The 57,671-nt window shown below is 67.1% G+C and carries 45 protein-coding genes (2 of these 45 cut by a window edge); 30 read left to right on the forward strand and 15 right to left on the reverse strand.

Annotation, left to right across the window (positions count from 1 at the left end):
- Positions 1-993, reverse strand: partial view of a 2-hydroxycarboxylate transporter family protein gene (locus PNO31109_RS04235; RefSeq protein ID WP_241013845.1) — the 5' portion only. The gene continues 384 nt to the left of window position 1, outside the view; 993 of the gene's 1,377 nt are visible here — the first part of the coding sequence; the start codon lies at positions 991-993; the stop codon falls past the left edge of the window.
- Positions 994-1,255: 262 nt separating this feature from the next.
- Between PNO31109_RS04235 and PNO31109_RS04240 the strand changes: the two genes are divergently transcribed.
- Positions 1,256-2,209: a LysR substrate-binding domain-containing protein gene (locus tag PNO31109_RS04240; RefSeq protein ID WP_150554390.1), complete on the forward strand. Its 954-nt coding sequence runs from the start codon at positions 1,256-1,258 to the stop codon at positions 2,207-2,209.
- A 24-nt stretch (positions 2,210-2,233) separates the two neighbouring features.
- On the opposite strand, the gene PNO31109_RS04245 is transcribed toward PNO31109_RS04240, so the two are convergent.
- On the reverse strand, positions 2,234-2,665 hold the full coding sequence (locus tag PNO31109_RS04245) for a carboxymuconolactone decarboxylase family protein (protein WP_150554391.1): 432 nt from the start codon (positions 2,663-2,665) through the stop codon (positions 2,234-2,236).
- Between the two features lie 154 nt (positions 2,666-2,819).
- On the opposite strand from PNO31109_RS04245, the gene pdxR reads away from it, so the two are divergent.
- The 3 genes from pdxR to PNO31109_RS04260 all read left to right on the forward strand — a co-directional run bounded on the left by pdxR (position 2,820) and on the right by PNO31109_RS04260 (position 8,227).
- Positions 2,820-4,253 carry a MocR-like pyridoxine biosynthesis transcription factor PdxR gene (gene pdxR / locus PNO31109_RS04250; protein ID WP_150554392.1) on the forward strand — a complete coding sequence of 478 codons (1,434 nt, stop codon included), beginning with the start codon at positions 2,820-2,822 and terminating at the stop codon, positions 4,251-4,253.
- A 173-nt stretch (positions 4,254-4,426) separates the two neighbouring features.
- Complete coding sequence (epsC, locus tag PNO31109_RS04255) at positions 4,427-5,368, forward strand: serine O-acetyltransferase EpsC (RefSeq protein WP_150554533.1); 942 nt, start codon at positions 4,427-4,429, stop codon at positions 5,366-5,368.
- Positions 5,369-5,554: 186 nt separating this feature from the next.
- Positions 5,555-8,227: a penicillin acylase family protein gene (locus tag PNO31109_RS04260; RefSeq protein WP_241013844.1), complete on the forward strand. Its 2,673-nt coding sequence runs from the start codon at positions 5,555-5,557 to the stop codon at positions 8,225-8,227.
- Positions 8,228-8,248: 21 nt separating this feature from the next.
- Here PNO31109_RS04260 and chrA read toward each other — a convergent pair whose 3' ends face one another.
- Complete coding sequence (chrA, locus tag PNO31109_RS04265; protein WP_150554393.1) at positions 8,249-9,478, reverse strand: chromate efflux transporter; 1,230 nt, start codon at positions 9,476-9,478, stop codon at positions 8,249-8,251.
- Positions 9,479-9,750: 272 nt separating this feature from the next.
- Between chrA and PNO31109_RS04270 the strand changes: the two genes are divergently transcribed.
- The 4 genes from PNO31109_RS04270 to PNO31109_RS04285 all read left to right on the forward strand — a co-directional run bounded on the left by PNO31109_RS04270 (position 9,751) and on the right by PNO31109_RS04285 (position 15,001).
- Positions 9,751-11,490 (forward strand): ABC transporter ATP-binding protein, encoded by a 1,740-nt coding sequence (locus PNO31109_RS04270; RefSeq protein ID WP_150554394.1) that lies wholly within the window; start codon positions 9,751-9,753, stop codon positions 11,488-11,490.
- Positions 11,491-11,710: 220 nt separating this feature from the next.
- The gene (locus PNO31109_RS04275; RefSeq protein ID WP_150554395.1) at positions 11,711-12,229 is read left to right on the forward strand and encodes a MerR family transcriptional regulator; all 519 of its coding nucleotides are present in this window, start codon (positions 11,711-11,713) and stop codon (positions 12,227-12,229) included.
- A complete protein-coding gene (locus PNO31109_RS04280) occupies positions 12,226-13,788 on the forward strand; it encodes an MFS transporter (protein ID WP_150554396.1) in 1,563 nt (520 codons plus the stop codon). Before PNO31109_RS04275 ends, PNO31109_RS04280 begins: the two co-directional genes overlap by 4 nt.
- A gap of 178 nt (positions 13,789-13,966) precedes the next feature.
- Entirely contained in the window at positions 13,967-15,001 is a 1,035-nt protein-coding gene (locus PNO31109_RS04285) for an asparaginase (RefSeq protein ID WP_241013857.1), read from the forward strand.
- A 91-nt stretch (positions 15,002-15,092) separates the two neighbouring features.
- Here the strand turns inward: PNO31109_RS04285 and PNO31109_RS04290 are convergent, their stop codons facing one another.
- Positions 15,093-15,857 carry an IclR family transcriptional regulator gene (locus tag PNO31109_RS04290; protein WP_150554397.1) on the reverse strand — a complete coding sequence of 255 codons (765 nt, stop codon included), beginning with the start codon at positions 15,855-15,857 and terminating at the stop codon, positions 15,093-15,095.
- Between the two features lie 294 nt (positions 15,858-16,151).
- Here PNO31109_RS04290 and sauS point away from each other — a divergent pair, with 294 nt between their 5' ends.
- From sauS to PNO31109_RS04305, 3 genes are all read left to right on the forward strand, one after another.
- Positions 16,152-17,651, forward strand: coding sequence for an acylating sulfoacetaldehyde dehydrogenase (sauS, locus tag PNO31109_RS04295; protein WP_150554398.1), 1,500 nt, complete (start codon positions 16,152-16,154; stop codon positions 17,649-17,651).
- The gene (locus PNO31109_RS04300) at positions 17,648-19,306 is read left to right on the forward strand and encodes an AMP-binding protein (protein ID WP_241015831.1); all 1,659 of its coding nucleotides are present in this window, start codon (positions 17,648-17,650) and stop codon (positions 19,304-19,306) included. The genes sauS and PNO31109_RS04300 overlap by 4 nt, the downstream gene beginning before the upstream one ends.
- A gap of 131 nt (positions 19,307-19,437) precedes the next feature.
- A complete protein-coding gene (locus PNO31109_RS04305; RefSeq protein ID WP_150554399.1) occupies positions 19,438-20,826 on the forward strand; it encodes an MFS transporter in 1,389 nt (462 codons plus the stop codon).
- A gap of 15 nt (positions 20,827-20,841) precedes the next feature.
- Here the strand turns inward: PNO31109_RS04305 and galE are convergent, their stop codons facing one another.
- Together galE and PNO31109_RS04315 are read right to left on the reverse strand one after the other, a co-directional pair.
- Entirely contained in the window at positions 20,842-21,861 is a 1,020-nt protein-coding gene (gene galE / locus PNO31109_RS04310; RefSeq protein ID WP_150554400.1) for a UDP-glucose 4-epimerase GalE, read from the reverse strand.
- Positions 21,851-22,060: a hypothetical protein gene (locus PNO31109_RS04315; RefSeq protein WP_150554401.1), complete on the reverse strand. Its 210-nt coding sequence runs from the start codon at positions 22,058-22,060 to the stop codon at positions 21,851-21,853. Before PNO31109_RS04315 ends, galE begins: the two co-directional genes overlap by 11 nt.
- A 114-nt stretch (positions 22,061-22,174) precedes the next feature.
- Here PNO31109_RS04315 and PNO31109_RS04320 point away from each other — a divergent pair, with 114 nt between their 5' ends.
- From PNO31109_RS04320 to PNO31109_RS04360, 9 genes are all read left to right on the forward strand, one after another.
- Positions 22,175-24,472, forward strand: a complete 2,298-nt coding sequence (locus PNO31109_RS04320; RefSeq protein WP_150554402.1) for an ABCB family ABC transporter ATP-binding protein/permease — start codon at positions 22,175-22,177, stop codon at positions 24,470-24,472.
- A gap of 1 nt (position 24,473) precedes the next feature.
- A complete protein-coding gene (locus tag PNO31109_RS04325) occupies positions 24,474-24,971 on the forward strand; it encodes a hypothetical protein (RefSeq protein ID WP_150554537.1) in 498 nt (165 codons plus the stop codon).
- 266 nt (positions 24,972-25,237) lie between these two features.
- On the forward strand, positions 25,238-26,002 hold the full coding sequence (locus PNO31109_RS04330) for an SDR family oxidoreductase (RefSeq protein ID WP_150554403.1): 765 nt from the start codon (positions 25,238-25,240) through the stop codon (positions 26,000-26,002).
- Positions 25,993-26,613: a D-glycero-alpha-D-manno-heptose-1,7-bisphosphate 7-phosphatase gene (locus PNO31109_RS04335; protein ID WP_150554404.1), complete on the forward strand. Its 621-nt coding sequence runs from the start codon at positions 25,993-25,995 to the stop codon at positions 26,611-26,613. Before PNO31109_RS04330 ends, PNO31109_RS04335 begins: the two co-directional genes overlap by 10 nt.
- On the forward strand, positions 26,610-27,818 hold the full coding sequence (locus PNO31109_RS04340) for a glycosyltransferase family 9 protein (RefSeq protein WP_150554405.1): 1,209 nt from the start codon (positions 26,610-26,612) through the stop codon (positions 27,816-27,818). Before PNO31109_RS04335 ends, PNO31109_RS04340 begins: the two co-directional genes overlap by 4 nt.
- Before the next feature lies 1 nt (position 27,819).
- Positions 27,820-29,631: a carbamoyltransferase family protein gene (locus tag PNO31109_RS04345; protein WP_150554406.1), complete on the forward strand. Its 1,812-nt coding sequence runs from the start codon at positions 27,820-27,822 to the stop codon at positions 29,629-29,631.
- A 5-nt stretch (positions 29,632-29,636) separates the two neighbouring features.
- Complete coding sequence (locus tag PNO31109_RS04350) at positions 29,637-30,632, forward strand: glycosyltransferase family 2 protein (protein ID WP_150554538.1); 996 nt, start codon at positions 29,637-29,639, stop codon at positions 30,630-30,632.
- On the forward strand, positions 30,629-31,801 hold the full coding sequence (locus PNO31109_RS04355; protein WP_150554407.1) for a glycosyltransferase family 9 protein: 1,173 nt from the start codon (positions 30,629-30,631) through the stop codon (positions 31,799-31,801). The genes PNO31109_RS04350 and PNO31109_RS04355 overlap by 4 nt, the downstream gene beginning before the upstream one ends.
- Positions 31,789-32,733, forward strand: coding sequence for a glycosyltransferase (locus PNO31109_RS04360; protein WP_150554408.1), 945 nt, complete (start codon positions 31,789-31,791; stop codon positions 32,731-32,733). Before PNO31109_RS04355 ends, PNO31109_RS04360 begins: the two co-directional genes overlap by 13 nt.
- A 36-nt stretch (positions 32,734-32,769) precedes the next feature.
- On the opposite strand, the gene PNO31109_RS04365 is transcribed toward PNO31109_RS04360, so the two are convergent.
- Complete coding sequence (locus PNO31109_RS04365) at positions 32,770-33,750, reverse strand: sigma-54 interaction domain-containing protein (RefSeq protein ID WP_150554409.1); 981 nt, start codon at positions 33,748-33,750, stop codon at positions 32,770-32,772.
- Positions 33,751-33,992: 242 nt separating this feature from the next.
- Here PNO31109_RS04365 and PNO31109_RS04370 point away from each other — a divergent pair, with 242 nt between their 5' ends.
- Positions 33,993-35,369: a sigma-54-dependent transcriptional regulator gene (locus PNO31109_RS04370; RefSeq protein WP_150554410.1), complete on the forward strand. Its 1,377-nt coding sequence runs from the start codon at positions 33,993-33,995 to the stop codon at positions 35,367-35,369.
- A gap of 80 nt (positions 35,370-35,449) precedes the next feature.
- Here the strand turns inward: PNO31109_RS04370 and PNO31109_RS04375 are convergent, their stop codons facing one another.
- The gene (locus PNO31109_RS04375) at positions 35,450-36,394 is read right to left on the reverse strand and encodes a glycosyltransferase family 2 protein (RefSeq protein ID WP_150554411.1); all 945 of its coding nucleotides are present in this window, start codon (positions 36,392-36,394) and stop codon (positions 35,450-35,452) included.
- A complete protein-coding gene (locus PNO31109_RS04380) occupies positions 36,373-37,143 on the reverse strand; it encodes a PIG-L deacetylase family protein (protein ID WP_150554412.1) in 771 nt (256 codons plus the stop codon). The genes PNO31109_RS04375 and PNO31109_RS04380 overlap by 22 nt, the downstream gene beginning before the upstream one ends.
- A gap of 32 nt (positions 37,144-37,175) precedes the next feature.
- Here PNO31109_RS04380 and PNO31109_RS04385 point away from each other — a divergent pair, with 32 nt between their 5' ends.
- On the forward strand, positions 37,176-38,888 hold the full coding sequence (locus tag PNO31109_RS04385; protein ID WP_150554413.1) for a PAS domain-containing hybrid sensor histidine kinase/response regulator: 1,713 nt from the start codon (positions 37,176-37,178) through the stop codon (positions 38,886-38,888).
- A 328-nt stretch (positions 38,889-39,216) separates the two neighbouring features.
- Positions 39,217-41,025 (forward strand): thiamine pyrophosphate-requiring protein, encoded by a 1,809-nt coding sequence (locus PNO31109_RS04390; RefSeq protein WP_150554414.1) that lies wholly within the window; start codon positions 39,217-39,219, stop codon positions 41,023-41,025.
- On the opposite strand, the gene PNO31109_RS04395 is transcribed toward PNO31109_RS04390, so the two are convergent.
- Together PNO31109_RS04395 and PNO31109_RS04400 are read right to left on the reverse strand one after the other, a co-directional pair.
- Positions 40,923-41,951 (reverse strand): UDP-glucuronic acid decarboxylase family protein, encoded by a 1,029-nt coding sequence (locus PNO31109_RS04395; protein WP_150554415.1) that lies wholly within the window; start codon positions 41,949-41,951, stop codon positions 40,923-40,925. The genes PNO31109_RS04390 and PNO31109_RS04395 overlap by 103 nt on opposite strands.
- The gene (locus tag PNO31109_RS04400) at positions 41,948-43,285 is read right to left on the reverse strand and encodes a glycosyltransferase family 4 protein (RefSeq protein ID WP_150554416.1); all 1,338 of its coding nucleotides are present in this window, start codon (positions 43,283-43,285) and stop codon (positions 41,948-41,950) included. The genes PNO31109_RS04395 and PNO31109_RS04400 overlap by 4 nt, the downstream gene beginning before the upstream one ends.
- A gap of 768 nt (positions 43,286-44,053) precedes the next feature.
- Between PNO31109_RS04400 and PNO31109_RS04405 the strand changes: the two genes are divergently transcribed.
- From PNO31109_RS04405 to PNO31109_RS04435, 7 genes are all read left to right on the forward strand, one after another.
- Positions 44,054-45,085 carry an SDR family oxidoreductase gene (locus PNO31109_RS04405; protein WP_150554417.1) on the forward strand — a complete coding sequence of 344 codons (1,032 nt, stop codon included), beginning with the start codon at positions 44,054-44,056 and terminating at the stop codon, positions 45,083-45,085.
- 68 nt (positions 45,086-45,153) lie between these two features.
- On the forward strand, positions 45,154-45,453 hold the full coding sequence (locus PNO31109_RS04410; protein WP_150554418.1) for a DUF2795 domain-containing protein: 300 nt from the start codon (positions 45,154-45,156) through the stop codon (positions 45,451-45,453).
- 37 nt (positions 45,454-45,490) lie between these two features.
- A complete protein-coding gene (locus tag PNO31109_RS04415) occupies positions 45,491-46,057 on the forward strand; it encodes a hypothetical protein (RefSeq protein WP_150554419.1) in 567 nt (188 codons plus the stop codon).
- Entirely contained in the window at positions 46,054-46,917 is an 864-nt protein-coding gene (locus PNO31109_RS04420) for an SDR family oxidoreductase (protein WP_150554420.1), read from the forward strand. The genes PNO31109_RS04415 and PNO31109_RS04420 overlap by 4 nt, the downstream gene beginning before the upstream one ends.
- 31 nt (positions 46,918-46,948) lie before the next feature.
- Entirely contained in the window at positions 46,949-47,578 is a 630-nt protein-coding gene (locus PNO31109_RS04425) for a DUF4142 domain-containing protein (protein ID WP_150554421.1), read from the forward strand.
- Between the two features lie 74 nt (positions 47,579-47,652).
- Positions 47,653-50,076: a catalase gene (locus PNO31109_RS04430; RefSeq protein ID WP_150554422.1), complete on the forward strand. Its 2,424-nt coding sequence runs from the start codon at positions 47,653-47,655 to the stop codon at positions 50,074-50,076.
- A 1-nt stretch (position 50,077) separates the two neighbouring features.
- The gene (locus PNO31109_RS04435; RefSeq protein ID WP_150554423.1) at positions 50,078-50,299 is read left to right on the forward strand and encodes a hypothetical protein; all 222 of its coding nucleotides are present in this window, start codon (positions 50,078-50,080) and stop codon (positions 50,297-50,299) included.
- 36 nt (positions 50,300-50,335) lie between these two features.
- Here the strand turns inward: PNO31109_RS04435 and treY are convergent, their stop codons facing one another.
- The 4 genes in view from treY to glgX are tightly spaced (at most 33 nt apart) and all read right to left on the reverse strand, a layout consistent with a single transcriptional unit that may run on beyond the window.
- Complete coding sequence (treY, locus tag PNO31109_RS04440; RefSeq protein WP_150554424.1) at positions 50,336-52,936, reverse strand: malto-oligosyltrehalose synthase; 2,601 nt, start codon at positions 52,934-52,936, stop codon at positions 50,336-50,338.
- A gap of 25 nt (positions 52,937-52,961) precedes the next feature.
- Positions 52,962-55,223: a 4-alpha-glucanotransferase gene (malQ, locus tag PNO31109_RS04445; RefSeq protein ID WP_150554425.1), complete on the reverse strand. Its 2,262-nt coding sequence runs from the start codon at positions 55,221-55,223 to the stop codon at positions 52,962-52,964.
- Positions 55,220-57,013, reverse strand: a complete 1,794-nt coding sequence (gene treZ / locus PNO31109_RS04450) for a malto-oligosyltrehalose trehalohydrolase (RefSeq protein ID WP_241019263.1) — start codon at positions 57,011-57,013, stop codon at positions 55,220-55,222. Before treZ ends, malQ begins: the two co-directional genes overlap by 4 nt.
- A 33-nt stretch (positions 57,014-57,046) precedes the next feature.
- A protein-coding gene (gene glgX, locus PNO31109_RS04455; protein WP_150554426.1) for a glycogen debranching protein GlgX crosses the window boundary here: on the reverse strand, positions 57,047-57,671 show its 3' portion. The gene runs 1,499 nt beyond the window's last position; only the last 625 of its 2,124 coding nucleotides appear in the window; its start codon lies off the right edge, out of view — the gene reads right to left on this strand; its stop codon occupies positions 57,047-57,049.

The following is a 57,671-nucleotide window of genomic DNA, read 5'->3' on the forward strand; positions in this document are numbered from 1 at the left end:
CGAGAAGATGAAGCCGATCTTGGCCGCGACGGCGAGCACCAGCATCATGACCGGGCCGGGCAGGCCAAGCGTGTTCTGCGCGAGCATGCCGACGAAATACAGGCACACGGCGATCATGCCGGCGGCCGCGATGTCGGTGGCGTCGACCGGCGCGGCGGGCTTGCCGTGCCCGTCATGCGAGCCGATGTCGTCGTTGCCCGAACGCATGAGCTGCCCGTTGCCCGTGAGCGAGGGATAGCGCTTGCCGATGGCGTTGAGCACGCCCGAAAAGACGATGGCGCACACGTTGCCGAGCATCACCGCGGGCAGCGCCTGGGCGAGCAGATCGCCGGCGCTCTGGTGCATGACTTCCGAGTAACCGATCGTGAGCGGGATGACGCCTTCGCCGAGCCCGCCCGACATCACCGGTACGACGACGAAGAACACGGTATGGAAGAGGCCCATGCCAAGCAGGGTGCCCACGGCCGTGCCGACGATGCCCGCGAGGATCGAGCCGATGGCCAGCGGTACGAAGATGCGCAGGAAGCCGCCGATCAGCACTTTCCGGTCCATGCTCAGAATGCTGCCGACGATGATGCCGGGGATGAACAGGTACAGGAAGTTGCTTTGCTTCCAGAAGTTGACGATGGGCGTGACGACCGACGGCGGCAACGCATGCGTGAACACCAGCCATGACGGCAGGAACGTCACGAGGATCACCGGGCCGCCGATGCTGCGGAAAACCGGGATTCGCTGGCCGATTTCCATGCACGTGAAGCTGCATACGGCCAGCAGTGCGATGATCGGCGAGAGTTCGGCCGAAAGCTTGCCGGTGGTAAGGATCGTGGTCACGATGGCCGCGATCAGCACCAGATGCACGGGCAGCGGCACGATGCCGACGCGCACGTCCATCAGGCGCCACCAGGCGTCGCGCATGGAGTGCCGGGTCGTCGCGGCGTTCGGCGAGTCGCTGTGGCGGCTGCGCACGGGGGTGGCGGAAAGTCCTTCTTGCATCCTCTTGTCTCCGTCTGGCGGTTTGGAATGGGTTTATTGACCGGACTATAGGCGCGCGCGGCCCGCCGCAGGAAATACCGATTTTGGATGCGGGTATAGGGTAAAACTATGGCCCGTTGAAGAACCCGGTTCCCGGGCGGCGGGAATGGCGGCGAATTGACGCCCAATGGCGGGCATCGTGTGCTTTTCGGTGTCGCCGCATAGCGGTACGCTATGGCTTTTCCACTTCGCCGGCTAGCGCCAGCCGGCCTTCGATACGATCATGGACGTCAGACAGCTCAGGAATTTTGTGGCGATCGTGGACAGCGCAAGCGTATCGAAGGCCGCGGAGCGCCTGCATATCGCGCAGCCGTCGCTGAGTGCGCAATTGCGCGGGCTGGAAGACGAACTGCAGGCGCAGCTGCTGGTCCGCAGCGCGCAGGGGGTAACGCCGACCGAAGCCGGCAAGGCCTTGTATCGGCATGCGCGGGTGGTATTGCGTCAGATGGAGCAGATTCGACAGGAGGTGCGCGAAGGCGGCGGCAGCGAAGCCGGGCCGGTCGCCGTAGGCTTTCCGACGACCATTGCCGCGATTCTTGCCGTGCCGTTGTTCTCGCGGGTAAGGGCGCAGTATCCGGGCATCCGGTTGCAGATCTTCGAGAGCATGAGCGGGTATATCGGAGAACTGCTGGCGAACGGGCGTCTGGATCTGGCGATGCTGTTCCGGGATTCCGAGACACGCGGCATATCCGTCATGCCGCTGTTCGACGAGGAACTGTACGTCCTCGGCGGTCACCGGGCTTGTCCGGAGATTTACGAGGATGCCGCGCAGACCACGTGCACGTTGGCGCGGCTGGCGAACGTGCCCATCGTGGCGCCGAGCGGGTCGAACGGTCTGCGGCTGCTCATCGAGCGAAGCTTTGCGCAGGCGAACGTGGAGCTCAACATCGTGGCGGATATCGACTCGCTGCCGACGCTCATCGACATTGCCCGCTCGGGAGATGCGTGTTCGATTCTGCCGGCATCGGCGCTGGCGTCGCGCGATCCGGCGCTGCGTCCGCCATCGCGACGCCTGGTCTCACCGGAACTGCGCCGGGCGGCGAGCCTATGCTGGTCGAACGCCTTGCCGGTAGGGTCGGCGACCGTGGCCGTGAGGCGGTGCATCGCCGATCTGATTCGCGAGCTTCAGGCGGATGGGCACTGGACGGGGATCACGTTGCGGCCGGTAGAGGCGTGAGCGGCCGACGCCGCGCTCGCGAAGTCACTGGCGCATCCCGATCGCCAGGCGATTGAATGCGCTCATCAGCGCGATCGCGAAGCTCAGGTCGGAGACCTCGGCGTCGGTGAAATGGGCGCGCAGCGGCTCGTAGACTTCGTCGGGCGCGTGCGTCTCGGCCACGCTGACAAGCGCTTCGGTCCACGCCAGGGCCGCGCGTTCGCGTTCGGTGTAATGCGAACTCACGCGCCAGCCGGCCAGACTATCGATCTTGGCGTCGGGCATGCCGTCCGCGCGCAGCGCCTTCGCGTGCATCTCCAGGCAGAACGCGCAGCCATTGATTTGCGAGACGCGCAGATAGACCAGCTCGACCAGCGGTTTGCCGAGGCTGCTCGATTGCAGCGCCTTTTTTGTTGCCGCAAGTCCCTGGTAGGCATCGGGCGACAGCTTGGAATAGGGCAGGCGAAGGGGGCTCATACAATTCTCCGAAATTCTCCGAAAGCGTGATGGGGCAGCGGATATACGCGTGTATAGGCCGACATATGGCGACTTGTCCTCACCCCCGCACTCTAGGAGAATGATGTCCCAGTGATCAGATGCAAGAATCGACAAAATCAATGGGACATGGCGCATGGCAGTTTCCGAGCTGAGATCTGGCGAGCACGCCGGCAAACCGCTTTACTGGCAGTTGTACCGGCGGTACCGCGATGCGATCGCCTCGGGAAAACTGCGCCCGGGCGACCGGGTGCCGTCGGTGCGCGCTCTCGCGAGCGAACTCAACGTGGCCCGCGGCACCGTGGAACTGGCCTATCAGATGCTCGCGAGCGAGGGCTACTTCTCTTCGCGAGGCCCGGCGGGCACGTTCGTTTCTCCGGCACTGGGCAAAGTCAACGAGCTCGCGTCATTGCCGCCGGCGCCGGCCGCTGCCCCTGAGTCGCCCGAAGCCCGCATCGCGGTAGGCATGCCGAGGCCGCTTCAGTTGGGACTCCCGGCGCTCGACGCCTTTCCGCGCAAGACCTGGGTGCGCCTGGCCGGCCGGAACCTTCGTGCGATGGATCTCGCCGCCATGACGTATCCGGACACGGCCGGCTATGCGCCGCTGCGCCATGCCATCGCCGCCTATCTGGGGATTTCGCGCGGCATCGCGTGCACGCCGTCGCAGGTTTTCGTGACGGCGGGCTATCTCGGCGCGCTGGAGCTGATCCGCCGCAGCGTGCTCCATCCGGGCGACAAGGGCTGGTTCGAGGACCCGGGATACCTGTTCGCGCGGCAATTTCTCGTGAGCGCCGGGATGTCGCTCGTTGCCGTTCCGGTGGATGAGGCGGGAATGGACGTCGCCTATGGCCTGCGTCGCGCGGCGCAGGCCCGCTTCGCCGTCGTCACGCCCGCGCACCAGAGCCCGACCGGCGCGACGCTGTCGCTTGCACGGCGCCTCGAGTTGCTCGACTGGGCCGGTCGCAATGACGCCTGGATCGTCGAAGACGATTACGACAGCGAGTTTCGCTATCACGGGCGTCCCTTGCCCGCACTCAAGAGTCTCGATCACGACGGCCGCGTGCTTTATACCGGAACGTTCAGCAAGGTATTGTTTCCGGGCTTGCGACTGGCGTACCTCGTCGTGCCGCCCGCACATATCGATCGTTTCGCCAATGCCGCGAGGACGATGGGCGGCGCGGGGGCGATTCAGATACAGGCCACCGTGGCCGACTTCATGACACAAGGCCACTTCGCCCGGCATCTTCGCAAGATGCGCGCGCTTTACGCGCAACGCCGCGGTTGGCTCGTCGACGCGCTCGGCGAGGTCTTTGGGAGCGAGCTCTACGTGCATCCGCAGGCGGGCGGCATTCAGGCGCTGGCTTACCTTCGCGACAATCTCGCCCGCCGATGCGACGCCTCGCTGGCCGATGCGGCGCACCGGCATGGCCTGGCCGTCCATGCCCTGAGCCGCTGGCAGACCCGTCGTGGCGCGCCGGGCGGCCTGCTGATGGGGTTCACCAACATTGCCAATGCGAGGGTGGCCCTCGGCCTCAGCCGAGAACTGCAGGCGGCTGTCCGATCGCTTTGATACCCTCGCGCGCACCGAATCCTTTTTTCGGCGCGTCGTCTCCCCGAGAAACCACGTCGAGGCAGGTGATTTTGAAAACCGCTATGCTTGGCCGCATCGGCATGGATTCTTGCCGTTCTTTCCATGCGAAGCAGACGGTGTGCGCTGCTTTGCCCGTATCTTTGGAGCCCCTCTTGGCCGCGTTCGACATCGACGATATCGTCTCCTCCCTCCATTCGGCCCGCCTGCGCTGGCGCGACGGCCAACGCCGCCTGTTCGAGTCCGGCGGGCGCGACCTGCCCTCGCGTGAACGCCTTGCCAGCATCATCGTGCAGCTCAAGGGTGTGCTCTTTCCCATGCGCCTGGGGCCGCTCGACCTGCACCAGCAAGGCGAGAACTATTACGTCGGGCACACCCTGACCAGCGCGCTCAACGCGCTCGCCGAACAGGCCCGCCTCGAATGGCGCTACAAGGCGCGCCACGACGCCGATATCGACGCCGCACTCATCGACGAACGCGCCCACGCCGCGATTCAGCAGTTCGCCGGCAAGCTGCCGGAGATTCGCGAACTTCTCGACGCCGATGTTCTTGCCGCCTACCAGGGCGACCCCGCGGCTGGCAGCGTCGATGAAGTCCTCATCTGCTATCCGGGCATCCACGCGATGATCCACCATCGCATCGCCCACGAACTCTACCGGCTGGAACTGCCGCTGCTCGCCCGCATCATTGCGGAACAGGCGCACTCGGACACCGGCATCGACATTCACCCCGGTGCGCGAATCGGCGCCGGCTTCTTCATCGATCACGGCACCGGCGTGGTCATTGGCGAGACCGCGATTCTGGGGCAGCGCGTGCGCGTCTATCAGGCCGTCACGCTGGGCGCCAAACGCTTTCCCGCCGACGACGACGGAAACCTCCATAAGGGGCTGCCGCGCCATCCGATCGTCGAGGACAACGTCGTCATCTACGCGGGCGCCACGATCCTCGGCCGCGTCACGATCGGACAAGGCTCGGTCATCGGCGGCAACGTCTGGCTGACTCAGGACGTCCCGCCGTACAGCAACATCACCCAGGCCCGCTCGCGCACGGAAGCCGGTTCGCCGCCCGTCTCCGGATGCGACAATCACGACGCCTGAACACCGCGCGCGCAAGGCGTGTCGGTGTTCCTTGCGTCTTCCCGTCTTTACGCCGGCCTAGAGGGGCGGCGGCTTGCGCAAATATTTAACATATCAACGGTTGTCGAATTAATTGACCGACCGGTCGGTTATATCGTGTTACGCTTCAATGCGCCTTTCCAGAAAAACAACGGAGACATTGCATTGATGACTGTGAATTCTCGCTCGCCCGGCGCGGCGGCGCTGGCGTCGGCCAACATCTCGACGAAGTCCGTCGCACGCCGCCGGATGTCGGCCGGCGTGGCCGCGTCGCTGCTCGGTATCGCACTGAGCGCCGCACTCGCCGCGCCGTTTGCCGGCGCAGCCACTTCTTCCTCGGCGCCGGAGGCGCAACCCGCGGCGCAGCGGCCTGGCCGCGCCGACGTCACGATCAAGCGCGACGAGTTCGGCGTGCCGCACGTCTATGCCTCGACCACCTACGCGCTGTTCTACGGCTATGGCTATGCGATCGCGCAAGACAGGCTGTTCCAGATGGAGATGGCCCGGCGCAGCACGCAGGGCACCGTCGCGGAGGTGCTGGGCGAGAAGTTCGTGGACTTCGACAAGTCGATTCGGGGCAACTACTGGCCGGCCTCGATCCGTCGGCAACTGGCCGAGTTGCCGCAGCGCGAACGCGACATTCTCGACGGCTACGCCGCCGGCATGAACGCGTGGATCGCGCAGGTCCGCGCTCAGCCGGGCACGCGCATGCCGAAGCAATTCAACGACTTCGGCTTCCAGCCGGCGAACTGGGATGCGTTCGACGTCGCCATGGTGTTCGTCGGCACGATGGCGAATCGCTTCTCCGACGCCACCAGCGAGATCGACAACCTCGCGCTGCTGACCGCGCTCAAGGACAAATACGGCCCGCACAAGGGCATGGCATTGTTCGACGAGCTGAAATGGATCGTGAATCCCGATGCGCCTTCGACCGTACCCGCCTCGGAGGGCGCATACCCCATCAAGGTCGGCCCGAGCGCCGGCGTGCCGATGCAGCCGCTCGCCCGTTATGACGGCCCGGCGCCGACGTTCGCGCGTCTGGCGCGCGGCAGCGACGGGGCGTTGCTGCATCAGGACGCCGAAACCAACGCGGCCACGATGCTCGCGCAGTTCGCCGAGTCGGGGCAGCCCGGGCTCGCAGGTTTCCCGACAACGAGCAACATGTGGATCGTCGGCAGAAAGGCGCGCGACGCCCGCGCCATCATGCTCAACGGCCCGCAATTCGGCTGGTTCGCGCCTGCCTACACATACGGCATCGGACTGCATGGCGCGGGCTTCGATCTCGTGGGCAACACGCCGTTCGGCTACCCGTGCATTCTGTTCGGCCATAACGGCAAGGTGTCGTGGGGTTCCACCGCGGGCTTCGGCGACGACATCGACATCTATGCCGAGAAGCTCGATCCGGCCAACCCGAACCGCTACCTCCACAACGGCCAGTGGCACGACATGGAAAAGCGCGTCGAGATCATCCGAGTGAAGGGCGGCGCGCCGGTCGTGCAGGAGGTCTATCGCACGGTCCACGGTATCGTGATGCAGCGCGACGCCAGGCAACCCATCGCCTACGCGAAGGCCCGTGCATGGGACGGTCTCGAGGTACAGTCGCTGCTCGCCTGGACGCATCAGGCCCAGGCGCACGACTGGAAGTCCTGGACGGCGCAGGCCGCACGCCATGCCCTGACCATCAACTGGTACTACGCGGACGTCGCGGGCAATATCGGCTATGTGCACACCGGCGCCTACCCGGCGCGCAAGCCCGGCCACGATCCTCGCTTGCCGGTGCCCGGCACCGGCGAGTGGGACTGGCGGGGGCTGCTGCCGTTCTCGGCAAACCCGAAGGTCTACAACCCGAAGCAGGGCTGGATCGCCAACTGGAACAACTCGCCACAGAAGGGCTATCCCGCGAGTGATCTTTTTGCCTTCGTGTGGGGCGGTGCGGATCGCGTGGTCGAGATCGACCGGCGCATCCAAGCCCACGACAAGCTCGGTGTCGACGACATGTGGCAAATCCTCAAGGACACCAGCGCCGTCGACGTCAACCGCACCCACTTCCTGCCGTTCATCGAACGTGCCACGGCGAATCTGCCCGCCGGCGATGCACGCCGTCAGCTCGCCATGCAGCTCGCGGCGTGGGACGGCCTGAGCCGCGATCCGCAGCACACGGGGCGCTACGACACCGCCGGCCCGGCGATCATGGACGCATGGCTGAGCGCGATGCTCAGGCGCACGCTCGGCGCGGTGGTTCCCGCGCCGTATGACAAGTGGTTCCTTGCGAGCGGTTATGCGGCGCCGCAGGACGGCCCGACCGGATCGCTCAACATCGGCAACGGCAGCAAGGTGCTCTACGAGGCGCTGCGTGGCGACAGGTCGGGCGTGCCGCAGACGTTCGACATCTTCGAAGGCAAGCGCGCGGATGACGTGATCCTCGCCGCGCTCGACGACGCCATTGGCGCGCTCAGCGCGAAGCTCGGCCCGGACATGGCGAGCTGGCGCGCGCCCACGGTGCCGCTCACGTTCCGCGCCAATAACTTCTTCGGCGTGCCGCAGGCAAGCGCCGCAGAGGCGGTGCGAACGCCGGGGTACATGAACCGCGGCACGGAAAACGACCTGATCGTGTTCGGCCCTCGGGACTCCGCGGCCAAAGTGGCGGCCTACGATGTGGTGGCGCCGGGCCAGAGCGGTTTCGTTGCGCCGGATGGCACCCCGTCGCCCCATTACGCCGACCAGTTGGCGATGTACACGTCGTTCGGGCGCAAGCCGTTGTGGCACCAGCCGGCGGATGTCGATCGCGCCACGAGGTCGATCGAGCGTCTGCGCGTCGAGCCAATGGCGCACGGCCAATAGGCGTCGGCCGGGGCCGACGTGTCAGGCCAACCCCGTCGCTCCGGCGATCGCGCATAACGCGACCACGGCCAGCGGCGGGGCCTTCCAGCGCAGGAGCAGCACGAAGGCGAGGGCGGCCACCGCGAAGTCTGCCGGGCGGTGGATTGCGCTCGTCCACACCGGCGAGTAAAGCGCCGAAGCCAGGATGCCGACCACCGCCGCATTCACACCTGCGAGCATCGCGGCCGTAGCCGGGCGCTGACGCAACGCCTGCCAATGCGGCAGTGCGGCCACCACCAGCAGTAGCCCGGGCAGAAAGATGCCGACGGTCGCCAGCGCTGCGCCGAGCGCGGCATGGGCAGGGCCGCCGGCAACCCAGCCGAGGAACGACGCAAAGGTGAACAACGGCCCGGGGACCGCCTGCGCCGCACCATAGCCGGCGAGGAAGTCGCCCGGCGATACCCATCCGGTGGCCACCACCTGCTCCTGCAGGAGCGGCAGCACGACGTGGCCGCCGCCGAACACCAGCGCTCCCGAACGATAGAAGCCGTCGAGCATCGCAACGGCCTGAAGGCCTGTTACCGAGGCAGCGAACGGCAAGCCGGCCAGCAACACGCAAAAGAGAAGCAGCGCGAGCGCGCCGACGGTGCGCGAGACGTGAAAGTGATGCGGCATTGCCGAGGCCGCCGCGCAAGCCGTTCCTGCGGAACGTAACAGGGCGTACCCGAGCGCCGCGCCGAGCACGATCACGACGAGTTGGGCGTAGACCGTGGTCATCCATGCGAGAGCAATCAGGGCCGCGAGCGCAATGGCGGCACGTCGCGTGTCCGGGCAAAGGCGTCTCGCCATCTCCCAGACGGCCTGCGCGACCACGGCAACGGCCACGAGCTTGAGGCCGTGCAGCACCCCGTCTCCGGTCGCTCCGCCAAGACGCGGCATCAGGGCGGCGAACGCCAGCAGCAGACACACCGACGGCAGCGTGAAGCCGCACCAGGCGGCAATGCCGCCGAGCCATCCGGCGCGCAGCAGCCCGATCGAAAAGCCGGCCTGACTGCTCGCGGGCCCGGGCAGGAACTGACACAGGCCCACCAGGTCGGCGAAGGCGGCGTCGTCGAGCCAGCGGCGCCGCTCCACGAATTCCCGACGAAAATATCCGATGTGCGCCACTGGTCCGCCGAAGCTCGTCAGTCCCAGCCCCAGGAAGGCGGCGAATACTTCGAAGGCGCCGCGGGCGCCCGGTGCGGTGCGTGTTTTGTGGTTTGTCGTAGTCAAAGCGCGAAGGAAGTGGATGCCTTGCCGTGAAGCATAGCGCCGAACCGGTGACGCAGGAATGAATTGCGCCGGCAGCCGTGCCGACGCCCCCGAGCGAGGTGTTGCGCGCCGCGCGCACGCAATATCGCGGCAACGCCGCGCCACGCGTGACGGAATTTCCCCTATATTGACCGGTTCGACGGCAATTCCGGCACATCCCGACACATCCCGACACATGGGCCGCAGTTCGCTGCGGCGGGCGGTGCGCCTCACGACACAGGAGCAACGAACGCATGACGGCGTCCGAATCCCCCGCGCGCAAACCGGCCATCGGGCTGGGCAGCGCTGCACGCGACCTCTATCGGGCGCTATGGCGTCACGCTCATGGGGTGCGGCGTCATCTGCTCGGCGCCGCGGCACTGCTCTCGGCAGCGCAGCTGCTTCGCCTCACCATGCCGTGGCTTGCCGCGCAGGCCATCAACGCGCTTCAGCAAGGCGAGATGACGACGGCCGGGCGCTGGATCGTCTATCTCGTCGGCGTCTATTTGCTGTCGTGGCTGCTACACGGCCCGGGCCGAATTCTGGAGCGCAACGTCGGCGTGCGCGTGCGCGAACGGCTCGCCGACCAGCTCTATGCACGCATTGCCGCCGCGCCGCTCGCATGGCGCGACGGGCGCCATTCGGGCGAATTGCAGCACCGCGTGGTGCAATCGAGCCGCGCGCTGTCGGACTTCGCGCAGAACCAGTTCGGCTATCTGCAAAGCGCGTTCAACTTCGTGGGGCCGATCGTCGCGCTCGCGCTGCTCTCGCGCACGAGCGGCGCGATTGCCGTGACCGGCTACGTGATCATCGCGCTCATCATCCTGCGCTTCGATCGCGCGCTCATGCAGCTGGCCCGCGCCGAGAACGACGCGGAACGCCGCTATGCGGCCGCCTTGCTCGATTTTGTCGGCAATGCCGCAACGGTGATCGGGCTGCGGCTCCAGGCCGCCTCGCGCAAGGTGCTCGGCCGGCGAATGGGCGCGGTGATGGCGCCCCTGCGCCGCGCCGTCGTCGTCAACGAAGGCAAGTGGTTCGCCGTCGACCTGCTCGGCATGGGACTCACATGGATTCTGGTCGTCGTCTACGTACTGCAATCGCGCCAGCCGGGCCAGGCGGTGTTGCTCGGCACCGTGTTCATGATTTATCAGTACGCCCAGCAGGCAGCGACGGTGGTGGGGGCAATGGCGGCGAACTTCCAGAGCTTTGCGCGCATGCACACCGACTACGGTAGCGCCGAGCCGATCTGGGCGGCCCCCGGAGACCCCGGCGCGGCCGTGCCGGCTATCGCGCCGGACGCCGCCTGGCAGACGCTCGCGTTGCGCGGCGTGTCGTGGCGCTATGCAGACGATGCCCGCGGCGGACTGCACGGCGTGGATCTGGTGCTGCGGCGCGGCGAGCGCGTGGCGCTCGTCGGCCCGAGCGGCGGCGGCAAAAGTACGCTGCTGCGCGCGCTGGCCGGCCTGTATCTGCCTCAGCACGGAGTGCTTTTGCGCGACGGCGATCCTGTCGACTGGGGCGCGCTGCGCACGCTGGCGACCCTCATTCCCCAGGAGGCCGACGTGTTCGAAGCCAGTGTGGAAGAGAACCTGACGTTCGGCGAGCCTGCCGGCGCGCCGGCGTTGCAGGCGGCCGTGCATGCCGGGGTATTCGACGACGTGCTTCGACAACTGCCCGACGGCCTGAAGAGCGCCGTCAACGAGCGTGGCAGCAATTTCTCCGGAGGCCAGCGGCAGCGCCTGGCGCTGGCCCGAGGCGTGCTTGCCGCAAAGGGCAGCTCGCTGCTCCTGCTCGACGAGCCGACCAGCGCGCTCGATCCGCTTGCCGAGGGCCGCGTCTTCGACCGGATGTACGAAGCGTTTCCGACGGCGTGCATCGTGGCTTCCGTGCACCGGCCGAGCCTGCTGGAGCGCTTTGACACGATCGTCGTGATGGAGGCCGGCCGTGTTGTCGACGCCGGCGCCCGCGACGACGTGCTTGCCCGCCGCACCTGACCGACGCCGCTGTCGCGCCGGACAGCGGCGATCACGAGTGGCCAGGTGGCTCCGGCAAGCCCGGTGCAGGCGCGCCCTGTCGCCAACGCCGGCGACAATGCCGGCGACAATGCCGGCGACAATGCCGGCGAGGAAAGAGAAGGGCGGCCCAGGCGAACATGAACGTGTACGTATAGGTTGTGCTATGATTTGCCTGTCGCCGTCTTCTCCCGCATAGATCATGTCATTTTCCAGCCGCGAATCCGGATACGTTACGGTACGCGAGGCGGCGGAGCGCCTCAACGTGACGCCGCGCACGCTCAAGTACTACGAGGAGAAGGGGCTGATCTCTCCCGATCGGAGCGACGGACACTACCGGCTCTATACCGAACAGGACCTCGAGAAGTTCGCGCGCATCCTGCGCATGCGCTCGCTCGGCTTCTCGCTCCAGACGATCGCGGAGATTCTCCAGAAGCCGATCGAATCGGTGAGCGCCTCGGGCACGGCCGTGTCGTTGGCGTCGCTGCAGGAAATCGAAAAGTCGCTGGCGCAGCAGGTCGACGCGGTCGACGCCAGAATCCAGGCGGTCAGGCGCGAAATGCGCGAGGCGCAGGCGGTGCGCGACGAGCTGGCCTACGATCTCGAGTACATCCGGCGCCGCATTGCCGGCGAGCCGAAGGACGAACTGCTGCGCGAGCGTCGCGAGCGCGCTGCGGCCCGACGCGCCCGCCGGGCCGGCGAGCAGCAGGCGGCCAAATGAGCGTCGCTGCTCCGGCGCGAGGGCCGTCGCGATCGCTGCTGACGCGTTTCAAGGACGATTTCTTCCCCTGGGCCATCGCGCTCGCCACCGGCCTCGACTATTTCGACAACGCAGGATTCGCGTTCTTCACCAGCTACATCGCAGGCGGCATCAACGGCTCGCCCGATGAACTCGTGTGGGCGTCGAGCGCGTATGCGGTGGCCTCTGTGCTCGGCATCCTGCAACAGCAATGGTGGGTGGAGCGTCTCGGTTACCGTCGCTACGTGGGCGGCAGCCTGTTCCTGTTCGCCGCCGGCGCGCTCGCGGCGGCACTGAGCGAGTCGTCGATCGAACTGGCGATCGCGCGCGGCTTCCAGGGCTATTTCATCGGCCCGATGATGAGCGCGTGCCGCATCCTGATCCAAACTAGAATCGCCCCCCAGCGACGGGCGGTGGCCGTGCGCGTGTTCCTGCTGATGATTCTTGCCGGCAGCGCGCTGGCGCCGCTCGCGGGCGGCTACCTGATTGGCCATTTCGGCTGGCGCGCGTTGTTCATCGCGACCGGCTTCGGCGGCGTGGCGCTCGGCATTTTCACGGTACTGGTCGTGCCGCCGGCCGGGCGGGTGCTCCACGAGCACCGCGGCGAAGCGCATTTCTGGCCTTACATCCTGTTCGCCTTCGCACAGGGCGCCTTGCAGATCGCCATGCAACAGGTGCGTTTCGAGCTATTCGGTTCATCACCGGAACTCATCTTTCTGGCCGGAGCGGGCGTGGTGGCGTTGGGCGGGTTCGTGTGGCAGCAATGGCACCATCCGCGGCCGCTGCTGCGTCTGCATGCGCTGCGCGAGAAGACCTTCCAGGCCGGCATCATGCTCTACATCGCGTTCTACTACGTGAGCAACTCGATGAGCTTTCTCGTATCCCGGCTGCTCGAAGGCGGGCTGCGCTATCCGGTGGAGAATGCGGGGCGGCTCGTCGGTCTCACATCGCTCGTCTCGATTGCCGGCGCTTTTCTCTATTTCCGATATGCAGGGCGACTGGCGCACAAGAAATGGCTGATCGTGCCCGGCTTCCTGATGGCCGCGCTGATCGGGGCATGGATGACGTACATGCCGCCCGACGTGAGCATGCCGTGGCTGATCGCTCCGCTCATTCTGCGGGGCCTGCTCCTGCTGACGATCGCGCTGCCGGTCGCCAACGTCACGTTCCGGATCTTCGCGGCGGAGGAATTTCACCACGGTTATCGTTTCAAGAACATCGTCAAGCAACTGACGTATTCGTTCGCGACGGCGACGATGATCATCCTGCAACAGCATCGCGTGGCGGTACATGAGACGCGCCTCGCGGAATCGGTGAATCCGTTCAATCCGGTCTTTCAGGAGACCTTCGGCAAGCTGGTGCACGGCTATGAAGCCATGGGTTATGCCGCACAACAGGCAAGCACGCTGGCGCTGTCGGCCATCCACACCATGGTCATGCAACAGGCGAGCTTCCTCAGCGCCCTGGACGGCTTTTCCGTCATCATTGGCGTGTCGCTCGTCGGCGCGCTATGCGCGTTCATTCAGAAGCAGATCGATTGAGCCGGGGCGGCGCCGCGCAGCGGGGTCGCAACGCTATCCCTTCCGTTTCGGCGAAAAAAACGCCACTATGGAGCGCTCGCGTCATATCCCGGCGCGAGGGTGACTCGACCATAAGACAAGGAGAGCGAAGATGGCGTTGTCCACAAGAACCCACCTCGTCGCGATGCAAGCCGTTCTGATGGCATCGCTGGCATTGACCGCGAACAGCCAGGCAACGGCGGCGGACGCCAAGCCCCGAATTCTCGTGCTGGCCACGGGCGGCACCATCGCCAGCACGGGAGATGCGCGATCGGCCATCGGTTACAACGCTGGCGGTGTGACCGCCGAACAGCTGACGGCAAGCGTGCCCGGTCTCGACAAGCTGGGGACCATCAAGGCCGAGCAGATCTCGAACATCGGCTCGCAGGACATGAACAGCAAGGTCTGGTATCAGCTCGCCGCACGCATCAAGCAGGCGTTTGACAGGAACGAAGCCGACGGCGTCGTCATCACGCATGGCACGGACACCATGGAGGAAACGGCCTTCTTCCTGGATAACGTGCTCGCGACGAGCAAGCCGGTGGTGCTCGTCGGCTCGATGCGCCCGAGCACGGCCGTCAGCGCGGACGGTCCCGGCAATCTGTACGAGGCCGTAGAAGTGGCGGCCAGCGCCCAGTCCCAGAATCGCGGCGTGCTGGTCGTGCTGAACGACACGATTCACGCACCGCGCTGGGTAACGAAGACGAACACCACCTCGGTGCAAACCTTCCAGAATCCCAATGCCGGGCCCGTCGGCTACGTCGACCCGGCGTCGGTGCGTTATCTCGCGCCGGCCGTCGGCGCACGCAAAAAGCCGCTGGAGCTGCCCAGCGCCGGCTTGCCGCGCGTCGACATCATCTATGCGCACGCCGACATGGACGCCGCGCAGATCGACGACGCGGTGCGCCGCAACGTAAAGGGCATCGTGCTCGCGGGTGTGGGCGACGGCAATGCCTCCAAGGCCGCGCTCGATGCGCTGGAAGCGGCGGCGCGCAAGGGCATCGTCGTCGTGCGGTCGTCGCGCGTGGGCGCGGGCTTCGTCAATCGCAACGTCGAAGTGTCGGACGACAAGGCCGGCTTCGTCGTCTCCTACGACCTGAATCCCCAGAAGGCCCGCGTGCTGACGCAACTGCTCATCGGCAATGGCGTGAGTTCGGCCGACAAGGTGCAAAAAGCGTTCGACGCCACTTACTGATCGCCCGGCGGCCGCGGCCGCGCTCGCCAGGCGGATCGGGAGCGTGGTGGTGGCAAGGGGGAGGGGGCGGCGGTGTCCGGCCGCCGCGCCCTCACTCCCTGAAGGTGCGCGCGGTCTCTTCGGCCGCGTGCCGCAGCTCCGGCTCGAAGGCCAGCAGGTCGTCGAGCGTGAGCCGGCCGATCGGCGCCTGTACCGCGATGGCCGCGCAAGCGCGCGTGCGACTGAGCATCACCGGCACCGCAATCGCGATCAGTCCCTGCAAATGTTCCTGATTGTTGATGGCCATCTTGCGCCGTCGCGTGCGAGCGAGCTCCTGGCGCAGCGCCTCGCGATCGGTGAGCGTGTGATCGGAAAAGCGCCGCAGCGGCAGGGTGTCGATCAGGCGTTCGCGCCGCTCTTTGGGTAGAAAGCTCATCAACACCTTGCCGCTCGCCGAACAGTGCATCGGCACATGCGAACCCGGCTGCAGATGCATGCGCAGCGGCCACTCCGTCTCCACGCGGTCGACATAGATCACGTCGTTGCCCGAGAGCATCGTGAGGTTGCACGTCTCGCCGATCCGCGCGACGAGTTGCTGCAGCAGGCCGTGCCGTGCGGCGGCCGGCCCCGTTTGCATCAGCACGTTGATGGCGAGCGCACGCACGCGGGGCGAGCATTCATAGCGACGATCGTTCGCGCTGCGCGTGATGAGCCAGGCGTCCTTGAGCTGCGTCAGGATGCGATGCACGGTCTGCTTGGGCAGTCCCAGCGCATTGACCAGGTCCATCATCGAGAGCGGGCCACCCGCGTCGGCCAGGACTTCGAGCACGCGAAACGCCCGGACCGCGGCCGCGTTCGATTGGTTCGATGCCGTCATTCTCCCCTCCTGATACAAGGCGCGCTCGCGCCGCGGCGCGCACGTCCGTGCGGGGCCGTTCCTGAAGTCGCGCCGCATGGGTGATCCGCGCTATCCACGCGGCTTACCTGCGATTCTGCATCGTTTTCATTACTTTTGCGGACTGAACGGGTCCCGAATATCGAGACAGCCTGTACACCCGTCGACACTGTCCGGTTTGTCCGGAAATTTGAGACCTGCGGCACTCCCCGGTTGGCTAGATTGAGTACGCGAACTCAAGCAAAAACCGGCGTTTCACGCATCAGGAGACATCTCATGAATTCACGGGCTTTCGGCGCCGTCGTCACCTCATCCCCGCAATCGCCTTTGCCACAGGACGCGCGCTCGCTTGCCGCCACGGCTCGCGCCGCCGGCGCAGCGTGCGAGCAGGTGCAGGTCGCTGAACTCGTCGCACGCGCCCGAGCGGCACAGCGCACCTTCGCCATTGCCGGACAGCGCACGCTCGACACGGCTGCCAGTGCGGCGGCGTGGGCCATCATGGAGCCCGCACGCAATCGCCAACTCGCCGAGCTCGCCGTCGCCGACACCGGGCTCGGCAACGTCGACGACAAGATCCAGAAGAATTTTCGCAAGACGCTCGGGCTGCTGCGCGACCTGCATGGCCGCCGCACCACCGGCGTCATCGCGCAAGACGCCGCGCGCGGCATCGTCGAGATTGCGCGGGCCGTAGGTGTCGTAGCCGCGATCACGCCGTCGACCAATCCGGCCGCCACGCCGGCCAACAAGATCATCAACGCGCTCAAATGCGGCAACGCGGTGATCGTCGCGCCGTCGCCGAAGGGGTATTCCGCCTGCGCGCTGCTTCTTCGCTTCATCCACGCGGAACTCGCCAAGGCGTCGCTTTCGCCGGATCTCGTGCAGATGTTGCCCGCGCCGATCAGCAAGGCGGCCACCGCGGCGTTGATGCAGCAGGTCGATCTGGTCGTCGCGACCGGCTCCCAGGCGAACGTGCGCATGGCCTACACGAGCGGCACGCCGGCTTTCGGCGTCGGCGCCGGCAACGTGGCGTCGATCGTTACGGCAAGCGCCGATCTGGCCGATGCGGCGCAGAAGATCGCCCGCTCGAAGACGTTCGACAACGCCACGAGCTGCTCGTCCGAGAACAGCGTGGTGATCGAGGATGCCGTATACGCGCCGATGATCGAGGCGCTGCGGGCGGCGGGCGGCGTATTGCTCGACGAGGCCCAGAAGCGTGCGCTTCAGGCGGTCATGTGGGTCGACGGCAAGCTCTCGGCGCAGTGCACGGCCAAATCGGCGCAAGTGATTGCGCGACTTGCCGGGCTGGCGTCGGTTGCGGCGCAGCAGCCGGCCTTTCTGATGGTCGAGGAGACGGGAACCGGCGCGGATCATCCGTTCTCGGGCGAGAAGCTCTCGCCGGTGCTCACGGTCTATCGCGCACGCGATTTTGTCGACGCCATGTCGCTCGTCGAACGGCTTTACGCCTATATGGGCGCCGGCCATTCTGTCGGACTTCATGGGGGCGACCCGGCACAGGCCGTGCAACTCGGCCAGACGCTGCCCGTCGCCCGGGTGATTGTCAACCAGGCGCATTGCTTCGCCACCGGCGGGAATTTCGACAACGGTCTGCCGTTCTCGCTTTCGATGGGCTGCGGCACGTGGGGCAAGAACAACTTCACGGACAACCTCGGCTTTCGCCAGTACCTGAACGTGACTCGCGTGGCATATCCGATCGCCGCGGTGGTGCCCGAAGTCGACGATCTGCTGGCGGACTATTTCGGGAGGTTCGGACGATGAACGCACCGATGAACCCTGTCCTGGACGCCGTACCGGAGGCCGAGTCCACTGGAGCCACTGCACCCGCTGCACCCGGCGCAGCGGCGACCCTGCGCGAGTTGATCGAAGCGCAGGCGTTGGCGTTCGGCGACAAACCCTACCTGCTGAGGACGGGCGAGGGCAGCGAACCGGAGAGCGAGACCCAGGGCGATGCGCCCGCACTGACTTTCGCGGCGCTGCGCGACGACTGCCGGGAACTCGCGAGGCGTTTTGCCCGCGCGGGGCTCCGGCCGGGCGACATCGTGTCGGTGTGCATGGGCAACGGCCTGCAGACGGCACGCTTGATTCTGGCGGCAATGTACGGCGGTCTCGTCGTCAATCCGATCAATCTGCTGTGTCAGCCCGCGCAGTTGCAGTACATCGTCGAGCATTCGGACACCCGGATGATTTTCGTGTCGCCCGCCATGCTGCCCGCGCTAACGCAGGCGGTGGACGCGGCGCACGCCGGCGGCATGCGCCGTCCCGTCGCGCTGGTCTGCGTTTCGCCCGACGACGCCCGTTTGCCGGACATCCCGACGCTCGGCGCCTCGCATACCCCGCGCGTCTCGCCAACGCCGGCCGGGCAGGACATGCGCGACGTCGCCTTGCTGATGTACACGTCGGGCACCACGGGTCTGCCCAAGGGCGTACTGCTCACGCACGGCAATCTGCTGGCCAATGCGGGCTTCATCAGTGCCGAACATCGGCTGACCCCCGACGATCGCGTGCTGGCAGCGCTGCCGCTCTATCACATCAACGGCCTGGTGGTGACGCTGCTCACGCCGCTGTTCCACGGAGGATCGGTGGTAATGGCGCCGAAGTTTTCGGCGCGCACGTTCTGGCGCGACGTCGTTGCGACCCGGTGCTCGTGGATCAACGTCGTGCCGACCATCGTGGCGTACCTGCTCGACGGCGAGATGCCCGACCGGGAGGCTCTCGCGTCGCTGCGCTTTTGCCGCAGCGCGTCGGCGGCCTTGCCGGGCGACCATCATCGGGCGTTCGAGGCACGCTTTGGCATCGGCATCATCGAGACGATGGGCATGACCGAAACGGCGGCGCCCGTATTCAGCAATCCGTTCGACGCGAGCCGGCGGCGTGTGGGCAGCATCGGCCTGCCCTCGGGCGGCGAGGCGAAAGTCGTTCGCCGCGATGGCACGCGGGCAACAGCGGGCGAGACCGGCGAGCTGGTGTTGCGCGGCGCCCAGGTGATGCGCGGCTACTACAAGCGTCCCGAGGAAACCGCGGCCGCGTTCACGAGCGACGGATGGCTGCGCACCGGTGACCTCGGGTATTGCGACGAGGATGGCTATTTCTACATCACGGGGCGCGCCAAGGAACTGATCATCAAGGGCGGGGAGAACATTGCGCCGCGCGAGATCGACGAAGCGCTGCTGCGACATCCGGGCGTGCTCGACGCCGCGGCCGTGGGCGTGCCGGACCCCGCTTACGGGCAGGAAATCGTGGCGTTCGTCGTGGTGCGCGAGCGCACGGAGGGCAGCGTCGATGCGGCGGCCTTGCGCGAGCACTGCCTGCAGACGCTCGGCCGCTACAAGACGCCAAAGGAGTTCCGGTTCGTGACCGACCTGCCCAGGGGGCCGTCCGGGAAGGTGCAGCGCCTGAAGCTGCTGCAGCCCTAGCCGATGGCCGGGGCGCCGGGCGACGCACCCCGCATCCGTCGTTCGTCCTCTGGCCGCCCGTTCACCGTAGTACCGCGCAAGACGCGATCGCAGGCGCGAGACGCCGGCGACGTAAATACATAGGAGACAACATGAACAAGCCCCCTCGTCGCGTGAAAACGCGGCACATCATTCTCGCGGTCATGTGCCTGATGTATTTCATCTCGTACATCGATCGCGTCAACATTGCCGTGGCCGGCCCCTTCATTCGCCAGGAAATGGGGCTGACGTCGGTACAACTCGGCCTCGTCTTCTCGGCGTTCGCTTATCCCTATGCCGCGATGCAGATCTTCGGCGGATGGCTGGCCGATCGTTACGGCCCGAAGCTCGTATTGACGGTGCTGTCGCTGATCTGGGGCGCCGCGACGCTCGCGACCGGTTTTGCCGGAAGTATCGCGATGCTCGTGGCGCTGCGGTTCCTGCTGGGCGTGGGCGAGGGCGGGGCGTTTCCCACCGCCACGCGCGCGTTCACGTACTGGATGCCGGTGGGCGAGCGCGGCTTCGCGCAGGGCATCACGCATAGCTTCGCGCGCCTGGGCGGGGCGATCACGCCGCCGGTCGTACTGGCCATCGTGGTCGCCTTCGGCTGGCGCGAAGCGTTCATCGTGCTGGGCGTAGTGAGCCTTGCGTGGACGGCGCTCTACGCGAAGGTGTTTAGCAATACGCCCGAGCAGCATCGGCACATCACACCGGAGGAGACGGCGGAGATCGGCTATCGCGCAGGCGACTGCGAGCGCGCCAAGCGCGCGTCCACGCCATGGCGAAAACTCGTGCGCCGTATGTGGCTCGTGACGTTCGTCGACTTTTGCTACGGCTGGCTGCTCTGGGTCTATCTCACCTGGATGCCGTCGTATCTGCGCGAGTCGCAGGGTTTCGATCTCAAGCAGTTGGCGTTGTTCACGGCGTTGCCGTTGCTCGCCGGGGTGGTGGGCGACACGCTCGGCGGCGTGGTCTCCGACAAGCTTTACAAGGCCACCGGGCGTCTACGCCTTGCACGCGTGTCGGTGCTGGTCGTCGGCATGGGGGGATCCCTGGCGTTCCTGCTGCCGCTGACGGCAGTCTCCGATCCGATGACGGCGGTGCTGTTGCTCTGCGCGTCGTTCTTCTTCCTCGAGATCACGAACCCGGTGCTGTGGACGCTGCCGCTCGATATCGCAGGCAGGTACGCCGGGACGGCCGGCGGCATGATGAATACCGGCTTCGGCCTTGCAGGCATGGTCTCGCCGGTGGCGTTCGGCTATCTCATTGAAACGAGCGGCAACTACAACGTACCGTTCGCCATCTCGGCGGTGCTGCTGGGCGTCGGCGTGGTGGCCGCGCTTTTCATCGACACGAACAAGACGGTGGAGAAGGATGAGGCGCAAGAGGAAGCTGCCGCGCGTTTCGGCGCGTCGGCAACGGCGGCACCCGCCGCGCCGATGTGGGTCGCCGCCGGCCCGCACCGCCATGCGCTGCGGCGTCCGTTGCGCTGGCGCCGATAGCGGGGCAGCGGATGATCACGCGTAGCCCGACGGGTTATTGACCTGCCAGCGCCAATGGTCCACGCACATGCGCTCGATCCCGTACTTGGCTGTCCAGCCCAGCAGCGTTTGCGCCAGCGACGTCGAGGCATAGCAGCACGCCACGTCACCCGCGCGGCGGGGCATGAACTCGTGCGGCACGCGCTGTCCGCAGTTGGCCTCGAACGCCTGGATCAGCTGCAGGACGGAATAGCCGCGGCCAGTCCCGAGGTTCACCGTGAAGCCATGGTTCAGGCGCCGCAGCGCGTCGAGCGCCTTCACGTGCCCCTCGGCAAGGTCCATCACGTGGACATAGTCGCGCACACCCGTGCCGTCTACCGTGTCCCAGTCGTTGCCGAACACCTTTAACGTCGGCTGGCGGCCCATCGCGACGCGCGTGACGATCGGCATCAGGTTATTGGGGGTGCCGAGCGGGTCCTCGCCGATCCGGCCGCTCTCGTGCGCGCCGACCGGATTGAAGTACCGCAGCATGGCGATGCGCCACGCGGGATCCGCGTTGGCCGTATCGCGAAGTATGGTCTCGCCGATGAGCTTCGTCTGCCCATAGGGACTCGCCGCCGAAAGCGCACATGCCTCGTCGATGGGGACCCTCTCGGGGTTGCCGTACACCGACGCCGAAGAGCTGAAAACCAGGTCGCGCACGCCGTGCTGCTGCATGACCTTCACCAGCGCGAGCACGGCGCCGACGTTGTTGCAGTAGTATTCGACGGGCTTGCTGACCGATTCGCCCACGGCCTTGAGCGCGGCGAAGTGAATGACGCAGGAGATGTCGAAGTCGGTAAAAATCCGATCCAGCACGCGCTCCGAGCATACGTCGCCTTCGATGAATACCGGCGCACGCCCACAGATTTCGGCAATGCGCTCCACGACAATCCTGCGGCTGTTGATCAGATTGTCGACGATGACCACGTCGTAGCCGCTGTCGAGCAGCGCCACGCATGTGTGCGAACCGATGTAGCCGGTGCCTCCCGTCACGAGAACTGTCTCACGACGCATTGTTGCGATCCTCTTGATCCTCTGGAATGCCGGCATCATAAGCCGGCACCCCCGACAAAGCAAATACAGCGAAAGCAAATACCATGCCGCCGCCGGCACGGTGCGCCTTTGGCGGTTGCAGCCGCCGGGCGCACGCCGCGCTGCCTATTTGCATGCGTTTGCAGTTTTCTCCCGTCTTCGCCCCGTCAGCGCCGGTCATTGCCCGCGACTTGCCCGCCCATCCGCACGTTCCGGCCTTGGTACGAGTCTTGCGAATCCATGGGGTCCGAATCCATGGGGGCTTGCCACGCCACGCCCGGCGACCACGAAGCTCATGACACCGAAGACGAACTCCACCCCCGGCAACGTGAGATGGCAGATCGCGACCTACCTCTGGCAGGCGGTGCGCGCGCACGGCTGGCGCGTGGTCATTGCGCTGGCGCTGCTCCTGGCGGCAAAGCTCGCGTCGGTGTCGGTCCCGGTCCTGCTCAAGCGCATCGTGGACGAACTGGGCACGCCCACGCCGGCCATGCTGCCCGTATTCCTGATACTCGGCTACGCCATCGTGCGTTTCCTGTCCAACGCCTTCAATGAAGTGCGCGACGTCGCCTTTTCCGAAGTCACGCAACGCACGGTCGCCGACCTCACCGTCAAGACCTTTTCCCACCTGCATCACCTGAGCGCGCGATTTCACGCGCAACGGGAAACCGGTGCGGTCATTCGCGACATGGAAAAGGGCACCACGGCCGTGGGATTCCTGCTGGGCGTCTCGCTCTTCGCGATCGTGCCGACCGTCGTCGAGATCGCGATGATTCTGGCGATCATCGTGCGCAACTACGGTGGCGGATTTCTCGCGATCATCGCCGTGACGTTCCTGTCCTACGCGGCGTGGACCGCCTACGCCACGCGCCGGCGCATGCGCATGCAAAAGCAGGTCAACGCACTCGAAGCGGTGCAGAGCAGTCGCATCGTCGACAGCCTGCTCAATGCCGATACCGTGAAGTACTTCGCGCGCGAGTCGTTCGAGACCGAGCGCCTGCGCGTGGTCGCCGACGACTGGGCGAAGGCGGGCGTGGCCAATCAGTCCGCGCTCTCGGCGCTGCACATCGGGCAAAGCGCGTGCATCGGCGCCGGCATTGCCGCCGTCATGCTGCTCGCCGGTCAGCACGTCATGACACGCGCCATGACCATCGGCGATCTGGTGCTCATCAACGCGTACATCATCCAGGTGAGCTTGCCGCTCAATTCGCTGGGTTTCGTTTTTCGGGAGACGAACGATGCCATCAGCAACATCGAACGGCTTTTTGCGCTGCTGTTCGCCAGGGGCCGTCCGGACGAGGACAACGACGCGCGCGACGCGCGTGCGCTCGTCGTCACCGGCGGGGCCATCGAATTCTCGGGGGTGGACTTCAGCTACGAACCGGGTCGTCAACTCCTGCACGACGTTTCGTTTCGCGTGGGCAGCGGCCAGACAGTGGCGATCGTGGGCGGCAGCGGCTCGGGAAAATCGACGCTGGCGCGCCTGCTGTTCCGCTTGTACCAGCCCGACGCCGGCACCATACGCATCGACGGTCAGGATCTGCGCGAGGTCACACAGCAAAGCGTGCGCGACGCCATCGGCATCGTGCCGCAGGACACGATCCTGTTCAACGACACGCTCGCGTACAACATCGCTTACGGTCGCCCGGGCGCCACGCGCGCGGACGTGGTCAAGGCCGCCCGCAGCGCGCAGCTCGCCCCGTTCATCGAAGCCCTGCCCGACGCCTACGAAACCCGCGTCGGCGAGCGCGGCATGCGTCTGTCCGGCGGGGAGCGTCAGCGCATCGCCATCGCTCGCGCCTTGCTCAAACGCCCGCCGATCATCGTTTTCGATGAAGCGACGTCGGCGCTCGACACCCGCACCGAGCGGGCGATCCAGGTCGAAATGATGCAACTGGCCGAACAACGCACGAGTTTGCTGATCGCACACCGACTGTCCACGGTGGTCGGCGCGGACTGGATCCTCGTGATGGACCGCGGGCGCATCGTGGAGCAAGGCCGGCACGACGATCTACTCGCCCGCGGCAGCGTCTACGCCCAGTTGTGGCACCTGCAGGAACAACAGCGCGAACTGGAGCAGGTCGAGCGCCGCGTCGTCATGCGCCCGGTCCGGCTGGTGCCTTTCGTCGAGGGCGTGCTCGACGCGCTGCGCGAGCCGTTGCTCGAGCATCGCACCGAGCTCAATCGCGAAATGGCCACGGACGACCCCGTCGTCACCATCGACGCCCCGGGCATGCACCACCTGCTGTGGGAAATTCTGCGCTTCGCCGTGGAAATGACAGGGCAGGGAGGACGGCTCGATGTTCGCGTGATGCACGGCGCGACGGAAGCGGCGATCGTGCTGGGCAGCCCGCTGTTCGACGCGCCCGAACTCTCGCTGCTCGACTTTACCGCCATCCAGGCGAGCCTGGAACAACACGGCGCATACCTCACGCGCACGCACGACGATGAGGGTGTCACCCTGCGCATCACGCTGCCGCTGGCCGTGCAGGGCCCCGGCGGCGAGCACGATCCTCCCGCGTCCCCCTCCGGAGAACCCCATGCCGACACTCACGCAACGCCTCAACACCCCTCAGAACCTCACCGCCTTTGATATGACGCGCTACAACGGAAGTCACTTCGCCAATCGCGAAGCCGCCATCGAGGCGCTCGAATTGCTCATGCCCACGCTGCTGAGCGCCATGCAGAACGACACCGTGGGGCAGAGCGGCTGTCTGCACATTGTCGTGATGGACCCCGCAATGGGGCCCGATGTCGCAACGTTCGAGGAATCGATTCTCTATGAGCTCTCGCTGCCTGATCCGAAGCAGTGGGACGCCGACTACGGCGCCTATGCTCGCGCCAAGGCCCGCGTGTCGTGGCTCACGGGCAAGGACAGCCGCGTCGTGCAGCTATGCGAACCGTACCGGCTGCGCAGCGGCGACACCAACCTGTGGGGCAGCGTCGCGCAACACGGCATCGTAGTGGCCGTATCCGGCGCACAGCCGCATTTCGACGAGGCGCTGGCCGGCTGTGTGGCGCACTGTCTGCGGGCCGTGGCGCAGCATCGCGCCAACAGCACGCCAGAGACGCTCGCGCTCTCGGACGACTGAACGAGAGCGCCGCAGCACCGGGCATCGCCAAATTACATGCGGCTGGCAGAAAGGCAGGGCACGTATGCGGCCCTGCCGGCGCGTCGCATGTCGCAAACGCCCGGGCGACGCCCGCGCATCGTGTGGAACCCTTTACGAAACATGGGGTTACACGTACCGACCAAGCACGGCTCGTCGTCCTTTCGTGGCTGGCATGCAATTCGCTCTGTCTCCGACAGTTGTCCTGTCAACCGTTGTGCCATTCCGAATGTCATTCAGGAGTCAGCATGTCAGCAAAGGAACATCAAGATGCGCGAGCGACAACCGAACCACCGCTGCGAGGCAAGAACGTCCTCGTGACGGGCGGTGCACGGGGCCTTGGCGCGGCGATTTGCGAGAACCTTGCGAGTGCGGGCGCGCGCGTCACGCTGGCCGACGTCGACCGCGCACTGGCCTCGACGACCTGCGAGCGCCTGACCGCGCGTGGGCTGGACGTGGCGTTTCAATGCTTCGATGTTCGCCACGAAGCGTCGGTCACCGAGGCGGTCCATGACGCCCGCACGCGCATGGGCGGGCTCGATGTGGTCGTCAACAATGCCGGTATCGACATCACCGCGCCGGTCGACGAAGTGAGCGCGAGCGCTTGGCACGACGTGCTCATGACGAACCTTTTCGGGCCGTACCTCCTGTGTCACGCGGCCGTGCCGATGATGCGCGCGTGCGGCGGCGGACATATCGTCAACATCGCCTCGACGGCCGCCAAGCGCGCGTGGCCGAACGCATCGGCCTACCACGCCACGAAGTGGGGACTGCTCGGCCTGTCGCATGCGCTGCATGCGGAGCTGCGCGATGCGGGCATCAAGGTCACCGCCATCGTCGCCGGCGGCATGCGCACGCCGTTCCTGCTCGATCGCTTCCCCGACATCGACGAAACGACCCTGCAACCGCCCGAAAACGTGGCCAATACCGTGCGCTTCGTCCTGACGCAGCCCGAGGGCACCGTCATCCCGGAGGTCATGGTGCTGCCGATACGAGAAACATCATGGCCGTGATCGCCGGCGAGCACACCCCGGAGGGCGCCATTCTGATCGACAAGGACGGCACGTTGATCGACGACGATCCGTTCAATGTCGAGCCAGCCCGGATCCGCCTGGCGCCCGGCGCAGAGCAGGCGCTGTGCGAGTTTGCGTCGCTGCGCTGGCCGGTGGCGATCGTTTCCAACCAGCCAGGCGTGGCGTTCGGGTACTTCGCGGAGTCGGAGCTCAACGGCGTGCGCGAGCACCTCGCGCGGGTCATGGCGGACTACGGCGTCGATTTCGCCGGCTTTTTCTACTGTCCGCACCACCCTCAGGGCCGCGACGCCGCCTATCGCACCGTCTGCGCATGCCGCAAGCCGGCGCCCGGGCTGCTCCAGGCCGCCGCGCGCCACATCGGCGTGCCGCTGTCGCGCTGCTGGATGATCGGCGACATTCTCGACGACGTGGAAGCCGGCAACGTGGCGGGCTGCCAGACGATCCTCGTCGACTGCGGCAACGAGACGCAATGGCGCACGGGCGCGCACCGCACGCCGGATCACACGGTGTCCGCCATCGACCAGGCGGCGCGTCTGGTGGTCTCGCACGCGCGCGAGACGGCCAACATCGCCGTCGGGAGGTTGTCATGAGTTGCTGGCGCGCCGCGCGACGCATTCTCTGCGTCCGGCTCGACAACATGGGCGACGTACTGATGACGACACCCGCAATGCGTGCCCTCAGGCAGTCCGGGCATGAACGCCATCTCACCCTGCTGACGTCGTCGTCCGCCGCGAAGCTCGCACCGTTCCTCAATATGGTCGATGACGTATGGGCTTACGACGCGCCGTGGGTCAAGCACCCCGTGGCGTCCACGCCGCAGGCGGATCTCGACATGATCGAACGGCTGCGTCGCGCGCACTTCGACGCGGCGGTGATCTTCACGGTGTATTCGCAAAGCCCGCTGCCCGCCGCGATGATGTGTCGGCTCGCCGGCATTCCGCTGCGGCTCGCCCACTGCCGGGAAAATCCATACGAGTTGCTCACCGAGCGCATTGTCGAGAGCGAGCCGCATTCGGTGACGCGGCACGAAGTGGCGCGCCAGCTCGCGCTCGTGCAGTCGGTCGGCGCCATGACGTCGGACGAACGCCTCGGCTTCGACGTCCAGCGTCAGGATCGCCGGGCCATCGCCGAACTGCTCGCCGCGGCGCGTCATCACCACTCAGCCGGCCGCTGGCTCGTGATTCATCCGGGCGCCAGTGCGTCGTCGCGCCGGTGGCCTGCCGAGCGCTTCGGCGAGGCCGGCGCCCAGCTGGCGCGCGACTTCGACGGCATTGCCGTGACCGGCAGCCACGGCGAGCAGGCGCTCGTCGCGGCCGTCTGCGCCCGCATCGGCACAAAGGCGGTGCCGCTCGCCGGTGCATTGTCGCTGGGCAAGCTCGCGGCGTTGATCGAACGGGCCGATCTGCTGGTGGCCAACAACACGGGCCCGGTCCATATCGCGGCGGCCGTCGGCACACCCGTGGTGGATCTCTACGCGCTCACCAACCCGCAGCACCGCCCCTGGCAGGTGCCGAACCGCGTGCTCAACGTCGACGTGCCATGCCGAAACTGCTACCGCAGCGTATGCGACCAGCCGGGCCACCCGTGCCTCACGGGCGTATCTCCGGACGCGGTCGTTGCGGCGGCGCGTCACCTGTTGCCGCGCATTTCGCCGGCCGGGCAGGACGGGCGCGACGAACCGCCCCGCGCGGCGTTGTTGCGTCCCGCACGCCATGACGCGCACGACCGGTCCGCGGCCGGCACCGCCGTCCGTTCTGGTGTCGACGCACCCCACATTCTTGCAAGGAGCCGCTGACATGCCGCCGTCCACAACGCGCTATACCCTGGGCATCAATGCCGCATTTCACGACAGCGCCGCTTGCCTGATACGTGACGGTCAGGTCGTCGCGGCGGCCGAAGAGGAGCGCTTCACCCATATCAAGCACGGCAAGCGTCCCGTGCCGTTCTCGGCCTGGGAGCTGCCTTACCACGCCATCGACTATTGTCTTCAGGCGGCAGATATCGAAATGCGCGACGTCCACGACGTGGCTTATGCCTACGACCCGTGGCGGCAAATCGCGCGCGGGGATATTCCCGGCATCGAGATGAGCGGCGAGAAGCCCGACGACGCAACGCAGGCGTTCATGCAACTGCCGTTGATGCCATCGGCGCATGCACGGGCTGCGGAAAACGGCTCGCCATGGGATCCGCTGTTCCTGTCCTACGTCGTCAACGCGCCGCGCCAGCTCGCCGACGGCGCACCGCACCATTTGCAAAGACGATTTCGCGGCCTGCGCCATGACGGCCCCTACCAGTGGCACCACGTGGAACACCACTTGGCTCACGAGGCCAGTGCGTTCCTTGCGGCGCCGTTCGAGCGTTGCGCGGTGCTGACGATGGACGGCCGCGGTGAGCTGGTCACCACGAGCTACGGCCTATTCGACGGGAAGCGGTATCAGCGCATCAAACAGATCGACCTGCCGAACTCGCTCGGGCTGCTCTATGAGCGCATTACGCGGCATCTGGGGTTCCTGCATTCGTCTGACGAGTACAAGGTGATGGCGCTGGCCTCGTTCGGACAGCCGTCGTACCTGCCGGAGATGCAGGCGCTGGCGCGGTACGCCGGTCATGGCGCCTACGTCACGCCGGAGCGCGATCTCACCGAGCTGCTGGGCCCGGCACGCCAGCGCGGCTGGCCGCTGGAGCAGCGCCACTTCGACATTGCGCGATCGTTGCAGGAGACGCTCGAGTCGATCGTCCTCGACATGGCGCACTGGCTGGCGAAGGAGACAGGTGAGCGGTGCCTGGCGATGGCCGGCGGCGTGGCGCTCAACTGCGTGATGAACGCGCGCGTGCGAGACGAGGGGCCTTTCGAATCGGTGTGGGTGCAGCCGGCCGCCGGCGATGCCGGGACGGCGTTGGGCGCGGCGCTGTGGGTCGATTTCCAGCAGCGCGGCGCGCGCGGCGACTGGCGCATGGAGCACGCCTATCTCGGGCCGTCGTTCGAGGAAACGGAGATCAAGGCGTTTCTCGACGAGGCCAAGCTTCGCTACCGCCGGCTCGACGACGTGCCGCGCGAGACAGCCAGGCTGCTCGCGCAGAACCGCGTGATCGGCTGGTTCCAGGGGCGGATGGAGTTCGGGCCGCGCGCCCTTGGCGCCCGCTCGATTCTGGCCTCGCCGATCGACCCCGGCATGCAGCAGCGCCTGAACCAGATCAAGGACCGCGAGGACTTTCGTCCGGTCGCGCCGGTGGTGCTCGAAGAGAAGGCCCACGAGTGGTTCCGCCCGAGACCGCGCGATGGGGCCGGGCGAGGTGACAAGCTGTACGCGCCGTTCATGTTGTTCGTGTACGGCATTGTCCCTGGGCAGGACGCGCGTATTCCCGCGGTGTGCCACGTCGACGGCACGGCGCGGGTGCAGACCATCAACGCGTCGCAAAACCCTGACTATCACGCGCTGCTCACCGAGTTCGAAACGCTGACCGGTGTGCCTGTGCTGGTCAACACGTCGTTCAACACGCGCGGCGAGCCTATCGTCTGCACGCCGCGCGACGCGCTCGAGTGCTTCTGGGCGTCCCCCCTCGACGCCCTGGTCATCGGTCCGTTCCTGCTGGAGAAGGCGCAATGACATCGATGGATTGCGCGGCGCATTCCCGTCTCGTCGTGTCGGTCGTGGTGCCGACGTGGCGCCGTGCGGATCTGCTGCGCCGGTGCCTCGCGGCGCTGTGCGCACAGCGGTTCGACCCCACGGCGTTCGAAATCATCGTGGCCGACGACGGACCCGACGACGCAACGCGCGACGTCGTGGCCGAATTTCAGGCACGCACCGCCGGCGCCCCGGCCGTCATCTATCTGCCGATATCGAAGACGCAAGGGCCGGCCGCCGCGCGCAACGCCGGTTGGCGGCGGGCGCAGGCGCCGGTGGTGGCCTTCACTGACGACGACACCATTGCCGATCCGCTTTGGCTGCGAGGCGGCTGCGCTGCGCTGCTGTGCGAGCCGCAGGCCGCCGCGGTGGCGGGCGAAATCGAGATGCCGATTTCCGATCCGCCCACGGATTACGAACGCGATGCGAGTGGACTCGCGCACGCCGAATTCGCCACGGCGAACTGCTTCGTGCGGCGCAGCGCGCTCGTGTCGGTGGGGGGCTTCGACGAGCGTTTCACGCGTGCCTGGCGCGAAGACGCCGACCTCATGTTCGCGCTGCGCAACGTTGGCGCCATCTCGCGCGCGCCTGGCGCGCGCGTGGTGCATCCGGTGCGTCCGGCGCACTGGGGGGTGAGCATCGGCCAGCAGTCGAAGGTCTTCTTCGACGCCTTGCTCTACAAGAAATACCCGGCGCTGTATCGGCGGCATATCCGGCCCTCGCCGCCCTGGTTGTACTACACGGCGGGCATTGCGCTGGTGCTCGCCGCGGGACTGACCATCTTCGCGCAGTACGTCGCCGCGGCTGCCGCGCTGGTGGTGTGGGCCGTCGCCACGGCCGTCTTCTGCGTCAGACGGTTGCGAAACACCGCGCGTACACCGGCGCACGTTGCCGAAATGATCTGGACTTCGATCGCCATTCCGCCGGTCTCGCTGTACTGGCGCCTGCGGGCCGGTCTTCATTTCAGGGTGCTATTCCTATGAGTTCGCTCCCGATATCTGCCGCACCGTACTGTCCGGCGGACACGCCGACGACCTACCCGGGCACGGCGCCGCGCCTGGCCATTCCGAATTTGGGCAAGCATCGCCGCATCGTCGTGTTCCGCGCGCTGCAACTGGGCGACATGCTGTGCGCCGTGCCGGCGCTGCGCGCGATCCGGCAGGGCGAGCCTGCCGCGCGCATCACGCTCGTCGGGCTGCCATGGGCCGAGTCATTCGCGACCCGCTTCAAATCGTACATCGACGACTTCCTGCCGTTTCCGGGGGCGCCCGGCCTGCCCGAGCAGGGCGCGGACGCAGCGCAGTTGCGGGCGTTCGAGCGGCAATGTCGCGAGCGCCGCTTCGATCTCGCGGTGCAGTTGCACGGCAGCGGCGCGTATTCAAACGCCGTGGTGGGCCGGATGGGTGCGCAGTGCAGCGCGGGCTTCGTGCCGCACGACGGCGCCGCCGCCACGCCGGCCCGCGCCGACGGAGAGGGCGTCGAGCACGGCCTGCCGTGGCCCGAGTCCGGTTCCGAAGTCCACCGATGTCTCGAGCTCACGCGAGCAATGGGCTATCAGGATTGGGGCGATCACCTGGAATTTCCGCTCGCCGCGCTCGATTACGCTACCTTCCAGGTGCTGTGCGACAAGTTCCGCCTGGAGCCGGGACGCTTCGTCGTCATTCATCCGGGCTCGAGAATGCCGTCGCGCCGCTGGCCGGTGGAGCGCTACGCCAGCGTGGCGGACAAGGTCGCGCGCGAAGGCTACCGTGTAGTGCTCACCGGGGGAGCGCACGAGCGCGATATCGCGCAGGCGCTCACGGCGCGCACGCACGAACCCATCATCGATTTCTGCAGCAAGACGTCGCTCGGCACGCTCGCGGCGCTCATCGCGCATGCGCGGCTGCTGATCTGCAACGACACGGGCGTCTCGCACATCGCCGCCGCGATGGGCACGCGCAGCGTGGTGGTGGCATGCGGCAGCGACGTGGCACGCTGGGCGCCGCTCAACGCACAACGTCACGACATGCTGGCCAAGCATCCGAAGTGCCGGCCCTGCATGTTCCACTCCTGCCCTTACGGACACGAGTGCGCGACGGAAATCTCGGTCGCCCAGGTGATGCGCCACGTCAGAACGATGCTCAACGCGGGAGATTCGGTATGCGACGGCTGAAAGTGCTGACCTGGCAGGTCCACGGCAACTATCTGTTCTATCTCTCGCACGCGCCGCACGACTTCTACATCGTGACGAAGCCGGGCAACCCGGCCGGCTATGCGCGCTGCGGCAACGCACTGCCGTGGGGCACGAACGTGCACGAGGTGCCGTACCACGCCGTTGCGCAGACCGAGTTCGATTGCGTGCTGTACCAGCACCACCGGCACTATCTCGAGGACGGGCCCGCGTTGTTGAGCGAGGCGCAGCGCCGATTGCCGACGGCGTTCGTGGAGCACGATCCGCCCCAGGGCCATCCGACCGACACGCGCCATCCGGTGCAGGATCCCGACGTCATGCTCGTTCATGTGACGCCGTTCAATGCGCTGATGTGGGATTCGGGGGACACGCCCACGCGCGTCATCGAGCATGGCGTGCGGCTCGTCGAAGAGGTCGAATGGCATGGCACGCTGCCCAAAGGCATCACGGTCGTCAATCATCTCGCCCGACGCGGCCGACGACTGGGCGCCGACGTCTTCGAGCGGCTGCGCGCCGAAATTCCACTGGATCTCGTTGGCATGGACGCGCAGGCGCTGGGCGGTATCGGCGAGATTCCGGCGTCGGAATTGCCACGCTTTATGAGTGCGTACCGCTTTTTCTTCAACCCGATTCGGTACACGAGCCTCGGGCTTGCCGTCATCGAGGCCATGATGGCGGGCCTGCCGATCGTGGCGCTGGCCACCACGGAAATGGCAATGCTCGTTCGCTCGGGATACAACGGCGTGGCCGATACGCGCTTGCACGTGCTCGCCGAGGCCATGCGTCAACTGATACGCGATCCCGCAACCGCGAGGGAATGGGGCGAGGCCGCGCGGCGCGATGCACGCGAGCGTTTCGACATCGGCCGCTTTGCGCACGACTGGGACTGCGCGCTTCGGGAGCTCACGCAATAGACGCGCGCAGACTGCGATGGCCGTGGCGTGCTCGCCCTACGCCGGGCTCGTGTCTGCCGCTTGCGCCGTCTGGGCGTCGGTCATCAGGGCGAGGCGGTTATAGAGCGTCTTCAGACTGATTCCGAGCGCCTTGGCCGTGCGCGGCTTGTCCCCGCCGAAGTGGCGCAGCGCGGCCGCGATGAACGACTGCTGCGCCTGCGCCAGCGTGGCGCCGATGGGGATGCTGAGCGCGCCATCGAGAACCTGTTCGCGCCGACGGGGGGCGGGCAGCGGTTCGAGCTCGAGGTCGCCGTCGGCCATGATGAACGCTCGCTCGATCGTGTTGTGCAGCTCTCGCACGTTGCCCGGCCACGGGTGGCGGCGCAAGACGGTGAGAGACTGCGGCGTCAGACGCTTGCCCGTCCCGTTACTGGCGTTGAGCCGGTCGACGTGAGACTGGGCGAGGGCGACCACGTCGTTCTCGCGACGCCGCAGCGGCGGCACGTACAGCGCGAAAGCCGCGAGGCGGAAAAGCAGGTCCTGCCGCAGCCGGCCCTCGCGTACCGCCCGGCCTGGATTGGCGTTGGTCGCGGCGATGATGCGCGTGTCGAAGCCGACCGGCTCCTGAGCGCCGACGCGGACCACGGCCCTCGTCTCGAGCGCGCGCAGCAGCTTGACCTGCAGCGCCATCGGCATGTCCTGGATTTCGTCGAGAAAGAGGGTGCCCCGCGTGGCGGCTTCGAAAAATCCGATGTGCTGCGACACGGCGCCGGTGAAACTGCCGCGCTCGTGGCCGAACAATTGCGACTCCGCGAGCTCCTGCACAATGGCGGCACAGTTCACGGCGACGAAGGGATAGGGGTGACGCGGGCTCACGTCATGAAGATAGCGCGCCACGACTTCCTTGCCGCTACCGCTTTCGCCCACGATGAGCACGTTCGCCGGAACGCTCGCGAAACGCTCGATCCTCGCGCGCAGTTCCGTCACGCCGCGCGAATCTCCCACGAGCCGTGCGCGGGCTTCCTCTTGCACTGCCATGCACTTCTCCTCATTGCCCCGAGTGACCCGTCCGGTAGCGCCGGATCTGTAAGACGGCGCCGACAGACGCTCGTTCGGATTCCGTCTATAAAAGAGTAACGTATCGCGCGCAGCAACGGATTGATTGTTTGGTCGCCCGAGGGCTTTCGGATAGCTACATTGCATGGTCCGACGCGGCAACCTTCGGCGTCCGCTTGCTGTCCGAACAACGTGATGGTAGCGAACCGGAAGAGGCCTGCGCCATGCCATACATTCTCATCGTCGAAGACGACCAGGACACCCGCGAAATGCTGAGTGCCCTGGCACATGCCCAGCAGTTGAACTGTGATGCGGTGCCAACGCTTGCCCAGGCGCGTGAAAAGATCGCCAAACGCGTGCCGGACCTGATCCTCGCCGATCTCATGCTCCCGGACGGCGATGGCATGACACTGATCGATGATTTCCCGCATGCCGCCGACGTCGAGGTCGTGCTCATGACCGGGCACGCGAGCCTCGACACCGCCATCGATGCATTGCGGCGCGGTGCGGCGGACTATCTGGTCAAGCCGATCAATATGCAGCGGCTAAACGGCATTCTGGCCAGAGTGCCCCGCACCGACGAGCTGCGCGGCGAAATCCTCGCGCTGCGCGCGCAGCTGCAGCAACTCGGCCGCTTCGGCCGCATGCTGGGCAACTCGCCCGTGATGCAGGACGTGTATCGCGCGATCAGCCGCGTGGCACCCAGCGAGGCGGCGGTATTTCTGATGGGGGAGTCGGGCACGGGCAAGGAACTGGCTGCGCAGACCGTCCACGATCTGAGCTTGCGACGCAAAGGCCCGTTCGTGGCGGTCAACTGCGGGGCGATTGCCGCCAATCTGGTCGAAAGCGAAATGTTTGGCCATGATCGCGGCAGCTTCACGGGCGCCGAGCGCCAGCACAAGGGCTTCTTCGAACGCGCTGACGGCGGCACGCTGTTCCTCGACGAAGTGACCGAGATGCCGCCCGAGTCGCAGGTGAAACTGTTGCGCGTGCTGGAGACCGGCAAGCTGACCCGCTTGGGCTCCACGCAGGAGATCAGCGTCGACGTGCGCATCATCGCCGCGACCAACGTCAACCCTGAAGCGGCGGTGAGCGACGGCCGTTTCCGGCTCGACCTCTATCACCGCCTGAACGTCTTTCCGATCACGCTGCCGCCATTGCGCGAGCGCGGCGACGACATCCCGATGCTCGCACAGGCCTTCCTCGCGGCACTGACCGACACGGACGGACGGCAGATGATATTCAGCGAAGCCACGCTCAAGGCGCTGCGCGCCTACGACTGGCCGGGCAATGTGCGCGAACTGCGCAATCTTGTGCAACGTGCGCGCATTCTGAACGACGGCGACGTGATCGATACACTGCCGCCGCCCATTCTCGCGGAGTTCGACGAAGCGATCGTCAACGATGACAGCGTGACGGTGCCGCTCGACACGCCGCTCGAGGACATGGACCGCAAGCTGATCCTCGGCACGCTCGAACGCTGCGGCGGCGTGAAGGCACGGGCCGCGGAAATGCTCAATATCAGCCTGAAGACGCTGTATAGCCGCCTTGCCGAGCCGGCGGAGAAGGACGAGAGTCCACCGACGGCGCGTTCACGATGATCCCCGCCCCGCAACTTGTCCTCGCAGGTCGCCGTCATCTGCCGTCGCAGCGCGTTGTCGCGGATCTTCGCCACGGCCAGTCACGCCTGGGCCTCGGAAAACGCGAGCCTGCGCTGCGCGGCCGCTACGCGACGCCGCATGTTTTCCACACGCCGCGGGATCACGTTGCGTTCCCTGAGCGTCCAGGCAAGCCCGCTCAGCGTGCGCGCCCAGCCGGCAATGCCGCCGGCCTCGCGCCACACGTCCGGCGCGAGGCGCCAGGTTTCGCGCAGCGCCGCGCCCAGGGGAAGCCGCAACCAGGCCGTCCAGACCGCGTTGCGCGCGAGCGTCGCCCGGCGGGCGAGCGCGTCGCGCATGAGCGAAGGGTAGTGATGCACCGTCAACTGGTCACTGTAGACGAGGGTCCACCCCTGCGCGGCGATGTCGAGCGCGAGCAGCGACTCCTCGCCGCCGAGAAAGAAGCGCGGATGGTAGCCACCCGCCGCAACGAAGGCGGCACGGCGAAATACGGTGGCGCCGGCGAGCATGCCGAGAATGGTCGGCCCCGGCTGCTTGGGGAAGGTGTCGAGCGGACTGTGGCGCATGAGCCGGCTGGTGGCGTCTTCGCGGCGTTCCACGCCGACGAGCACGCGCGCCGTGATCGCGCCGATGTGCGTGTGCTTGTCGAGATAGTCGGCGGCAAGGCACAGCGACCCGGGTTCCCACCACGTATCGTCGTCGCAGAAGGCGACGTAGGGCGTTTTGGCATTGCGCACGCCGATGTTGCGGGCGCACGCGCCCAGATTGGCGGTGGAGCGCAGCAGGGTGACGCCGGGGAACTGCTCGCGGACCATCTCGGCAAGTTCGCGTTCGGAGCCGTTGTCCACCACGACGATGGACGGCCGGTCGGGCAGCGCGACCAGACGACGCAGCGTGCGCCGCAATTCGAACGGGCGCCGATGGGACAGCACCACGACGGTGAGACGCGGATCCCGCTGCCCGGAAACGCGGGCAGGGCAAGCACTCAAAGCGATACAGGAGACCATTGCAGTTGCCAGTAACTCTCGGAAGTGTTCAGATCGATCAGTGCCTCCGGGTCAAGCAGACCCAGTTGGCTCTCGTAAGCCTGCATGGCGGTGACCTTGACCGCTGCAAAGTCGCTGCCCGCCATCTCAGGCGGCATGGGATCGGCCCGACGGGCCGCATAGCCCTGTTCGCGCCACTGACGCACGCGGGCGGCCACGAGCCCGCTCAGCCGACGGTACGGCATGTCCTCGTAAAACCACCAGCGCCCGAGCTCCCGCACGCCCGCATCGGCTTCGGCGACGTCCCCCGCCAGTGCGGGCACGGCTTCGTGCAGCATCGCCCATATCGCGTCGTACACCAGCGCGTGGTCGCTGTGGAACAGCCCGAGAGGCGCGAGGATGCGGCGCCCCGGGTATTGCTCGATCACCTCGCGCAACGCCGGCACGATCGTCTGCGGCGTGTTGCCTTCGCAGTACTGCCGGTCCAGGAAGGGCAGCCAGAGCGGCTGGGCGCTCAGCATCTCGAGCGCCGCACGGTCCTCGAGGTGGCGCGCCTGCATGGCGGCACGCCCCGAGGCAAAGCCCGCAGCCCGGTCCCACGGCGGCGCCTCGCCGTCGTCGGCCGGCACGCCGGCGAAAACCGTCACGACAGTGCTGCCGGGCGAGGCGGCGAGCAGCCGTCCGCAACTGAAGACGGCATCATCGAGATGCGGAGAAATCACGAGCCATTTCGACGTTTCCGGCGGCTCGGGAAGGAGACTTTGCGTCATGTTGGGCATCCTGGATCGTTGCGGTGGCCATCGTGAACAGCAAATATCGTGCCCGTCGCTGGATAGCCCTCCTCTTTGCGGCCCTGGTTGCCGTGTTCGTCGACTTGCTCGTGCGACCGCTGGTGTCGGTGGAACTGGAGTGGGTCACGTCGCTCGCTTACGTACCGGTGATCCTGCTCGCGGCGTACCTCTTTCGCAGCGGCGCTTCGAGGCGGCAAGCGCAAGGCGTGCTCGACGCCGTGCCCGACGCCGTGGTCAGTATCGACAGTTGCCTTCGCGTCACGCAGTGGAACCCGGCCGCCGAGCGCATGTTCGGGCTCGCGGCGAGCGAGGCCCTGGGCAAGACGGTGGAAGACCTCGTGGCGAGGCACTGGCTGGCCCGCCACCCGCTGCACCGTCCGCTGAGCGCCGCATCGGCGAGCGTGTCCGGCATCGATATCGTGTGCCTGCGCTCGGACGGTCGGCCGTTTCGCGCCGCGCTCTCCAGCGCCCCTTTGCGGGATACGCGAGGGCAGTGCATCGGGGCAACCGCGGTGCTGCGCGACGAGAGTCAGAAGCATGTCGACAATCGCCGCATCCAGCGGTCCCTGCGCGGTGCACGCGACGAGCGCGACCAGGCGGACACGTCGAACCGCATGAAGGACGAATTGCTCGCCACGGTCTCGCACGAGCTGCGCACGCCGCTCAACGCCATCTATGGGTGGATCGAGGTGCTGCGCCATCCTTCGGGAAAGGACATGCAGTCACAGGCCGTCGATGCAATCGACCGCAGCGCGCGCTCGCTGGCACACATGGTCGACGACATCCTCGACGTGTCGTCGCTCGCCACGGGCAAGCTGCGTCTGGAGCGGGTGTTGCTCGACGTGGAGCGCATCGTGCACGACGTGACGGTCACCATGCAGACGATGGCCGCCGCCGAAGGCGTGAGCCTGAGCTCGGACGTATCCGCCATGACCGGCCTGCTGGTCGGCGACGGCGAGCGTTTGCGCCAGATGCTCACCAATCTCGTATCGAACGCCATCAAGTTCACGCCCAAAGGGGGGCAGGTGAAAGTGACCCTTGAACAGGAAGCCCGCTGGCTGCGTCTATCGGTCATCGACACGGGACAAGGCATTGCCGCCGACTTCCTGCCGTATGTGTTCGACGCGTTCCGGCGCGCCTCGGACGCGCCCGTGTCGCCGCGCCGCGGGCTGGGGCTCGGGTTGTCGATCGTGCGCCACATTGCGGAGCTGCATGGGGGCAGCGTCGAAGTGGCGAGCCGCGGCGTGGGCACCGGTAGCCGCTTCACCGTGCGACTCCCACTCGACGGGCCGCCGCCGCGTACGGTGCATCCCGACACGGCGCCGCTGCTGATGCAGCCGACCACCGTGCTCGAGGGGCAGCATGTGCTGCTCGTGGATGACGATGCGCCGTCGCGCGAAAGCTTGGCCGCGGCACTGCGCACGCTCGGCGCCGTCGTCACGGAGGCGCGCAGCGGGCAGGAAGGGCTCGCCGCCCTGCACCGGGACACGCCAAGCATCGTGCTCTCCGATCTCGAGATGCCCGACGGGGACGGCTTCTGGCTCGTGCGCCAGATCAACGAGACGTTCGCCAGGCGCGAGCCCGTGCCCGTGCTGGCCGTGACGGCGCATGCGGACAACGCCCAGCGGCGCCTCGCGCTAGCAGCCGGCTTTCGGGCATACGTCGCCAAGCCGGTCGACGTGCGTGCGCTCGCGCGCCAGATCCTGACGCTGACGACCCAATGACGTCGCGCCGTTCCGATGCCGTTTGGATGCCGTTTGGATGCCGTTTGGATGCCGTTTGGATGCCGGCTCGATGCCGGTTCGATGCCGGTTCGATGTTTCGCCTGTTTCAGCGTTTCAGCGTCTCAGCGCTTTTTCGCCTTTTCAGCGTTGCGGCATTTCGGCGTGCCATTTTTTCAAGCGTGCTGTGAAAATTACCCGCGCAGCGTGAGGGCGACGCGCCCGTGGCGCGGTGAATGTTGCGCCGCCCCGGCGTCCATGGGCCTGTTCGCCGCCCGGGGCCGCGGCACGAACCTTGCGACGGTGAGGTATTTACCGGGAGAACACCGTCATGGCACAGAGCGTTGGAGATTTTCTGCTGGAGCGGCTTCGCCTTTGGGGCGTGCAGCGGGTATTCGGCTATCCCGGCGACGGCATCAACGGCATCGTCGGCGCTTTCGGCAGGGCGAAGAACGAGCCCGAGTTCGTGCAGGTGCGCCACGAGGAGATGGCCGCTTTCATGGCGTGCGCACATGCCAAGTTCACCGGCGAGACGGGCGTGTGTCTCGCCACGTCAGGCCCGGGCGCCATCCATCTGCTCAATGGTCTCTACGACGCCAAGGCCGATCACCAGCCGGTGGTGGCGATCGTTGGCCAGCAAAAGCGGGCATCGCTGGGTGGCGACTTCCAGCAGGAGGTGGATCTTCACGCGCTGTTCAAGGACGTGGCGCATGAATACGTGCAGGAGATCATGACGCCGGCGCAAGCGCGGCATGTGATCGACCGCGCCTTTCGCATCGCGCACGACCAGCGCACCGTCACCTGCATCATCGTCCCCAACGACGTCCAGGACCTGCCCGCCGTGGCCGTGCCGCCGCGCGTGCACGGCAGCGTGCGCAGCGGCCCCATCGTGGGCGGCGTGCGACGTGCGCCGCGCCATGTCGTGCCATCTGAGGACGAGCTCGACCGTGCCGCCGAAGTGCTCAACGCGGGACAGCGCGTCGCCATGCTCGTCGGGGCCGGGGCGCTAGGCGCGGGCGCGCGCGTCATTGACGTGGCTAACCGGCTCGAAGCCGGTGTGGCCAAAGCGCTGCTCGGCAAGGCGGTCATTCCCGACACGTTGCCCTGGGTGACCGGCGCGATCGGCCTGCTGGGGACCGAGCCGAGCTGGGAACTGATGAACGAATGCGACACGTTGCTGATGATCGGCTCGGCGTTCCCCTATGCCGAATTTCTGCCGGAGGAAGGGCAGGCGCGCGGGGTGCAGATCGACATCGACGCACGCATGCTGAGTCTGCGCTATCCGATGGAAGTCGCGATGGTCGGCGATGCGCGCGCCACGCTCGACGCGCTGCTGCCGCGGCTCCACGTTCGTCAGAACGACGACTGGCGCCAACGGGTGCAGGCACGCGTGGCCCGATGGTGGCGCGTCATGGACCGCCGCGCGGCGTCGGACGCCAAGCCGATCAATCCGCAGCGTGTCTTTCGCGAGTTGTCGCAGCAATTGCCCGACAATGCCATCGTCACCGCCGACTCGGGCACGGCGGCCAACTGGTATGCGCGCGACGTACAACTGCGCGAGGGCATGATGGGCTCGCTCTCCGGCGGTCTGGCGTCGATGGGCGCGGCCATGCCATATGCGCTGGCCGCCAAGATGGCGCACCCCTCGCGCGTCGTTGTCGCCCTGGAGGGCGATGGCGCGATGCAGATGAACGGCATCAATGAACTCATCACACTATCGAACCTCTGGCAGACGTGGCGTGACCCGCGACTGGCGGTGCTGGTGCTCAACAACGGCGATCTGAACGAAGTCACATGGGAGCAGCGCGCACAGGAAGGCGATCCGCGTTTTGCCGTGTCCCAGTCGCTGCCACCATTTGACTACGCGGCATACGCCCGTCAATTGGGCCTGAACGGCATTCGCGTCGAAGCCCCGGGCGATGTGCGCGCGGCGTGGCGCGAGGCGTTCGAGGCAGACCGGCCCACCGTGCTCGATGTCGTGACCGATCCGAACGTGCCGCCGATCCCGCCGCATATGACCGCGAAGATGTTTCGCAACTACACCGGTGCGCTGCTGCGCGGCGACAGCGAAGCGGCCGGCGTGGCGCGCGCGACCATGCGCGAGACCTGGGAAAGCGTGGCCAGTCGCTGGGAAAAGTAGCGCACCGTGTGGGCGAGGCCGTCGGCCAGGGGCGTCGACGGCGCCCAGCCCAGACATTCGCGGGCGGCGCGTAGATCCGGGCACCGGCGCTGCGGATCGTCCGCGGGCAGGGGCCTGAACTCGATCGAGGTCTTGGCGCCCGTGGCGCGCAGCACTTCGCGCGCGACGTCCAGCATGGAGAGCTCGTGATCGCTGCCGAGGTTCACCGGGACCTCGGCGGCCACGTCCGATTCCATCAGCCGGACGAGGCCGTCGACCAGATCGTCCACGTAACAGAGCGCCCGGGTCTGCAGCCCGTCGCCATACACGGTCAGCGGCTCACCGCGCAGCGCCTGGGTGATGAGGTTCGATATCACGCGGCCATCGAGCGGATGCATGCGCGGCCCATAGGTATTGAAGATGCGCGCGATGCGTGTCTGCACGCCATGCTGGCGGTGATAGTTGACGAATAGCGTCTCCGCGCACCGCTTTCCTTCGTCGTAGCACGCGCGCGGGCCGATGGGGTTCACGTTGCCCCAGTACGATTCGGCCTGGGGGTGTACGCCGGGGTCTCCGTACACCTCGCTCGTCGACGCCTGCACAATGCGCGCGCCGGTCCGCTTGGCGAGGCCGAGCATGTTGATCGCGCCGTGGACGCTCGTCTTGGTGGTCTGCACGGGGTCGCGCTGATAGTGGACGGGCGAGGCGGGGCAGGCGAGGTTGTAGATCTCGTCGACCTCGACGTAGAGCGGGAACGTCACGTCGTGGCGCATCAGCTCGAAGTTGCCGGCGTCGAGCAGGTGCGCGATGTTGTCCTTTACGCCCGTATAGAAGTTATCGACGCATAGCACGTCGTGGCCGGCGCTCACGAGCCGCTCGCACAGGTGCGAACCCAGGAACCCGGCGCCACCGGTCACCAACACACGCTTGCGGTGCAGTTCTTTCATCGAATGCTCTCCTTGAGCGTTGCCGTTACGGGAATCGCCGGCTTGACGGTCATGGTGCGCACCGGCGGCAGCGGGACGATCGTCGCCTTGCCGCGCTGTGTGCCGGCAAGCCTGGCGTAGACGGCGCACAGCTGTTCTGCGACGCCGCTCCATGTGAAATGCCGATTGGCGCGCCGCGCACCGGCCAGGCCGAGCCGGTGCGCGAGGCACCGGTCGTCGCGCAACTGCGCAAGACGCGCCGCGAGCGCTTCAGGGTGCTTCGGCGGCACGAGGAAGCCGGTCTCGCCGTCGACGACCGTGGTGCGTATGCCGCCCACGTCGCTGCCGATCACCGGCGTGGCGCATGCCATCGCCTCGACCGGCGTGATGCCGAACGGCTCGTACCAGGGCGTGGTGACGAAGACGTCGGCCGCGCCGTAGAAGTCTCTTAGCGCGTCGCGGTCGCGCCGCCCGACGAAATCGACATGCTCGGCGACGCCGAGCTCGTGAGCGAGCGTCGAGAGCCGCGCCAGTTCCGCGCAACGGTCGAGATCGACACGGTAATCAGGACCGCCGACGACATGGAGCTTCACGCGCCGTCCGCAGCCCACTTCATCGAGCATCACGCGCAGGGCGCGAATCACGTTGTCGATGCCCTTGCGCGGCACGAGCCGGCCCAGTTGCAGGATCGCGAACTCGTCGGGGTCCCAGCCCAGCGCGGCGCGGGCCTCGGCGCGAGGCACCGGATGGAACTCGCTCGCATCGAAGCCGCACGGCACGATTTCGATGCGGCGCGGATCGGCGTTGTACAGCGTGAGCAGATCGATCTTATCCTGCGGGCATTCCGCGATGATCACGTCAGCCGTTCGCACGAGCGCGTTCTCGATTTCGATGCGCTCCTCGGGGAACGTGTCGGAAGCGCCCTGGTTCTGGCGTCTCACGTGCCCGAGCGCATGAAACGTCATGACGAGCGGGATGTCGAGCACCTGACGAACGCGCATTCCCACCTGGCCCGACATGAAGAAGTTGGCATGCAGAATGTCGTAGCCTGGTTTCGTCTGCGCGCAGTGGCGCACCATGAAGTCCGCGAATTCGCCCATGTACGGCAGCAACTGCTCCTTCGGAATGTCGCGCGGCGGCCCGGCAGGCACATGGATGACCCGGATGTTGTGGCCGACTGGCACGACCGGAGGCAGCGACGGGTCGTCGCGCCGTGTGAAGACGTCCACGCGATAACCGCGCGAGACGAGCTGACGGGCGACGTTGGCGACATAGATGTTCTGGCCTCCGGCGTCGACCCCACCGATGGCGGCCAGCGGCGAAGCATGCTCGCTGATCAAGGCAATTTTTTGCATGACTTGTGACTCCGGCTGGGCGGGGAGCGCCAGACATCGGCGCAGTCATGCCTGTCGTGCAATTGGCGTGCCAACGGGTTCCTCAAGCGCGGCGCGCCCGGGTGGGCGGTGCCGCGTGCGCGGCGGTGAATCGCATTTCACGAGGTGCAACGGTTCTCGGCGTCGTTCTCGGCGTCGTTCATTTCCTGCACGCGTTGCGCGGCGCGCCGTGCGCGTGGGCGCCGCGGGGCTACGGCAGTGCCGACCATTCTTACAAAAGGTTGGACAAAAGGTCGGAAAAAAAGGGCGAATACCAAGGCGAAAGCAAGGCGAAAGCAGGGCGAAGCCACGCCGCGACCGGCCAACACGCGCCCCTGGGCAGCCGGCGGTTTCGGGCGCGCTTGCGGCGAACCGCCTGGAACGCGACTTGCATCGATCTCTGGCACGCAGAAATCCGGAGGCCAGCATGAATATCGTCACACCCGCACCCCCCACGCTTCGTCGGCTCGCACCCGCCGTGGTCGTTCCGCCCGGAACGTGGGATTCGCATACGCCCCCTTACATGCCTTACACGCCTTACATGCCTCACCTTCCCCATGCCCCTTTGAAAACGCCTTTCGTCGTCCCCGAGGGCGACGATTCCGACCGCCCGTGCCTGCCGCTGCAATGCGGCGCGGCCACGCCAGGCGCGCCGGGCGCGCAACGCAACCCCCGAGGCCGCAACGAGGGCAGCGGCGGCCGCCACTGAGCCGCGCGCCTGTGGCTCGCACTCGACAAGGAGTCTCGTCCATGAGCTATAGATTGAAGCCGCTGTCCGAGCAGGTCATCGTCCTTACGGGCGCCACGAGCGGCGTCGGCCTCGTGACGGCCCGCAAGGCCGCCAGGCGCGGCGCGAAACTCGTGCTCGTCGCCCGCAACCAGGTCGCGCTCGAACAACTCTGCGAGGAAATTCGCGAGCAGGGCGGCCAGGCCATTCCGGTGACCGCGGACGTCTGCGACGCCGAGCAAATGCGCAACGTGGCCGTCAAGGCCATCGAAGCGTTCGGCGAGTTCGACACCTGGGTAAACAACGCGGGCGTGTCGATATTCGGCGCGGCCTCGGACGTCCCGCTCGAAGACCAGCGCAAACTTTTCGACACCAACTATTGGGGCGTCGTGCACGGATCGCTCGTGGCCGCCGAATACCTGCGCGGCAAACAGGACGGCCTGGGCGGCGCCATCATCAACATGGGCAGCGAGGCGTCCGACGCGCCGATCGCGCTCCAGGCCGCCTACGTCGCGTCCAAGCACGCCGTGAAAGGCTTCACCGACTCGCTGCGGCTGGAACTCGAATCCGTGCAGGCTCCGGTGAGCGTCACGCTGATCAAGCCGGCCGCGCTCGACACGATGTTCGTCAAGCACGCGAAGAATTACCTCGACGTCGAGCCGAAACTTCCGCCGCCCATCTACGATCCGGAGCTCGCGGCCGACGCCATTCTCCACGCCGCCGCGCATCCGCACCGCGACCTGTTCGTCGGCGCGGCGGCGAAAGTCATGTCGTCGAGCGCATATCACATGCCCGGCCTCTTCGACCGGATGGCGTCGAACCTGTTCTCGCGCTCTCAGCGCACCGACAAGCCGCCGCGGCCGCGCGAGGAAAACGCGCTGCACGAGCCTGGCCGCGACATGCAGGAGCGCGCCGGCATGGAAGGCGTGGTGTTCCGAAGCTGCCCGTACACGGCGATGGCAAAGCGGCCCCGGCTCTCCGGCGCGCTCGCCGTCGGCGCGACGGTGATCGCCTATGCAGCGCTCTCGCGAATGCGCAAGCCGGCAGCTCACTGATAGTGCTGCCCCTCGTCAACCGTCGATTGTCAATCGTCAACCCGTCAACCGTTTTGGAGCGAAAGACCATGGCATCTCATCACCCGCAACACACCGGCCACGAAATGAGCCGCACCCGTTCGCACGAAGGCGACCGTGCCAATCGCGACAAGGGCGGACACCAGACGGGGCACAACCAGCCGCCGAGCCCGGTCGACGTGCAAAAGGCGCTCAAGGGCGTGGACTATCCGTGCAGCAAGGCCGAACTGCTGGCGTGCGCGCGCGACCAGCACGCCGAGCGCAAGATTCTCGACACCCTCGAGCACATCCCCGACATCGAATACAAGACGCCGGCATCGGTGTCCAAGGAGCTCGGCAAGTTGATGTAACGGCCGTACCGAGCGCGCAGTACCACGGAGGCACGTCATGGCAACGATCGTGGCAGGACGCTTCGACACCTTCGAGCAGGCGAGTGAAGTCGCGCGCCGCCTATACGCGCGGCGCTTCAGGACCGATGACGTGTCGATCTTCTTCCTCAACCCCGCGGGACAGCACGCCCGTTTTCCCATCGGCGGCGATGTGCACGCCGACCCCGGCGCCCGACGCGGCGGCTCCGGCGCGGTCCTCGGACTGTCCGCCGGCCTGATCGTCGGCGGCGTGATCGGCGTGGCCGTCTATTGGTACGGGCTGCAGTGGTGGCCCATACCGCTCATTGGCGCGCTCGTCGGCGCCTACCTCGGCGCGCTGGCCGGCGCGCTCTCGCGCATGCGTAATCGCCGCGCGCAGGCGCAAACCTACGACGCCCGAGACGCCGGGGTCATCGTCGCCGCGCACGTCACGGCGCAGACGGCCGACATGGCGATGTCCGTGCTGCGCGATGCCGGCGCCGACGATCTCCAGCGCACGGAGGGCGTCTGGGAAGACGGCGAATGGCGCGATTTTTCGCCGCTTGCGCCCCCGCAACCCGCAACGACACAGGAGTCTCACTCATGACAGGTCAGAAGCCCAACACCCCGCCGCCGCAAACGCAGAATCAGCAGCCCGGCGTAGAGGCCGAGATGCATCCTAAGCCCCAGGATACGTCCAAGGAGTACGTCGGCAGCGGCAAGCTCGTGGACCGCGTGGCCATCGTGACCGGCGGCGACAGCGGTATCGGGCGCGCCGTGGCGGTGGCCTTCGCCAAGGAGGGCGCCGACGTGGCCATCGTCTACCTCAAGGAATCGGAAGATGCCAACACGACCCGCGAGCTCATCGAGCAGGCCGGTCGCAAGTGCCTGACGATCGAGGCGGATATCGGCGAGCGTGAGCAGGCGCGTCAAGCGGTCGACAAGGTGGTGAGGACGTGGGGGCGCCTCGACGTGCTCGTCAACAACGCCGGCGAGCAGCATGTGTGCGAGAGCCTCTCGGAAATTTCAGAGGAACAGTTGCGCAGGACCTTCCAGACCAACGTGTTCGGGATGTTCTTCATGACGCAGGCCGCGCTGGTGCACATGAAGAGCGGCGCGCGCATCGTCAATACGGCGTCGGTCACGGCCTATCAGGGCAACCCGGTGCTGCTCGACTATTCGGCGAGCAAGGGCGCGATCGTCTCGTTCACGCGTGCGCTGGCGGCCAACCTCGCGCCAGACGGCATCTACGTGAATGCGGTTGCGCCGGGGCCGATCTGGACGCCGCTGATCCCGTCGACGTTCAGCGCCGATCAGGTGGCAAAGTTCGGCGCCAACACACCGCTCAAGCGCCCGGGTCAGCCCGACGAGCTGGCGGCGTGCTACGTGCTGCTCGCCTGCCGCGACGGCAGCTACATGACAGGGCAGACCCTGCACCCGAACGGTGGCACCGCCGTCGGCGGCTGAGCACGGTCCTCAACGACTCAGGAGACTCGCCATGAAACTCACACATCGCAGTCAGGGGCGCTTCCAACGCCGCCTGTACGGGCTGATGGCCGAGCTGGCGCTGGTTGCGCCGGCGATGGCGATCGCCCAGACGCCACTCACGCCCCACGAGGCGACGCCAGGTGGCGCCGACATGGTCGATCCGGGCAAGCCGCGCGACTCCGGCCTCATGGCACATCCGCCCGGCGGCGCCGACGCCGCCTTCGTCAACGCGGCCGAGCGCTCGGGCATGCTCGAAGTGCAGGCGAGCCAGTTGGCGCTGGAGCGCTCTGCGAACACTGAGGTCAAGAACTTCGCGCGTCAGATGGTGGCGGATCACACGAAGGCGGCGAGCGAGCTGCAACAGATCGCCGCGCGCAAGAACATTCGCACACCGGCCACCTCGGAAGTCGACCCCGAGCTGCAGGCGCTCAAGTCGCGCCAGGGTCACGACTTCGACGTCGCCTACGTGGCCACCGCCGGCCCGGCGGCGCACGAGCAGGCCGTGCAGTTGTTCCAGCGCGAGGCGAAATCGGGACAAGACCCCGAGCTCAAGGCCTTTGCGCGCAGCACGCTGCCGACGCTGGAGCACCACCTGACGATGGCGCGCAAGCTCGCGACGTCTCTCGCCAATACGAGATGACTTGCGAGATGACTTGCGAGATGACTTGCGAGATGACTTCGAAGCGACCGACGGCCGACTGACAGGAGAACCTCATGCCCCGCCGCAAAACGCCGCAGTCCGGCGCCCCCTCCACCCGCGATAGCGGGGCGACGCCCTTCGCTGCCGAAAGCGCTTTCCGCCAATCGAGCGGCGGGCCGGCTGGCGCGCCGCATGCCAGGATCGACGACGCGGGCGTTGCGCGAACGCGCGAAGTCGGACAGACCGTCGACGGCATGCCATACAACGCCGGGAAGGCATCGGAGTACGGTCCCGATGCCGCGACGCCGGCGCTCGGGCAGACGTCGAAGTCGCCGTCACCGCTCGCGCGCGCCAGCACAGTGCGCGAGCGCAACGACACGCCGAAGACCGGCGGTCCCGCCGCTCCCGGGCTCAACGCCGTCACCGGCGACCTGTCGCGGGTGCGCGCCGACGCCGAAGGCACGCCGCTCACTACGAATCAGGGCGTGCCCGTCGCAGACAACCAGAACTCGCTCGTGGGCGGCATGCGCGGCCCGGCGCTGCTCAAGGACTTCGTGCTACGCGAGAAAATCACGCATTTCGATCATGAGCGCATTCCCGAGCGCGTGGTGCATGCTCGCGGGTCGGCCGCACACGGCTACTTCGAGGCTTACGATGCGTTGGGCGAATTGACGTGCGCCGCGCCGTTCGCCGAGGCCGGCAAGCGCACGCCTGTCTTCGTGCGGTTTTCGACCGTCGCCGGCGAGCGCGGCTCCAAGGACACGGCGCGCGACGTGCGCGGCTTCGCGGTGAAGTTCTACACGGACCAGGGCAACTGGGATCTCGTGGGCAATAACATGCCGGTGTTCTTCATTCAGGACGCCATGAAGTTTCCCGATCTCGTCCACGCCGTCAAGCCGGAGCCGCATCACGCCATGCCGCAGGCCGCGTCGGCGCACGACACGTTCTACGACTTCATCTCGCTCACGCCCGAGTCGACTCACATGATGATGTGGCTCATGTCGGACCGGGCGATTCCGCGCAGCTTTCGCATGATGCAGGGCTTCGGCGTGCACACGTACCGCTTCGTCAATGCGAGCGGCGTGTCGAAACTCGTCAAATTCCACTGGACGCCGCGCCTTGGCACGCATTCGCTCGTCTGGGACGAAGCGGTGAAGATCGCCGGCGCCGACCCCGACTTTCACCGGCGCGATCTGTGGGAAGCGATCGAGAACGGCGCGTATCCCGAGTGGGAACTGGGCGTGCAGATCTTCACCGAAGCGCAGGCCGATACGTTCAGCTTCGACGTGCTCGACCCGACGAAGATCGTGCCGGAGGAGATGATCCCGGTCACGCCGATCGGCCGCATGGTACTCGAGCGCAATCCGGATAACTTCTTCGCCGAGACAGAACAGGTGGCGTTCTGCGTCGCCAACGTGGTGCCCGGCATCGATTTCACCAATGACCCGCTGCTCGCCGGGCGAATTCACTCTTACGTCGACACGCAGCTCACCCGGCTGGGAGGACCGAACTTCCACGAGCTGCCCATCAACGCGCCGCTTGCCCCCGTGCAGAATCACCAGCGCGATGGCATGCATCGACAGACCGTACATCGCGCCCGCGTCGCCTACGATCCCAATTCCATGGGCGGCGGCTGTCCGTTTCAGGCGGGCTCGGGCGGCTACATTCCGTTTCCGGAACCGGTGCCGGAGCGCGGTGTGGAGATGCGCGGCAAGCCGGCCAGATTCGCCGAGCACTTCCAGCAGGCGACGCTGTTCTACGAGAGCCAGTCGCCGGCAGAACAGCGCCACATCATCGACGCTTATCGCTTCGAGCTGAGCCACGTGAGCGTGCCCGGCATCCGGCGGCGCATGCTCTCGATGCTGCGCAACGTGTCCGAACCGATGGCGGCGGCGATTGCGGCGGGGCTCGGCATGCCGTTGCCCGACCCGATGCCGCCCGCAGCCGTCGCGCCGGCCGCGCCGGAAGTCGATCGATCGCCGGCGCTGTCGATGCAAGCGCACCCCGGCGACGGGGGGATCGCTTCGCGCAAGATCGCCGTGCTCGTCACCGACGGCACGCACGCCGAGGTCGTCAAGGTCGTGACTCGCACCCTGTTGGCACAGCAAGCGGATGTGCGCCTCGTGGGCGAGCACGTCGGGCTGTGTGCCGCCGCCGACGGCGAAGCGCTCGATGCGGACGCCGCGCTCGACAGCCACCCCGGGTTCCTTTTCGACGCCGTCGTCGTCCCGCCGGGCGAGCCTGCCGTGGACAGGCTGTGCGCCAACGGCCATGCGCTGGAGTTCGTGCGCCACCAGTTCAGGCACTGCAAGACGTTGCTCGCCATCGGCGAAGGACGCCGGTTGCTCGACGCCGCCGGCGTGATGCCCGACGACGGCGACACCGGGGTTCGTTACACCGCGACGCCCGACCCGGCGACGCTCGAGACGTTCATCGCTGCCGTTGCCATGCACCGGCATTATGGACGCGAGGAGAGCGCCGCGTGGCGTTCGGTCTGACATGGCAGCCGTCCTCACCTTTCGTTACCGGGCCTTCAGCGTCATTTGCTCGGCGCTGCCCCACCCGGCAGGCGGCTTCACGGGCAAGGCCACCGTACAGACCAGCGATGGCCTGATTCACCACCATCAGGTCGAGACGTTGAAAGACGACATCCACGAACAGGAGCAGGCGGCGCTCGACGAGGCGTCGCGCATCGCGCGGGAGTGGATCGACAGTCAATAGCCGGGGCGAGGGCCCGCGGGCCGCGGGATCCGTCGCTCATCCCGGGGTAAGCAGGGCAACGGGCAGCACGTCGAGCACCTCGGACAGTGCCAGCTCGCTGCCGGATCGCGTGCCGATTGCCGCCTCGCAAATCAGGCTGCGGCAATGCGTGGTGCGCGACACCGGCCCGATGTCCACGACCGTCTCGCGCCAGTCCTGCGCCCGCAGCCGGGGCGCACTCCGGGACATTCCCGGCACGGGGGCGGTCGCGCCCAGGTGGCGTGCGGCGTGCCGCGTCGCCACACAGACGAGCGCCCCGCCCGTGCGGGGTGCGGGCACGCGGGCGAACGCGACGACCTGCGACGCGCACGGTCCGCGCGCCTCGAGCGCAACGTAGTCGCCGTGCATGAACGCCGGCGTAAAGGCACGGCGCAAATGGAGCAGGGCGCGCAGCAGCGCGCGCTTGATGTCGCCGTCTTCCCACCGATCCATCAAGGCGAGCCAACCGGCGCGGTCCATCGTACTGCCGGTCGTCGCGAAATCGAAACGTACCGGGCGGCGATTGTCGGGATCCACGAGCGTCTGGTCCCAGCCGATGCTGGCCTGATAGGTGTCCGGAACGCCTGGGCAGGTCAGGCGCAGGAACGTCTGCGTGAGCCCGTTCAGTGCGCCGGCCGGACCGATGGCGTCCGAGAAGGCCTGCATCGACTGCACGAACGACGGTTCGGCCATGATGGCGGCGAGAAACGCCTCGCATGCCGCTTCGTAGTTGCTGTCAGGCGCGAGCCAGGAGGTGCGCAGGCCCGCCTCGCGAATCGCCTTGCGCTGCCATTGCGCCACGCGCCCGACAAACGTGGCGATGGCCTCGCGCGTCGGTGCCGACGACGACCAGCCGCACGGCCAGGCGCCGGCGAGCGTCTGGTAGAGCATCAGTTCGTGCGCGGGATCGGGCGCGTTGGCCGCCGCGTCGCGATGGCGGTCGTTCTCCACCCGCCAGCCGGCGACCATTTCGGCCCAACGCGCCGGGACTTCGGATAGCACCGCCAAGCGGGCGCGCACGTCTTCGCCGCGCTTGTGGTCGTGGGTGGCGGTGGTGAGCATGGCGGTGCGCCAGTGTTGCGCGCGGTGCGCATTGGCCCGGTGAAACGCCTCGGGCGGCAATGACAAGGTGGCCGCATCGCAGCCAACGTCGTTGCGTGAAAGGAGGCGTCCCCAACGGTATCCGGCGGTATCCTCCACAGCCTTGGCCGCCAGCGGCGCCGTGGTCTGCGCAAAGCGAATCTGCGCGTCGCGCCGCAGCCCCGTCGCGCCGTTCTCGCCAGGCGTGAGCCAGCGGACCAGTTGTGCCAGCGCCGCGTGGTCGAGCGCATGGAGCTTGCGTCGCGCCGCGGCCATGGCCGTCGCCAGCACTTCGTTGGCCGCGTCGGCGGCTTCCGGACCGTCCGGATAACAGCGGTACACGGGAAACGACGCCGCCAGCGCGCAGGCGCACCGGTGCAAGCTGGCGATACCGAGATCGCGCGCGGGACCGCTCGCGTCGGCTTCGACGAGCGCCGAGAGCGCCTTGGCGACTCTTGCCATCTCGCTGCCGAAGCGCTCAACGATCAATTGTTCGCGCGCCTGCCGAACATGCGAGTCGAAGTCCCTGACGTCGCCCGTCGCGCTTCGCCAGAGGGCGTCGAGTTCGCTCGCGCCATTCGCGTCGTGCAGCAGCGCGCCCACGTCGTTCATGAAGTCGTAGCCGGTCGTGCCATCGGTTTGCCAGCGGGCGTCGAGGCGCTCGCCGTTCATCAGGATCTTCTCGACGACGATCCAGGGCTCGCGGCCCCGGCCATGCGCACGCAGCGCCGCGCGCAACATGCGACAGTACGCGCCGGGGTCGCCCAGCCCGTCCACGTGGTCGATGCGCACGCCGTCGATGACGCCGTCGGCGAACAGGCGCAGCACCAGAGCGTGGACGGCGTCGAACACTTCCGGGCGCTCGACGCAGACGGCCGCGAGCGTCGTGATGTCGAAGAATCGGCGCCAGTTGAGCGCGTCGCGCGCGAGGGGCCAATGCGCCAGACGGTAATGCTGGCGCGCCAGCACCTGCTGCCAGTCCTGCGCCGTGCGCGCAGCGTCCGCAATGCCGAGCGTGTCGGGCGCCAGCGGCCAGCGCGCGTCGCCGCAGGCGAGCGACGACTCCCCCGTCATGCCGTGCACGACGGACAGCTCTCGCCGGGCCAGTGTATCCGCGAGCGAGTCGGCAAGCACCGGCAGCAGAACCTTGCCGGCAGGAACGTCGGCATTGCCTTCCCAATCGATGTCGAAGTAGCGCGCATAGGGACTTTGCCGTCCTCGACGCAGCACGTCGCACCACCAGCGATTCGCCGGACCAATGCCCATGTGATTCGGCACGATGTCGAGCACGAGCCCCATGTCGAAGGCGGCCAGCCGGTCGCGCAGGCGGCGCAACCCGGACTCGCCGCCGAGCACGTCGCTCACCGTGCCGGGGTCGACGACGTCGTAGCCGTGCGTCGAGCCGGTCGCCGCCGTCCAGATCGGCGAGGCATACAGGTGCGAGACGCCGAGTGCCGCGAATGCGGGAACGTCGCGCGAGGCGTCGTCGAAGGTATAACCGGCGTTGAACTGCACCCGAAGGGTGGACAGGGGCGTCATGGAGCTCTCGTTCTCAGGGGCCAACTCAGGGGCCGACCGTGCGATGCGCGGGGCGACGAGCCGTTGCGCGCCGCGCACTGACCCCGCGCATTCTGGCGAATCGGGCAACGCGCGAAGCGACATCGGCCTCGCCGAGCAGCGTGGATACCGGCGCAGGCAGCCGTCGGCGCCAGTTCGGATGCTCCGTCGTGGTTCCCGGCAGGTTGTCGGCTTCACGCGCGCCGATGGCGTCGGAGATGGGCAGCAGCGCCAGCGCCGCGGGCGCGAGCGCAACGAAGCTCACGATCGCGTCGAGCGGTGTCACGCCCGGCGGGCGACCCGCCGCCCTGGGGAGCGCTTCGGCAGCGCCGTCTGCCGGCCCCTCCACAGAGTCGGCATGCACCGATGGTGCGGCTGCCTGGCCGCCTTCGTTGACCACGCCGGCCGCGACCATGGCGTCCCACAGTGCCGTGCGGTCCCCCCGGCGCGCCCGCCGGGCGGCGCGCGCGTCGAAGCTGGTGCGCGAGAGCCGCACGCGCCAGGCGATGTCGCGCCCGGTCCACCAGCCGACGGCCGTGGGCAGGTCGTGCGTGCTCGTCGTGGCGACCGCGTCGGCGCGCCACTGGATCGGATCGAGAAATTGCGCGGATTGGCCGGGCGTCGCCTGCGGCGGCTCGCCGCGCGCGAACCACAGAACGTCGGTGCCGAGCACGCCCTGCGTGGCAACGCGCGTGCGAAAGTCGACCGGCACCGTGCCGAGATCCTCTCCGACGACGATCGCCCGGTGCCGCGACGACTCCAGCGCCACGATGGCGAGCAGGGCGTCGAGCGGGTAGCGCAGATACGCGCCGGAATTCGCCGGCGCCCCTGCCGGGCAGACCCACAGGCGGGACAGCCCGAGCACGTGGTCGATGCGCACGCCGCCCGCGAAGGCCAGGGCCGCACGCAGCGCCGCGATGAACGGCCGGTAGCCGCGTTGCCGCAATGCCCAGGGCGAGAATGTCGTCAATCCCCAGACCTGGCCCGATGGACTGAACGCGTCCGGCGGCGCGCCCAGCGACACGCCCTGCAGCAGGTGGCCGACGTCGGCCCACGCCTCGCTGCCGGTCGAGTCTACGCCGACCGCCATGTCGGCAATGAGCCCAATGCCCATGCCGGCCTCACGCGCCTGTCGATGTGCCTGTTGCAATCCCCGCAGCGCAAGCCACTGCAGGAAGACGTGAAACGCGACGTCGTCGGCATGCTCGATCGCCAGACGTTCGGCCTGCGGCGCCCATGGCGAGTGCAGGCCGCGCGGCCATCGGCGCCAGTCGTCTCCGTGCGTCGAGTGCATGCGCTCATGCAGCATCTCGAAACGCGCGTGGGCTTCAAGGGCGTCACGACCGTCGCGGCGAAACGCCTTGAGCGCGGCGGCCTGTTCGGCGTCGAGCCAGCGCTCGCGAAGATGATAGAGATGACGCAGCACCTGAAGGCGCGCGGCCCAGGCCGCCGGCCAATTGACGAGCCGCTGGCTCTCGCGCTGGGCATAGCCGGAGATCAGCCGTAGTTGCCGCGCGGCTTCCTGCGCTTCGGGCATGCCGCACACCGCAGCCGGATCGATGTGGGCAGCGTTGTACCAGCGGCGATTCGACGGCGAATACGGACTGTACTGGGCGGGTCGCGCGCTGAACATCGCGTGCGCCGGACTGATGGCGAGCGCCTGCGCGCCGTGTTTCGCGCTGGCGATCGCGGCGTCGGTGAGCGCGCCATAGTGTCCCAGGCCGCCGTCGCCTTCGCTGCGCAGCCCATAGAGCGGCACGCTCATCCCCCAATCGCGGGCATTCTCCGGCGGGCGGTGCGCATGCGGCGGGGCAACGACGAGCATCAGACGCCGGTTGCCGATCTCGAGATGGTGATAGCCGGGCACGTCGATGGCGCCCAGCAGCGACTCGCCCGAGGTGGCATCGACCTGCGTCACGCCATCGACCATGCCGCCGTCTTCCAGATGAACCCGATAGGGCAGCCCCTTTCGCCCGGCGGTGAGCGACATTGCGGGTAACGTGGCGGGTACGCCCACGCGCGTGACGATCTGCGTCTCGTCCGACAGCGAGGCGGGCGATTCGAGGAAATTCAGGCTGTCGCGGCATTGCGCCGCGTTCGCACACCGCAGGCCCATGGCGTCGAGCAACGCGCGCAAGGCGTCGAGCGAAACGGTTTGCGCACGGCCATTGGCGTCTTCCCAATGCACGAGCAGGCCCGCGCGCTGCGCGAGCGCATGCAGCGCTTCCTGCGACGGCGCGGACAACAACGAAGCAGCGGTGGTGCTCATAGCGGTCCCTCCAGCCAGGCGACGCAGGCATTCGCGCACAGCACGCCTTCGGACAATCCGGTGGTAGCCTGCGGGGGCGTCTGGCAAAGCGGTGTGCCGCACACGCGCAGGGCGGACCGGTCGATCGTCACGCCGTGGCCGCCGAGGTTGAGCGCGATGACGAGCAGCGCCCCGTCGCCGAGCCGCCAGCGCGCACATAGCGCGTGCGGGCTCAGTACGTCGACGCCCGCGCACGCCGCTCCCGGCAGCCGCGGCACGATCCACGTCCTGCGCATTTCGATCAGGCCGCGGTACCACGTCAGCCATTCGTCGGAGGCGGGCGTTTCGTCCTCGCCCGGCGCAACGCACGACATCGCGAACGTGACCGGATCGTTGGGGTCGGGCACGCACGCCTCGGTGACCGCGCCGAGCCGGGCGAACTCCTGCCGCCGTCCTTCGCGCACGGCGTCGGCGAGCGTCCCCCGGTAATCGGTGAAGAACAGGAACGGCGTTTCGCTGCCCCATTCTTCGCCCATGAAGAGCATCGGTATCTGCGGACACAGCAGCAGCAGGGCGACGGCCGCGCGCAGCGCCTGCGGGTCGGTCAACGTGACGAGCCGCTCGCCGAACGGGCGATTGCCGACCTGATCATGGTTCTGCAGGAACGTGACGAACGACGTGGGCGCGAGAAAGCTGCTCGGCTCGCCTCGGGATCGGCCCAGTCGCTCGACGCGCTCGCCCTGGTAGGCGAAGCCTTCGGCCAGGGCTCGCGCCAGGTGGGCCATCGGCTTCGCCTCGAAGTCGGCATAGTAGCCGTCGCGCTCGCCCGTGAGCAGCACGTGCGCGGCATTGTGGAAGTCGTCGTTCCACTGCGCGGCCGAAGTCTTGGCGAGCAGTCCGGCCGCGTTGTGCTCGTTCTCGAAGATGAGATGCACGTGCCGGCCGGGTTCGCGCGCGGCGATCTCGTCGCGCACACAGGTGGACAGCGCCTGGACGAATGCGTCGTTGCCGATGGCGTGGACCGCATCGAGGCGCAGGCCGTCGACGCGATATTCGAACAGCCAGTACAGCGCGTTCTGTATGAAGTAGCGCCGCACGCAGGGCGCTTCGAAGTCGATCGAGGCGCCCCACGGCGTGGGTTTCGTCTGGTCGAAGAACTGCGAAGCATATGCGGCCAGATAGTTGCCGCTGGGACCGAAGTGGTTGTAGACCACGTCGACGAAGACCATCATGTCTTCGGCGTGCGCGGCGTCGATGAGCGCCTTGAGCTCGTCCACCGTGCCGTAGGCGCTCTCGGGCGCGAACGGCAGCACGCCGTCGTAGCCCCAGTTGCGTTGCCCGTCGAACGTGCCGATCGGCATGAGCTCGATCGCGCTCACGCCGAGCTGCGAGAGATAGGGCAATCGCGCGCGAACGCCGCTGTAGCCGCCCAGCGCGCCCACGTGAAGTTCATAGATCACCGTTTCATGCCAGGGCCGGCCTTGCCAGCCGGTCGTCCGCCACTGGTACGCGCGCGGATCGACGACGACGCTCATGTCGTGGGGCCCGCCGGCCTGCGCGCGCGAGGCAGGGTCGGGCACGCGCCGGCCGTCGGGAAGTACGTAGCCGTATCGCGTGCCGGCGACGCACGGCACGGTCAATTCGAAATGCCCGCCCTCGTAGGCATGCATGGCCATGGGCGGCTCGCTCTCGATGGCGAGTCGCATGGTGCTCGCATCAGGCGCCCAGATGCAAAAGCGCGCGGTGCCGTCTTGCTGCAACGCGGCGCCGAAGGGCAGGGGAAAAGCGTGTGTCGTGGTCATGGTGCGCATGGGTATGTCGAATCATGGAGACCGGCGGCGAGCTCAGGTGGCGGCCGTCGATGCGTCTTGCCGCCACCGGCCGGTCACCACCATGGCCGCGTGGGCTTCGATCTGCACGCCTTCGCCCTCGAGCGGCGTCGAGGCGCGCGAAGGATCGGCGGAATCCAGATGCAGGAGCCAGTCGCCCCCTGGCGGCGGCCAGCGGAACAGCAGCGGCACGTCGGCCGCGTTCATCATGAGCAGGGCGAGATCGATGCTGCCGTCCTCGCGCCGTGCCGCGCGACGCAGCACCAGGGCGCGGCCCTTCTGGTTGTGCCAGTCGTCGTAGGAGAGCTGCAGGCCGCGCTCGTCCCACCATGAGGTAGGCTCGAACGGGGTGTTCACCGGTTCGCCTTCGTGAGCGAAGCGCGTGATGCGAAACAGTGGCAATTCGCGGCGCAGGGCAATCGCTCGCGCGGCGAAGTCGGTCATCGCGACATTGGCGGGCTGGGCGGCGCGGCGCCAGTCGAGCCACGAGACGTCGTTGTCCTGGCAATACGCGTTGTTGTTGCCGCGCTGGGTGCGGCCCAGTTCGTCCCCGGCGAGCAACATCGGCGTGCCGCTCGCAAAGAGCAGCGTGAGCAGCAACGATCGCTGTACGCGCTCGCGCACGGCAAGGATCCCGGGA

This window comes from Pandoraea nosoerga, assembly GCF_902459585.1.
Classification (GTDB): Bacteria; Pseudomonadota; Gammaproteobacteria; order Burkholderiales; family Burkholderiaceae; genus Pandoraea; species Pandoraea nosoerga.

What these genes read in the sequence shown, in the direction of transcription:
- malQ (WP_150554425.1), bottom strand. Translation starts at nt 55,223, where the DNA reads ATGAGCACCACCGCTGCTTCGTTGTTGTCCGCGCCGTCGCAGGAAGCG.
- PNO31109_RS04315 (WP_150554401.1), bottom strand. Translation starts at nt 22,060, where the DNA reads ATGACCGGCGCTGACGGGGCGAAGACGGGAGAAAACTGCAAACGCATG.
- PNO31109_RS04430 (WP_150554422.1), top strand. Translation starts at nt 47,653, where the DNA reads ATGCCCCGCCGCAAAACGCCGCAGTCCGGCGCCCCCTCCACCCGCGAT.
- PNO31109_RS04260 (WP_241013844.1), top strand. Translation starts at nt 5,555, where the DNA reads ATGACTGTGAATTCTCGCTCGCCCGGCGCGGCGGCGCTGGCGTCGGCC.
- PNO31109_RS04370 (WP_150554410.1), top strand. Translation starts at nt 33,993, where the DNA reads ATGCCATACATTCTCATCGTCGAAGACGACCAGGACACCCGCGAAATG.
- PNO31109_RS04345 (WP_150554406.1), top strand. Translation starts at nt 27,820, where the DNA reads ATGCCGCCGTCCACAACGCGCTATACCCTGGGCATCAATGCCGCATTT.
- PNO31109_RS04405 (WP_150554417.1), top strand. Translation starts at nt 44,054, where the DNA reads ATGAGCTATAGATTGAAGCCGCTGTCCGAGCAGGTCATCGTCCTTACG.
- PNO31109_RS04270 (WP_150554394.1), top strand. Translation starts at nt 9,751, where the DNA reads ATGACGGCGTCCGAATCCCCCGCGCGCAAACCGGCCATCGGGCTGGGC.
- PNO31109_RS04290 (WP_150554397.1), bottom strand. Translation starts at nt 15,857, where the DNA reads ATGACGGCATCGAACCAATCGAACGCGGCCGCGGTCCGGGCGTTTCGC.
- PNO31109_RS04425 (WP_150554421.1), top strand. Translation starts at nt 46,949, where the DNA reads ATGAAACTCACACATCGCAGTCAGGGGCGCTTCCAACGCCGCCTGTAC.
- PNO31109_RS04330 (WP_150554403.1), top strand. Translation starts at nt 25,238, where the DNA reads ATGTCAGCAAAGGAACATCAAGATGCGCGAGCGACAACCGAACCACCG.
- PNO31109_RS04435 (WP_150554423.1), top strand. Translation starts at nt 50,078, where the DNA reads ATGGCAGCCGTCCTCACCTTTCGTTACCGGGCCTTCAGCGTCATTTGC.
- PNO31109_RS04305 (WP_150554399.1), top strand. Translation starts at nt 19,438, where the DNA reads ATGAACAAGCCCCCTCGTCGCGTGAAAACGCGGCACATCATTCTCGCG.
- PNO31109_RS04245 (WP_150554391.1), bottom strand. Translation starts at nt 2,665, where the DNA reads ATGAGCCCCCTTCGCCTGCCCTATTCCAAGCTGTCGCCCGATGCCTAC.
- PNO31109_RS04320 (WP_150554402.1), top strand. Translation starts at nt 22,175, where the DNA reads ATGACACCGAAGACGAACTCCACCCCCGGCAACGTGAGATGGCAGATC.
- PNO31109_RS04380 (WP_150554412.1), bottom strand. Translation starts at nt 37,143, where the DNA reads ATGACGCAAAGTCTCCTTCCCGAGCCGCCGGAAACGTCGAAATGGCTC.
- PNO31109_RS04375 (WP_150554411.1), bottom strand. Translation starts at nt 36,394, where the DNA reads ATGGTCTCCTGTATCGCTTTGAGTGCTTGCCCTGCCCGCGTTTCCGGG.
- treY (WP_150554424.1), bottom strand. Translation starts at nt 52,936, where the DNA reads ATGACGCCCCTGTCCACCCTTCGGGTGCAGTTCAACGCCGGTTATACC.
- PNO31109_RS04280 (WP_150554396.1), top strand. Translation starts at nt 12,226, where the DNA reads ATGAGCGTCGCTGCTCCGGCGCGAGGGCCGTCGCGATCGCTGCTGACG.
- PNO31109_RS04300 (WP_241015831.1), top strand. Translation starts at nt 17,648, where the DNA reads ATGAACGCACCGATGAACCCTGTCCTGGACGCCGTACCGGAGGCCGAG.
- pdxR (WP_150554392.1), top strand. Translation starts at nt 2,820, where the DNA reads ATGGCAGTTTCCGAGCTGAGATCTGGCGAGCACGCCGGCAAACCGCTT.
- PNO31109_RS04355 (WP_150554407.1), top strand. Translation starts at nt 30,629, where the DNA reads ATGAGTTCGCTCCCGATATCTGCCGCACCGTACTGTCCGGCGGACACG.
- PNO31109_RS04410 (WP_150554418.1), top strand. Translation starts at nt 45,154, where the DNA reads ATGGCATCTCATCACCCGCAACACACCGGCCACGAAATGAGCCGCACC.
- PNO31109_RS04415 (WP_150554419.1), top strand. Translation starts at nt 45,491, where the DNA reads ATGGCAACGATCGTGGCAGGACGCTTCGACACCTTCGAGCAGGCGAGT.
- PNO31109_RS04420 (WP_150554420.1), top strand. Translation starts at nt 46,054, where the DNA reads ATGACAGGTCAGAAGCCCAACACCCCGCCGCCGCAAACGCAGAATCAG.
- galE (WP_150554400.1), bottom strand. Translation starts at nt 21,861, where the DNA reads ATGCGTCGTGAGACAGTTCTCGTGACGGGAGGCACCGGCTACATCGGT.
- PNO31109_RS04390 (WP_150554414.1), top strand. Translation starts at nt 39,217, where the DNA reads ATGGCACAGAGCGTTGGAGATTTTCTGCTGGAGCGGCTTCGCCTTTGG.
- PNO31109_RS04350 (WP_150554538.1), top strand. Translation starts at nt 29,637, where the DNA reads ATGGATTGCGCGGCGCATTCCCGTCTCGTCGTGTCGGTCGTGGTGCCG.
- PNO31109_RS04360 (WP_150554408.1), top strand. Translation starts at nt 31,789, where the DNA reads ATGCGACGGCTGAAAGTGCTGACCTGGCAGGTCCACGGCAACTATCTG.
- PNO31109_RS04285 (WP_241013857.1), top strand. Translation starts at nt 13,967, where the DNA reads ATGGCATCGCTGGCATTGACCGCGAACAGCCAGGCAACGGCGGCGGAC.
- PNO31109_RS04240 (WP_150554390.1), top strand. Translation starts at nt 1,256, where the DNA reads ATGGACGTCAGACAGCTCAGGAATTTTGTGGCGATCGTGGACAGCGCA.
- treZ (WP_241019263.1), bottom strand. Translation starts at nt 57,013, where the DNA reads ATGCGCACCATGACCACGACACACGCTTTTCCCCTGCCCTTCGGCGCC.
- PNO31109_RS04395 (WP_150554415.1), bottom strand. Translation starts at nt 41,951, where the DNA reads ATGAAAGAACTGCACCGCAAGCGTGTGTTGGTGACCGGTGGCGCCGGG.
- sauS (WP_150554398.1), top strand. Translation starts at nt 16,152, where the DNA reads ATGAATTCACGGGCTTTCGGCGCCGTCGTCACCTCATCCCCGCAATCG.
- PNO31109_RS04275 (WP_150554395.1), top strand. Translation starts at nt 11,711, where the DNA reads ATGTCATTTTCCAGCCGCGAATCCGGATACGTTACGGTACGCGAGGCG.
- PNO31109_RS04340 (WP_150554405.1), top strand. Translation starts at nt 26,610, where the DNA reads ATGAGTTGCTGGCGCGCCGCGCGACGCATTCTCTGCGTCCGGCTCGAC.
- PNO31109_RS04325 (WP_150554537.1), top strand. Translation starts at nt 24,474, where the DNA reads ATGACGCGCTACAACGGAAGTCACTTCGCCAATCGCGAAGCCGCCATC.
- PNO31109_RS04335 (WP_150554404.1), top strand. Translation starts at nt 25,993, where the DNA reads ATGGCCGTGATCGCCGGCGAGCACACCCCGGAGGGCGCCATTCTGATC.
- PNO31109_RS04400 (WP_150554416.1), bottom strand. Translation starts at nt 43,285, where the DNA reads ATGCAAAAAATTGCCTTGATCAGCGAGCATGCTTCGCCGCTGGCCGCC.
- PNO31109_RS04365 (WP_150554409.1), bottom strand. Translation starts at nt 33,750, where the DNA reads ATGGCAGTGCAAGAGGAAGCCCGCGCACGGCTCGTGGGAGATTCGCGC.